Origin of the sequence: Mycobacterium sp. 852002-51613_SCH5001154 (assembly GCF_001667425.1) — a bacterium.
Classification (GTDB): Bacteria; Actinomycetota; Actinomycetes; order Mycobacteriales; family Mycobacteriaceae; genus Mycobacterium.
The window spans coordinates 1-54775 of record NZ_LZII01000037.1 but is presented as its reverse complement, the minus strand read 5'-3'; the positions used below and the strand labels follow the sequence as shown (position 1 = coordinate 54775).

Annotated in this window: 61 protein-coding genes and 1 pseudogene (1 of these 62 cut by a window edge); 37 read left to right on the top strand and 25 right to left on the bottom strand. The window is 68.4% G+C overall.

Features of this window, described 5'->3' with window-relative positions:
* The 7 genes in view from A5750_RS09305 to A5750_RS09275 are tightly spaced (at most 24 nt apart) and all read right to left on the bottom strand, a layout consistent with a single transcriptional unit that may run on beyond the window.
* A protein-coding gene (locus A5750_RS09305; protein ID WP_067262234.1) for a response regulator transcription factor crosses the window boundary here: on the bottom strand, positions 1-334 show its 5' portion. It extends 329 nt beyond the left edge of the window; only the first 334 of its 663 coding nucleotides appear in the window; it begins with the start codon at positions 332-334; its stop codon lies off the left edge, out of view.
* Positions 324-1484 carry a MacS family sensor histidine kinase gene (macS, locus tag A5750_RS09300; protein ID WP_067262233.1) on the bottom strand — a complete coding sequence of 387 codons (1161 nt, stop codon included), beginning with the start codon at positions 1482-1484 and terminating at the stop codon, positions 324-326. The genes A5750_RS09305 and macS overlap by 11 nt, the downstream gene beginning before the upstream one ends.
* 24 nt (positions 1485-1508) lie before the next feature.
* Complete coding sequence (locus tag A5750_RS09295; protein ID WP_067262231.1) at positions 1509-2237, bottom strand: class II aldolase/adducin family protein; 729 nt, start codon at positions 2235-2237, stop codon at positions 1509-1511.
* A complete protein-coding gene (gene hcaB, locus A5750_RS09290; protein WP_067262229.1) occupies positions 2234-3028 on the bottom strand; it encodes a 3-(cis-5,6-dihydroxycyclohexa-1,3-dien-1-yl)propanoate dehydrogenase in 795 nt (264 codons plus the stop codon). Before hcaB ends, A5750_RS09295 begins: the two co-directional genes overlap by 4 nt.
* Positions 3012-3290 (bottom strand): dihydrodiol dehydrogenase, encoded by a 279-nt coding sequence (locus tag A5750_RS09285; RefSeq protein WP_066950141.1) that lies wholly within the window; start codon positions 3288-3290, stop codon positions 3012-3014. Before A5750_RS09285 ends, hcaB begins: the two co-directional genes overlap by 17 nt.
* A complete protein-coding gene (locus A5750_RS09280; protein WP_067262225.1) occupies positions 3287-3814 on the bottom strand; it encodes a 3-phenylpropionate/cinnamic acid dioxygenase subunit beta in 528 nt (175 codons plus the stop codon). The genes A5750_RS09285 and A5750_RS09280 overlap by 4 nt, the downstream gene beginning before the upstream one ends.
* Positions 3811-5160, bottom strand: a complete 1350-nt coding sequence (locus A5750_RS09275) for a Rieske 2Fe-2S domain-containing protein (RefSeq protein ID WP_067262224.1) — start codon at positions 5158-5160, stop codon at positions 3811-3813. Before A5750_RS09275 ends, A5750_RS09280 begins: the two co-directional genes overlap by 4 nt.
* Before the next feature lie 299 nt (positions 5161-5459).
* Here A5750_RS09275 and A5750_RS09270 point away from each other — a divergent pair, with 299 nt between their 5' ends.
* Genes A5750_RS09270 through A5750_RS09250 form a run of 5 tightly spaced genes read left to right on the top strand, consistent with a single transcriptional unit; the run spans position 5460 to position 9508 of the window.
* Entirely contained in the window at positions 5460-6431 is a 972-nt protein-coding gene (locus tag A5750_RS09270; protein WP_067262439.1) for a Rieske 2Fe-2S domain-containing protein, read from the top strand.
* Positions 6428-6913 (top strand): hemerythrin domain-containing protein, encoded by a 486-nt coding sequence (locus A5750_RS09265; RefSeq protein WP_066950130.1) that lies wholly within the window; start codon positions 6428-6430, stop codon positions 6911-6913. Before A5750_RS09270 ends, A5750_RS09265 begins: the two co-directional genes overlap by 4 nt.
* Before the next feature lie 60 nt (positions 6914-6973).
* Positions 6974-7729 (top strand): protocatechuate 3,4-dioxygenase subunit beta, encoded by a 756-nt coding sequence (pcaH, locus tag A5750_RS09260; protein WP_067262223.1) that lies wholly within the window; start codon positions 6974-6976, stop codon positions 7727-7729.
* Entirely contained in the window at positions 7722-8285 is a 564-nt protein-coding gene (pcaG, locus tag A5750_RS09255; protein ID WP_067262435.1) for a protocatechuate 3,4-dioxygenase subunit alpha, read from the top strand. Before pcaH ends, pcaG begins: the two co-directional genes overlap by 8 nt.
* Positions 8282-9508: a lyase family protein gene (locus A5750_RS09250; protein ID WP_067262218.1), complete on the top strand. Its 1227-nt coding sequence runs from the start codon at positions 8282-8284 to the stop codon at positions 9506-9508. The genes pcaG and A5750_RS09250 overlap by 4 nt, the downstream gene beginning before the upstream one ends.
* Here A5750_RS09250 and A5750_RS09245 read toward each other — a convergent pair.
* Positions 9499-10146: a TetR/AcrR family transcriptional regulator gene (locus tag A5750_RS09245; RefSeq protein ID WP_066950108.1), complete on the bottom strand. Its 648-nt coding sequence runs from the start codon at positions 10144-10146 to the stop codon at positions 9499-9501. The two genes, A5750_RS09250 and A5750_RS09245, sit on opposite strands and share 10 nt — an antisense overlap.
* Positions 10147-10363: 217 nt before the next feature.
* Here A5750_RS09245 and A5750_RS09240 point away from each other — a divergent pair, with 217 nt between their 5' ends.
* Positions 10364-10645, top strand: a complete 282-nt coding sequence (locus A5750_RS09240) for a DUF1876 domain-containing protein (RefSeq protein ID WP_066950588.1) — start codon at positions 10364-10366, stop codon at positions 10643-10645.
* 29 nt (positions 10646-10674) lie between these two features.
* On the top strand, positions 10675-11481 hold the full coding sequence (locus tag A5750_RS09235; RefSeq protein ID WP_066950105.1) for an HPF/RaiA family ribosome-associated protein: 807 nt from the start codon (positions 10675-10677) through the stop codon (positions 11479-11481).
* 83 nt (positions 11482-11564) lie between these two features.
* Here the strand turns inward: A5750_RS09235 and A5750_RS09230 are convergent, their stop codons facing one another.
* The 3 genes from A5750_RS09230 to A5750_RS09220 all read right to left on the bottom strand — a co-directional run bounded on the left by A5750_RS09230 (position 11565) and on the right by A5750_RS09220 (position 15067).
* Positions 11565-12689 carry a Vms1/Ankzf1 family peptidyl-tRNA hydrolase gene (locus A5750_RS09230; RefSeq protein WP_067262212.1) on the bottom strand — a complete coding sequence of 375 codons (1125 nt, stop codon included), beginning with the start codon at positions 12687-12689 and terminating at the stop codon, positions 11565-11567.
* A gap of 121 nt (positions 12690-12810) precedes the next feature.
* Complete coding sequence (locus tag A5750_RS09225; protein ID WP_066950099.1) at positions 12811-14652, bottom strand: long-chain fatty acid--CoA ligase; 1842 nt, start codon at positions 14650-14652, stop codon at positions 12811-12813.
* 151 nt (positions 14653-14803) lie between these two features.
* The gene (locus A5750_RS09220; RefSeq protein ID WP_066950096.1) at positions 14804-15067 is read right to left on the bottom strand and encodes a hypothetical protein; all 264 of its coding nucleotides are present in this window, start codon (positions 15065-15067) and stop codon (positions 14804-14806) included.
* A gap of 328 nt (positions 15068-15395) precedes the next feature.
* Here A5750_RS09220 and A5750_RS09215 point away from each other — a divergent pair, with 328 nt between their 5' ends.
* Positions 15396-16379 carry a GNAT family N-acetyltransferase gene (locus A5750_RS09215; protein ID WP_066950093.1) on the top strand — a complete coding sequence of 328 codons (984 nt, stop codon included), beginning with the start codon at positions 15396-15398 and terminating at the stop codon, positions 16377-16379.
* A gap of 190 nt (positions 16380-16569) precedes the next feature.
* Here A5750_RS09215 and A5750_RS09210 read toward each other — a convergent pair whose 3' ends face one another.
* Entirely contained in the window at positions 16570-16842 is a 273-nt protein-coding gene (locus A5750_RS09210; RefSeq protein WP_067262207.1) for a hypothetical protein, read from the bottom strand.
* A gap of 219 nt (positions 16843-17061) precedes the next feature.
* On the opposite strand from A5750_RS09210, the gene A5750_RS09205 reads away from it, so the two are divergent.
* Positions 17062-18315, top strand: a complete 1254-nt coding sequence (locus tag A5750_RS09205; protein WP_067262205.1) for a S9 family peptidase — start codon at positions 17062-17064, stop codon at positions 18313-18315.
* A gap of 15 nt (positions 18316-18330) precedes the next feature.
* Positions 18331-19728, top strand: coding sequence for a wax ester/triacylglycerol synthase family O-acyltransferase (locus tag A5750_RS09200; RefSeq protein ID WP_067262202.1), 1398 nt, complete (start codon positions 18331-18333; stop codon positions 19726-19728).
* A 26-nt stretch (positions 19729-19754) separates the two neighbouring features.
* Here A5750_RS09200 and A5750_RS09195 read toward each other — a convergent pair whose 3' ends face one another.
* Positions 19755-19970 (bottom strand): hypothetical protein, encoded by a 216-nt coding sequence (locus tag A5750_RS09195; protein WP_197505398.1) that lies wholly within the window; start codon positions 19968-19970, stop codon positions 19755-19757.
* A 393-nt stretch (positions 19971-20363) separates the two neighbouring features.
* Here A5750_RS09195 and A5750_RS09190 point away from each other — a divergent pair, with 393 nt between their 5' ends.
* Genes A5750_RS09190 through A5750_RS09165 form a run of 6 tightly spaced genes read left to right on the top strand, consistent with a single transcriptional unit; the run spans position 20364 to position 24355 of the window.
* Positions 20364-21524, top strand: a complete 1161-nt coding sequence (locus A5750_RS09190) for a site-2 protease family protein (protein WP_067262200.1) — start codon at positions 20364-20366, stop codon at positions 21522-21524.
* A 42-nt stretch (positions 21525-21566) separates the two neighbouring features.
* Positions 21567-21923 (top strand): ferredoxin, encoded by a 357-nt coding sequence (gene fdxA / locus A5750_RS09185; protein ID WP_067262198.1) that lies wholly within the window; start codon positions 21567-21569, stop codon positions 21921-21923.
* 7 nt (positions 21924-21930) lie between these two features.
* Positions 21931-22611, top strand: a complete 681-nt coding sequence (locus A5750_RS09180) for a metalloregulator ArsR/SmtB family transcription factor (RefSeq protein ID WP_156664304.1) — start codon at positions 21931-21933, stop codon at positions 22609-22611.
* The gene (locus tag A5750_RS09175) at positions 22608-23033 is read left to right on the top strand and encodes a hypothetical protein (protein WP_066950585.1); all 426 of its coding nucleotides are present in this window, start codon (positions 22608-22610) and stop codon (positions 23031-23033) included. Before A5750_RS09180 ends, A5750_RS09175 begins: the two co-directional genes overlap by 4 nt.
* Before the next feature lie 31 nt (positions 23034-23064).
* Positions 23065-23409: a cupin domain-containing protein gene (locus A5750_RS09170; protein ID WP_067262185.1), complete on the top strand. Its 345-nt coding sequence runs from the start codon at positions 23065-23067 to the stop codon at positions 23407-23409.
* A gap of 4 nt (positions 23410-23413) precedes the next feature.
* Complete coding sequence (locus A5750_RS09165; RefSeq protein WP_067262182.1) at positions 23414-24355, top strand: nitronate monooxygenase family protein; 942 nt, start codon at positions 23414-23416, stop codon at positions 24353-24355.
* Here the strand turns inward: A5750_RS09165 and A5750_RS09160 are convergent.
* Positions 24352-25059, bottom strand: a complete 708-nt coding sequence (locus A5750_RS09160) for a metalloregulator ArsR/SmtB family transcription factor (RefSeq protein WP_156664303.1) — start codon at positions 25057-25059, stop codon at positions 24352-24354. The genes A5750_RS09165 and A5750_RS09160 overlap by 4 nt on opposite strands.
* A gap of 78 nt (positions 25060-25137) precedes the next feature.
* Between A5750_RS09160 and A5750_RS09155 the strand changes: the two genes are divergently transcribed.
* A complete protein-coding gene (locus A5750_RS09155) occupies positions 25138-25575 on the top strand; it encodes a DoxX family membrane protein (RefSeq protein ID WP_067262180.1) in 438 nt (145 codons plus the stop codon).
* 10 nt (positions 25576-25585) lie between these two features.
* Here A5750_RS09155 and A5750_RS09150 read toward each other — a convergent pair whose 3' ends face one another.
* Positions 25586-26086 carry a DUF1990 family protein gene (locus A5750_RS09150; protein WP_066950062.1) on the bottom strand — a complete coding sequence of 167 codons (501 nt, stop codon included), beginning with the start codon at positions 26084-26086 and terminating at the stop codon, positions 25586-25588.
* 57 nt (positions 26087-26143) lie between these two features.
* Between A5750_RS09150 and A5750_RS09145 the strand changes: the two genes are divergently transcribed.
* Together A5750_RS09145 and A5750_RS09140 are read left to right on the top strand one after the other, a co-directional pair.
* Positions 26144-27028: an aldo/keto reductase gene (locus A5750_RS09145; protein WP_066950059.1), complete on the top strand. Its 885-nt coding sequence runs from the start codon at positions 26144-26146 to the stop codon at positions 27026-27028.
* 31 nt (positions 27029-27059) lie between these two features.
* The gene (locus tag A5750_RS09140; RefSeq protein ID WP_066950057.1) at positions 27060-27686 is read left to right on the top strand and encodes a PaaI family thioesterase; all 627 of its coding nucleotides are present in this window, start codon (positions 27060-27062) and stop codon (positions 27684-27686) included.
* Here A5750_RS09140 and A5750_RS25785 read toward each other — a convergent pair.
* Complete coding sequence (locus A5750_RS25785) at positions 27667-27813, bottom strand: hypothetical protein (RefSeq protein WP_156659322.1); 147 nt, start codon at positions 27811-27813, stop codon at positions 27667-27669. The genes A5750_RS09140 and A5750_RS25785 overlap by 20 nt on opposite strands.
* A gap of 130 nt (positions 27814-27943) precedes the next feature.
* Here A5750_RS25785 and thrS point away from each other — a divergent pair, with 130 nt between their 5' ends.
* Genes thrS through A5750_RS09110 form a run of 6 tightly spaced genes read left to right on the top strand, consistent with a single transcriptional unit; the run spans position 27944 to position 34316 of the window.
* Positions 27944-30007 (top strand): threonine--tRNA ligase, encoded by a 2064-nt coding sequence (thrS, locus tag A5750_RS09135; protein WP_067262178.1) that lies wholly within the window; start codon positions 27944-27946, stop codon positions 30005-30007.
* 3 nt (positions 30008-30010) lie between these two features.
* Positions 30011-30583: an HIT domain-containing protein gene (locus A5750_RS09130; RefSeq protein WP_066950050.1), complete on the top strand. Its 573-nt coding sequence runs from the start codon at positions 30011-30013 to the stop codon at positions 30581-30583.
* A 13-nt stretch (positions 30584-30596) separates the two neighbouring features.
* Positions 30597-31229 (top strand): phosphatidylinositol phosphate synthase, encoded by a 633-nt coding sequence (pgsA, locus tag A5750_RS09125; RefSeq protein WP_066950047.1) that lies wholly within the window; start codon positions 30597-30599, stop codon positions 31227-31229.
* A gap of 8 nt (positions 31230-31237) precedes the next feature.
* The gene (locus A5750_RS09120; RefSeq protein ID WP_066950578.1) at positions 31238-32167 is read left to right on the top strand and encodes a phosphatidylinositol mannoside acyltransferase; all 930 of its coding nucleotides are present in this window, start codon (positions 31238-31240) and stop codon (positions 32165-32167) included.
* Positions 32167-33291, top strand: coding sequence for a glycosyltransferase family 4 protein (locus A5750_RS09115; RefSeq protein ID WP_066950045.1), 1125 nt, complete (start codon positions 32167-32169; stop codon positions 33289-33291). The genes A5750_RS09120 and A5750_RS09115 overlap by 1 nt, the downstream gene beginning before the upstream one ends.
* Positions 33291-34316, top strand: a complete 1026-nt coding sequence (locus A5750_RS09110; RefSeq protein WP_067262176.1) for an NUDIX hydrolase — start codon at positions 33291-33293, stop codon at positions 34314-34316. The genes A5750_RS09115 and A5750_RS09110 overlap by 1 nt, the downstream gene beginning before the upstream one ends.
* 5 nt (positions 34317-34321) lie before the next feature.
* On the opposite strand, the gene A5750_RS09105 is transcribed toward A5750_RS09110, so the two are convergent.
* Positions 34322-35521 carry a PE-PPE domain-containing protein gene (locus A5750_RS09105; protein ID WP_067262172.1) on the bottom strand — a complete coding sequence of 400 codons (1200 nt, stop codon included), beginning with the start codon at positions 35519-35521 and terminating at the stop codon, positions 34322-34324.
* Positions 35522-35533: 12 nt separating this feature from the next.
* Positions 35534-36610, bottom strand: coding sequence for a PPE family protein (locus tag A5750_RS09100; protein ID WP_082959075.1), 1077 nt, complete (start codon positions 36608-36610; stop codon positions 35534-35536).
* Positions 36611-36894: 284 nt separating this feature from the next.
* Between A5750_RS09100 and pdxS the strand changes: the two genes are divergently transcribed.
* From pdxS to A5750_RS09075, 4 genes are all read left to right on the top strand, one after another.
* The gene (gene pdxS, locus A5750_RS09090) at positions 36895-37743 is read left to right on the top strand and encodes a pyridoxal 5'-phosphate synthase lyase subunit PdxS (RefSeq protein ID WP_231989162.1); all 849 of its coding nucleotides are present in this window, start codon (positions 36895-36897) and stop codon (positions 37741-37743) included.
* Between the two features lie 9 nt (positions 37744-37752).
* The gene (gene tesB, locus A5750_RS09085) at positions 37753-38598 is read left to right on the top strand and encodes an acyl-CoA thioesterase II (protein WP_067262170.1); all 846 of its coding nucleotides are present in this window, start codon (positions 37753-37755) and stop codon (positions 38596-38598) included.
* On the top strand, positions 38595-39191 hold the full coding sequence (gene pdxT, locus A5750_RS09080) for a pyridoxal 5'-phosphate synthase glutaminase subunit PdxT (protein WP_067262169.1): 597 nt from the start codon (positions 38595-38597) through the stop codon (positions 39189-39191). The genes tesB and pdxT overlap by 4 nt, the downstream gene beginning before the upstream one ends.
* Before the next feature lie 214 nt (positions 39192-39405).
* Positions 39406-40161 carry a YebC/PmpR family DNA-binding transcriptional regulator gene (locus tag A5750_RS09075; RefSeq protein ID WP_067205682.1) on the top strand — a complete coding sequence of 252 codons (756 nt, stop codon included), beginning with the start codon at positions 39406-39408 and terminating at the stop codon, positions 40159-40161.
* Between the two features lie 6 nt (positions 40162-40167).
* On the opposite strand, the gene A5750_RS09070 is transcribed toward A5750_RS09075, so the two are convergent.
* Genes A5750_RS09070 through A5750_RS09050 form a run of 5 tightly spaced genes read right to left on the bottom strand, consistent with a single transcriptional unit; the run spans position 40168 to position 43795 of the window.
* Entirely contained in the window at positions 40168-41754 is a 1587-nt protein-coding gene (locus A5750_RS09070; RefSeq protein WP_067262168.1) for a polyamine aminopropyltransferase, read from the bottom strand.
* Complete coding sequence (locus A5750_RS09065; RefSeq protein WP_066950014.1) at positions 41751-42206, bottom strand: DUF350 domain-containing protein; 456 nt, start codon at positions 42204-42206, stop codon at positions 41751-41753. The genes A5750_RS09070 and A5750_RS09065 overlap by 4 nt, the downstream gene beginning before the upstream one ends.
* Before the next feature lie 27 nt (positions 42207-42233).
* Positions 42234-42665, bottom strand: coding sequence for a DUF4247 domain-containing protein (locus tag A5750_RS09060; RefSeq protein ID WP_066950575.1), 432 nt, complete (start codon positions 42663-42665; stop codon positions 42234-42236).
* The gene (locus A5750_RS09055; protein WP_066950010.1) at positions 42662-43174 is read right to left on the bottom strand and encodes a DUF2617 family protein; all 513 of its coding nucleotides are present in this window, start codon (positions 43172-43174) and stop codon (positions 42662-42664) included. Before A5750_RS09055 ends, A5750_RS09060 begins: the two co-directional genes overlap by 4 nt.
* A gap of 9 nt (positions 43175-43183) precedes the next feature.
* Complete coding sequence (locus tag A5750_RS09050; RefSeq protein WP_066950007.1) at positions 43184-43795, bottom strand: DUF4178 domain-containing protein; 612 nt, start codon at positions 43793-43795, stop codon at positions 43184-43186.
* A gap of 182 nt (positions 43796-43977) precedes the next feature.
* Between A5750_RS09050 and ruvC the strand changes: the two genes are divergently transcribed.
* From ruvC to A5750_RS09020, 6 genes are all read left to right on the top strand, one after another.
* On the top strand, positions 43978-44532 hold the full coding sequence (gene ruvC, locus A5750_RS09045) for a crossover junction endodeoxyribonuclease RuvC (protein ID WP_066950004.1): 555 nt from the start codon (positions 43978-43980) through the stop codon (positions 44530-44532).
* A complete protein-coding gene (gene ruvA / locus A5750_RS09040; RefSeq protein ID WP_067262167.1) occupies positions 44529-45128 on the top strand; it encodes a Holliday junction branch migration protein RuvA in 600 nt (199 codons plus the stop codon). Before ruvC ends, ruvA begins: the two co-directional genes overlap by 4 nt.
* A 73-nt stretch (positions 45129-45201) precedes the next feature.
* Complete coding sequence (gene ruvB, locus A5750_RS09035) at positions 45202-46248, top strand: Holliday junction branch migration DNA helicase RuvB (RefSeq protein ID WP_067262165.1); 1047 nt, start codon at positions 45202-45204, stop codon at positions 46246-46248.
* Between the two features lie 251 nt (positions 46249-46499).
* Complete coding sequence (locus tag A5750_RS09030) at positions 46500-47180, top strand: hypothetical protein (RefSeq protein WP_066949994.1); 681 nt, start codon at positions 46500-46502, stop codon at positions 47178-47180.
* 138 nt (positions 47181-47318) lie between these two features.
* Positions 47319-47705 (top strand): DUF1304 domain-containing protein, encoded by a 387-nt coding sequence (locus A5750_RS09025; protein WP_066949991.1) that lies wholly within the window; start codon positions 47319-47321, stop codon positions 47703-47705.
* A 128-nt stretch (positions 47706-47833) separates the two neighbouring features.
* Complete coding sequence (locus A5750_RS09020; protein ID WP_066949988.1) at positions 47834-48520, top strand: hypothetical protein; 687 nt, start codon at positions 47834-47836, stop codon at positions 48518-48520.
* Positions 48521-48583: 63 nt separating this feature from the next.
* On the opposite strand, the gene car is transcribed toward A5750_RS09020, so the two are convergent.
* Entirely contained in the window at positions 48584-52117 is a 3534-nt protein-coding gene (car, locus tag A5750_RS09015; protein ID WP_067262163.1) for a carboxylic acid reductase, read from the bottom strand.
* Between the two features lie 160 nt (positions 52118-52277).
* The gene (gene gabT, locus A5750_RS09010) at positions 52278-53618 is read right to left on the bottom strand and encodes a 4-aminobutyrate--2-oxoglutarate transaminase (protein ID WP_067262161.1); all 1341 of its coding nucleotides are present in this window, start codon (positions 53616-53618) and stop codon (positions 52278-52280) included.
* A gap of 205 nt (positions 53619-53823) precedes the next feature.
* Between gabT and yajC the strand changes: the two genes are divergently transcribed.
* Both yajC and A5750_RS09000 read left to right on the top strand, forming a co-directional pair.
* Complete coding sequence (gene yajC, locus A5750_RS09005) at positions 53824-54165, top strand: preprotein translocase subunit YajC (RefSeq protein ID WP_066949979.1); 342 nt, start codon at positions 53824-53826, stop codon at positions 54163-54165.
* A 115-nt stretch (positions 54166-54280) separates the two neighbouring features.
* A pseudogene (locus tag A5750_RS09000) lies at positions 54281-54775 on the top strand (protein translocase subunit SecD); the annotation flags it as partial.

The window sequence follows — 54775 nt, the reverse complement described above, 5'->3', positions numbered from 1 at the left end:
TGGATGCGCTCTTGACCAGATACCCGGTCGCGCCGGCCTTGACGGCTTCCAACACGTCGTCTCGCTCGTCCGACGCCGAGAGCACCAGCACCCGAGACGAGGGAGAGACCGCGAGCACTCCCGCGGTCGCTTGTGCGCCGTCGCCGTCGGGCAGCTGCATGTCCATCACCACGACGTCGGGCTTGACCACGGCCGCCCGCCGCCCCGCCGCGGCAACGCCATCGGCGGTGGCGACCACGGTGAACCCCTCGTCGGCCAGGTCGCGGGCGACCGCGTCACGCCAGATGGGATGGTCGTCGACGACCATCACCGTCGTGGGGGTCTCATCGGCCATGGGACGCCTTTCCGCGTGGCACGCACAACTCCCATTCGGCGCCTTCGCCCGGTTCGCTGCGCAGGTGGGCGCGGCCGCCCAGCGAAGTCAACCGACCGACGATCGATTGAGAGATGCCCAGGCGCCCCTGGCCGGCCGCTTCCTCGAGCCGGCCGGCGGCGATTCCCACCCCGTCGTCGCGGATGCTCACCATAACGGAATCGCCGAGATCTTCGACGAGCACGAACGCGTGCGCGCCGGGCCCGGCATGTGCTTCCACGTTGTCCAGAGCGTTGCCCACCGCCGCGTCGAGCTCGGTGCCCACCCGGCGACCCAAGGGCACCGGTGTCGCGGGCAGGCTCAGCGACACCCGGTCGGATTCCCGGCAGCGCAGCAGGGTGCGCAGATCGATGGTCGCGCCGTCGGTGTCGTGGTCGATGTCCCTGCTGGCCAGCCATCGTCGCAGCGCGCGTTCCTGCTCGCTGGCCAGGTCGGCGAGTTCTGCTGTGGCGCCGCCGATTTCGTGGCCTTTCTTGGCCACCAGCGCCAGTACCTGGATGGCCCCGTCATGGACTTGGCGGGACAAACGTTCCCGTTCTTGCACCGCGGCCGTTAGCCGGGCCGCCTGTTGGAGCTCATCGTGGGCGCGCCGCGCGGTTTGTGCGGCCATGCCGATCGCCATGCCGATCGCCAGCTCGATGATGACGGTGGCGTTATGCCCCAGGTTGAGGGCGAGATAGTTCTTGACCGCGAAATTGGTGGCCATCACCACCAGGCCCGCGAGCATGCCGCCGGCGGGGCCGAATTGGATAGCCGCCGAGATCGTGGGGTTGCTGGCCCACAGCGTTGTCGGCCAGGTCTGATTTTCGGCCGCCCAGTGTGGGGTGGTGACGATGGTGTTCGACCACATGAGCAGCACGACGATCACGACCTCGGCGAGCACCCACGCTGGTTTACGACCGAACCCGCGTAGGTAAGCCACCGCGCACGCCGCGCTCCAGCCGATCAGCACCGCGAACAGCACCCAGCCCAGCGCGGGCCGACGAAGATCCGGGTTGATGGCGATCTGGAACCCGGCGGCATAGATGCAGCTCAGCAGCCGGAACACCTGCGCCGCACGCCATAACGGCGTGGTGGGGTCAAGGCTGTTTTTCGCCATCGTCGTCAGCATAAGTGTGGGACGGCGCCAGGTCAGTCAACCTGCAACCGTGCCACCTCGTGCCACCTCGTGCCGCCAGGCGGCCTCGGCGGTGAACGCGGGCCCCAGGTCGGGCAGGTCGTCCCAGTCGGTGTCGTCGATCTCCCGCAGGGTCCCGCCGGCGCCTTGCACGCGCAACGACATTCGCGCCAACGCGTCGAGGCTGATGGCCTGCAGCACCGCCTCCGGCACGGTGGCGGCCGCGCTGGTGATCCCGTGTCCGCGGCAGATCACCACCGGCCGCCCACGCATGGCCGCCACCATCTCCTTGCCCAGCGCCGGGGTGCGGATCAGTACGGCGCGCTCGTAGACGGGCACGCCGCCGCGGGCGAGCCACGCGCCGGGAATGTCGTAGGCGCCGTAGATCGGCCGGATCACGATGCCCGCCAGGTCGGCGGCGACCACGGCGGGCGGGTGCAGATGCGCGACGGCCCGGTGCCGGGGATCGGCCAACATGGTCTCGACGTGGATGGGCAATTCGTTGGGCACGCGGTACCCGTCGAGTTCGCCGTCGGCGCCGGCGCCGCCGTCGAAGGCGACGAGCCGGATGTCGCTGGGCCGGGTGAAAGCCACCCCGGTGTCGGTGTCGCTGCGGCAGCGGACGAGCAGGCGTTCGTCGTCGACGCGCAGGCTGAGGTGGCCGAGGATGCCGTCGACGAGGCCGCGGGCCGCGGCCACCCGGCAGCCTTGCGCCACCAGCGCGCGTTGCTCGTCGAGGGGGGTCATCGCGGTGTGCCCAGCCCGAATCCCCCGTCGGGGCGGACGGTTTCGCCGGTGATCCCGCGGGCGCGGTCGGAGGCCAGGAACACGAAGCTCCACGCATGGTCTTCCCCGGACAGGGCGACGTTCAGCGGCGTGCGCGCGGCCAGCTCCTGTGCCCGGTCGGGGGTGTCGTCCAGGCGGACGCCCCCGAGCCCCAGGCTGGCAAGCCCGCGCAGGTCGGTGCCCAGCGTGCCGCCCGGAGCCACCCCGTTGACCCGGAGCTGCGGCGCCAGCTCGTGGGCCAGGGCGGCCACCAGGCCGCGGACGGCGAATTTCGACGACACGTACAGCGCGCCACCACGTCCGGGATAGAACGACGAGGCGGACTCGGTCAGGACGATCGAGGATCCCGTTCCGGCCCGCAGCCGGGGGAGCGCCGCCTTGACGGACTGCAGGTGGCTGAGCACGTTGGTGCGGAACATCTCGTCGAAAGCGCCGGGAAGGTCGTCGGCATCGATGTCGCCGATGCCTTGGTAGAAGTCGAAGACTCCGACGCAGTTGACCAGTGTGTCCAACCCGCCGTAGGCGTCCACCGCGGCGGCGACCGCTCGTTCGTTGGCTTCGCGGGTGGTCGCGTCGCCGGCGACGACCGGAACATCGGGCAACTCCCGGCACAAGGTCTCGCACTTTTGGTTATCGCGTTCCAGCGCAGCAACTTTCGCGCCCTCGACCCGAAACGCGTCCAGCACGGCCCGGCCGATCCCGGAACCGGCGCCGACGACCAGCGCGCGCTTGCCCTCAAGCCAGCCGGTCATCACCCTCCTCGGCTTCATCGGGCAGCAGCGGCGCGTGGGAATTGCCGACCATTGCCGCCAGGGTGCGACCGTTCTGCCATGTCAGGGCCTCGACCTCGAGCGCGTCCAAGGTGATCCACTGCCCGGATCGCGGTGCGCCGATCAGCAGCCTCGACCCGTTTCGGGTGTCGACCCGGCGCACGACCACCTCGGTGAACTCGTTTGCGACGACGAGGGGTTCGCCGACCGCGCCGTCCAGGAGCCGCTGCAGTTCGTCATTCACAGGAACACCGCCAGGTTTTGCATCCGTAGCACCGACTCGTCGGCGATGATATTGCGGCGGGCCAGCTTCCAACGATCATCGCACCAGCGCAACAGGTCCTCGCGCCCGCATGACAGCAAGGCGCTTTCGTTCACGTCGCCCCGGCTGCGGAACAGCAGTTCGGCCGAGTCCACCCACAGGTGCGCCGGGTCGTCGTGCTCGAACGCGCGTACGTTGGTGACGAAGTGGCGCAGCCGCGACGGCGGATCCTCGGCCCAGGCGTGTTCGGTGCCCATCCGCGCGACCCGCTGGCTCAGCGAATATTTGTCCTCGTCGAAGTGCGCCATCCCCGGGGAGGCGTCGAACCCGGCGCCGCGAGCGGTGGTGACCCGCACTGGCATCACGTAGCGGACATCGTCGGTCATCGTGTCCAGCCACGCCTCGTACTGCTGGGCATCCAGCAGATAGGCCTCGTCCACCAGGAACTGGTGCGCCTGCAGGTGCCGGACGTCATGAAACGGCAAGGACGGCAACGCCTTTCTCATGTGCCGACGCCCTGCAGGTAATCGGCCCACATGTTCAGCAGCGCGCGCTGGTTGTATTCGTTGTAGCCGACCTGCGCGCGGCCCGGCCCGTGGAACGCCTCGGCGCTCAGCGGCTCGACCACCGGGCTGCCGTCGGACAGCAGCCCCATCCGGCTGTTCAGCAGTAGCCGCCGGGCCATCGAACCGCCCGCGGTGGTGGTCAGCGACACCCAGTTCTCCACGTCGTCCTGCTCGAACATGCCGGTCGAACCGAAGCACATCAGATACGCCTTGTACGAGTCCTGTTTGTACTGCGGGGGAGCGGCGGAGTCCACCGCGAACCACGAGCACACCTCGGTCTCGTTCTCGCTGACGGGCTGCCACAGCCGAATCGAGATGAAGGGCAGCACTTGGTCTTCGCGGTCATGCACCTTCGGCCAGTTATGCACGAAGCTCAGATTCGGAAAGCAGGTGGCAGCCGAGATCATGAAACCGTCCTCGCCGACCATCCGCTGCTGCCGCGACGTCCACACGCCTTTGATCCGGCCGATCATCTCGTCGGGATAGCCGACGTAGCGCATCCGTTCGTCGAAGCCACCCGGCGGAAGTTTGTAGGTGGTGCCGCCGCCGCGGTGCGCCCAGTAGGTGGCGCCGTCCTTGCGTTTCTGCGCTTTCGGCTCGCGGAACAGGCCGATGTCCACGATCGACGCGTGCGTGTGCGGCGTGTGGTACATGTCGCCGGCGAAGTTCTCGGCGCCGATCTTCCAGTTGGCCTTGATGCGCCAGCGCTGCGGCCCCCGCACTTCGAGGCCGCCGGCACTCTGTTTGGTGTAGAAGTCCAGATAGAACTTGAAGTCGCCGAGGAAGTCCTCGAGCGGCTCGGCGTTCGGGTCCATGCTGATGAACAGCAGACCGTTGTAGCTCGCGAATTTCGGTGCGGGCAGCAGGGTTTGGGCATTCCTGGCGAACCCGTCCTCGCCGCCGTAGGCCTCCCGATGAAACGGCAGGCCGGTGAGCTGGCCGTCGTTGCGGTAGGTCCAGCCGTGGTAGGGGCAGCGGAAGTTGGAGGCGTTTCCCATCTCCGCGCGGCAGACCTGCATGCCCCGATGCAGGCACATATTGAACAAGGCGCGCACATCGCCCGTCGAGTCGCGAGTGATGATGAAGGAGTCGTCGAGCACCCGGCGCACCACGTAGTCGCCGTCCTGCGGGATCTCGGACTCGTGCGCCGCGAACATCCACGCCCGTCCGAACAGCCGTTCCTTCTCCAGTGCGAACAGTTCACTGTCGTTGTAGATGTAAGCGGGGATCATCCCGTCGCGGACGCTGGCGAACACGCCATCGCGGGCATCGCGATGGGCCGTCATGGTGACCCCCTCACACCCTAATTGTCTGCTGTGCAGAGAAGTATTCCGCTAAGTAGAATCCCGCATCTACCCGCCGCCGGTCAATCGCGACGCTTGCCGGGCCCGCTCCGCGGTCAGGGTTTTACAAGAATGCTTTCTGGTAACTCACAGGTTTCTGACAACTAAGCGGCCAGAAGCCCGGGCTACGGTGGTCACGTCAGCTCCGCTGCGCATGTGAGCGTGCGGTAATCAAGGGGTAAACGGTTCGATTTTGCGTGCGCGGCCGAATTATGGCGACGTATGTGAGGAAGGCGGGTGCAATGGCTGCTCGGTCACTGGATGGTCGATTGCAGAAACTCGGATCGCGAGTGGTGTCCGCCATCGGGCGTCAAGAGTGGCTGGATCGGCCGAGCTACCGGTTCGAACACGTGTTGAGCTTCGCCTTCAACGGCCTGGGCAGCGCCCGCAACACGGTGACCAACGCGCTGCATGGGGTCTGGCTCGGCCACCCGGTGCACCCGCCGCTGGCGTCGTTGACGAGCGGCGCGCTGGGAACCACCGTCGCGTTGGACGCCCTGAGCCTGCTGCCGGGCCAGCCCGCCACCGAAGTCCGCGACGCGTCGAAGTTCGCGTCGCGCGCCCTGGGGGTGGGCATTCTGGCCAGCATCGGGTCGGCCGTCACCGGCGTCACCGATTGGCAGCACACCCACGAATCCGATCGCCGGGTCGGTGCCGTGCACGGCCTGGTGAACCTGGTGGCCACCGGGCTGTACGCGCAGTCCTGGTGGGATCGGCGCCGAGGCCGGCACGGACGCGGCATCGCGCTCACCGCACTGGGTTACGGCATCACCGTCGCGGGCAGCTACCTCGGTGGGGCGCTGGTGTTCGAGTCCGGCATCGGAATCGACCAGTCGGGCGCGCGGCTGCGCACCGCGGAATGGACGCCAGTGCTGCCGGCGGCTTCGCTGAACGGAAAGCCGGTACGTGTCGAGGTCGACGGGGTGGGGCTGGTGGTGTGCCAGACCAGCCCCGGGGAGGTCGCGGCGTTCGGGGAGTTGTGTCCACACCTGGCCGCCCCGATGGCCGATGGCTGGATCGACCGTGGCCGGCTCGTATGCCCTTGGCACGGTTCGTGGTTCGCGGCCGAGACGGGTTACGTTCTGCGCGGCCCGGCGGCTGCCCCGCTGCCGTGTTACCAGGCGAGGTTGGTCAACGGAATGGTCGAAGTTCGGGGCGAACCCGAGCCCGGGCTCGGTGCAGCGGTGGGAATCGGAGAAGGGAAAGCGCAATGAACGCCTACGACGTGCTGAAGGAACACCACATAGTGATCAAGGGCCTCGGCCGCAAGGTCAGCGAGGCGCCGGTGAATAGCGAAGAGCGGCATGCCCTTTTCGACGACATGCTGATCGAGCTCGACATCCACTTCCGCATCGAGGACGACCTGTACTACCCGGCCCTCAAAGACGCCACCAAGCTGATCGCCGTCGCTCATGCCGAGCACCGCCAGGTGGTCGACCAACTCTCGGTGCTGCTCAGGACCCCGCAGAGCGCCCCGGGTTACGAGGACGAGTGGAACTCCTTCAAGACGGTGCTGGAGGCGCACGCCGACGAAGAGGAGCGCGACATGATCCCGGCTCCCCCCGAGGTCAAGATCACCGACGCGGAGCTCGAGGAACTGGGCAACAAGATGGCCGCGAAAATGGAGCAATACCGCGGGTCCGCCCTCTACAAGATGCGCACCAAGGGGAGGGCCGCGCTGGTGCGCTCGCTCTAAGTCCGGCCGCGTCGCCGATTTGCGCGGCGTGCGGGATCATCGAGAGTAGCGTCACGGCACATGAACCCCGAGTGTCTCGCGTCCCAGCGGGACATCACGGCCGAGATCGCCAGCATCGCAGCCGAATACCGGGGGAGCGAAGCGCAGCCCCGGCTCGACTACCCGCCCTACCGCAGCACCATCCTGCGCCACCCCAAACAACCCCTGGTGCCGGTCGATCCCGAGGAGGTCGAACGCTGGGCGCCGTGCTTCGGCCACCAGGACGTCGACCCGGTCGAGGCTGACCTGACAGCCGGCCACCCGGGCCAACCCCTCGGAGAACGCGTCGTCGTCGCCGGGCGGGTGCTCGACGGCTCGGGCAAACCGGTGGCGGGTCAGTTGATCGAGATCTGGCAGGCCAATGCCGGCGGCCGGTACCGCCACCAGCGTGACCAGCACCCGGCTCCGCTCGACCCGAACTTCACCGGCGCCGGCCGGTGTCTGACCGGGCCGGACGGGTCGTACCGCTTCCTGACCATCAAGCCCGGCCCGTATCCCTGGCGTAATCACCGCAACGCGTGGCGCCCGGCGCACATCCACTTCTCCCTCTTCGGCACCGCCTTCCCGCAGCGCCTGGTCACCCAGATGTACTTCCCCGGCGACCCGCTGTTCGACCTGGATCCGATCTTCCAGTCGGTCCTCGACCCCGCCGCGCGTCGACGGCTGATCGCCCGCTACGACCACGACCTCACCGAGCCGGAGTATGCGACCGGGTATCGGTGGGACATCGTGCTGTCCGGTGGCGCCCGAACGCCGGTCGAGGACGTCGATGGCTGAATTCGCTTGTACCCCAGGGCAAACGGTCGGGCCATTCCTGGACCTCGGGCTGCCGTATCCCGGGGACAGCGCCCTGGTCGACGATGGTCATCCGCACGCCGTCCGGCTACACGGCACGGTCTACGACGGCGCAGGCGACGGCGTCCCGGACGCCCTGGTCGAGCTGTGGCAACCCGATGGCACCGGACGAATCCCGCGGCAGGCCGGCTCGCTGCGCCGCAATGTCCCGACGTTCACGGGCTGGGGCCGGTCGGCGACCGACGCCGCCGGTCATTACGGCTTCACCACCGTAACGCCCGGTTCGGCGAGCGTCGGGCGGCCGCCGTTCTTCGCCCTGACAGTCTTCGCGCGGGGCCTGCTGGACCGGTTGTTCACCCGGGCCTACCTGCCCGGCGGCGACGTGAGCGCCGACCCGCTGCTGACGAGCCTCGATGCCGAGCGGCGCGCCAGCTTGCTCTGTGACGCCGAAAGCGGTTGCAGGCAATTCCGTTTCGACATCCACCTGCAGGGTCCGCGCGAGACCGTGTTCCTGACGTACCGGGACGGTGGGCGATGACCAACCTGCTGTGGCCCGGCGACCACCGGGCCCGAGACCACATGACGGATCGGGCCCTGCTGGAATCGATGGTCGCGGTGGAGGCCGCCTGGCTGGACGCCCTCGTCGCCGGAGGCCTGGCCCCGGCCGAGTGCGCCGGGATGGACCTGCCAATGCTGTTGACCTTCAACGATTGTGCATCCCTGGCAGCCGCCGCCGAGGACGGCGGCAACCCCGTCATCGGTCTCGTCGCCCTGCTGCGGCAGCGTGCGGCGCCGGCCGTCGCGCCGTGGATCCACCGGGGACTCACCAGCCAGGACGTCCTGGACACCGGCCTGATGCTCGGAGTGCGCGACGTGGTCGGCGAGCTGAAAGCGCAGCTCGCGGAGCAGATCTCGACGCTGACCGAGCTCGCCACCCGGCACCGGGCGACGCCCATGGTGGCCCGCACCCTGACCCAGCACGCGGCACCGACCACGTTCGGCGCGAAGGCGGCCGGCTGGCTGAACGGCGCCGTCGACGCCGTCGAGGGGCTGTCCGCGGTGGTCGCTCCGATCCAGATCGGCGGGGCCGCCGGGACACTGGCGGCCAGCACGGAGCTGGCAGCGCTGCTCACCGGCGCCGACGACCCCGCCGAGGTCTCGATCGGCCTGGTGCAAAGCGCGGCGACGGCTTTGGGTCTGACCGTCCGACCGCCCTGGCACACGACGCGAACGCCGGTCACCGCGGCCGCCGACGCGTTCGTCGGCTGCACCGACTCCTGGGGCCGCATCGCCTCGGACATCGTCACCCTGGCCCGCCCGGAGATCGGCGAACTGAGCGAGCCGGGCGGCGCGAACCGCGGCGGCTCGTCGTCGATGCCGCACAAACGAAACCCGGTGCTGTCCATCCTCATTCGCCGGGCCGCGCTTTCCGCGCCGCAGCTGGCGGCGACCCTGCACACCGCCGCGGCGCTGGCCAACGACGAACGGCCCGACGGCGCCTGGCACGCCGAGTGGGATGCACTGCGTACCTTGGCCCGGCGCACCGTGGTCGCCGGATCCCAATGCGCCGAGCTGCTGGCGGGGCTGGTGGTGCACGCCGATCGGATGTCCGAAAACCTGGCTGCGGCAGACGTTCTGGGGGAGCAGAAGGCGATCGCCGACTTGGCGGGGAGGCCGGCGTCGCCGAGCTACTTGGGAGCGGTGGACCGGCTGATCGACGAGAGCCTGGACCGAGCCCTCCGGGCGCTGGGTCAGCGCTGATAGATGCTGGCCAGCCAGATGTGCAGCAGCGTCTCGATCGCCCGGTCCTCGGGCATCGCCTCGTCCTCGGCGGTGAATGTCGCGGCCATCACCCGCTCGCTCAACATGTTGAGGGCCACCGACAGCTGCTCCGCCGGGACGGTGTCGGGGGCGGCGCCCCGGCCGCGCTCCGCCTTGATGGCCGCCGTGGTCAGCAAGATCCACCTCTGCATGAGCGTGGACCACAATTGGCGCACCTCGGGGTTGGTCGCCTTCGCCGAGGCGCCCGCCACCGCGACCGCCGGGTGAGCGCCCGACACCTCGAAGAACGCCTCGATGCGGGCCCGCCAGAGCTCCGCGGGGTCATCGGTCGATATGCCGCCGAGCGACATGAGGGCCGCATGCGCCTTGGCGTTCATCTGGTCGAGCAGCGACAGCAGCACCGCGTTCTTCGATGGGAAATAGAAGTAGAAGGTGGGACGCGAAATCCCGGCGCCTTTTGCTAGGTCGTCGACGGAAAAGTCCGCGAGCGGCCGTTCCTGCAGCAGGCGTTCGGCCGTGGCCAGTATCGCCTGTTCGCGGTCGTCGCCCGAGTGCGGAGCCGACCGGCGGCCCCGCGAGGCATGCAGGTACTTGGTCTGTGTCGGGAGGTCGGACACGCCCGTTACTGTTGGGCACGACGATATACGCGAACGAAACTGTCGATTAAGCCCAGCAATAATGTCGATTAAGTTCGACATTTTCTTCGTAAACGTCAACGTATTTGCTGGCCGTTTCAACCCACCGACCCGGCGTCGCGGCGGGTCGACGAACGACCTCACGATTCGGGACTTCCGCCCCTACTCGGGCCCTGGCTCGGAATGGTCGCATCTGGTGGTGACAAAGAACGACGACGGCACCAAGACATGCCGCATCGACGTGCTGGTCGAGGATCGCGACGAACGGACCCGGGCGAAGGCGCGGTTGTCCTGGGCGGGCAAGACCCTCGTCGGCGTCGGCCTGGCGCGACTCGACCCGGCAGATCAGCCCGTGGCCGCGATCGGCGACGAGCTCGCGATCGCCCGCGCGCTGTCCGATCTGGCGAATCAGCTGTTCGCTGCGACATCCGTCGACATCCAAACCAGTACCCACGAACCCGTCACGGGTCTGCATCACTGAGCGATCAGCGAAGAAGCAAGAAAGCCACCATGAGACACCGACCCGATTTACCGGGCGCCTTCGACGTCCAGATAACGACGCACGGTCAGCTGCCCGACGCCGAGGAATACGCGCGCACCAAGATCGGCGAGCTCGGCCACCTCGCCCACGAACCGGTGCTGCGCGCCCACGTCAGGTTGGCCGAGCACCGCGACCCCGCGGTGACCCGCCGGGTGATCGCGCAGGCAAGCCTGGACGTCAACGGCCGGCCGGTGCGCGCACAGGTCGAAGGCGTCACCGCGCGCGAAGCCATCGATCGACTCGAAGCGCGACTGCGTCGCCAACTCGAGCGTGCGGCCGAGCACTGGGAAGCCAAGCGAGGCGGCATGCCCCGGCCGCATGAATGGCGGCATGAAACCGAACACAACCACCGGCCCAAGTACTTCCCGCGACCGGAAAGCGAACGCCGGATCATGCGGCACAAGTCCTACAGCCTGCCCACCTGCACAGTCGAAGAGGCCGCGCTGGAGATGGAGCAGCTCGACTACGACTTCCACCTCTTCACCGAGGAGGGCACGCAGCAGGACAGCGTGCTATACCGCGAAGGTCCGACCGAATACCGCCTGGCACAGGTCAATCCGGGCTCTGCTGATCAGCTGGCGCCGTTCCAGTTGCCGCTGACCGTCAGTCCGCAGCCGGCACCGCGGCTGGACGTCCAGCAGGCCATCGAGCGGATCGGCTTGCTCGGCCTGCCGTTCCTGTTCTTCGTCGACACCGCGCGGGATCGCGGCAGCGTGTTGTATCACCGCTACGACGGCCACTACGGACTCATCACGCCGGCGAGCGAACACCAATAGACCAACCGAAGCCGCGGCGGTCCCGGCAATCCCCCCGTCCGGGACCGCCGCTCCAAACCTATTGCAGCGCGGGCGGTTCGCGCCTACGCGCCGCGACGACGAATCCGGTCGCCCGCGGCGTAGCGCAGCAGGGCGCCCACTCCTTCGGCGGGTGCCATCAACTGACCGGCCCGGACCAACGAGGCGCCCACCGCGATGGCGTTGAAAGGCAACGCCTCATCGGCCCGTGCCACCCGTGCCACGGGTTCGCCGAGTTCGGACAGCGCGTCGGCGTCGGCCGCGATGGTGGTCAGTGCCGTGCCGGTGACCACGGTGGCATCGCCGAGCTCGCCGACGATCAGCGTGTCGACGTTACCGTCGCGAAGGGCCCGGCAGACATCGGCAAGGCCTTCGGTCGCCCGCCCGGATCCGCGGCCGATCTCCGCTTCGAATCGTTGGGCCAGGGCGGACATCTCGATTCCACGACGCCGGGCGAACTCCTCGCCCTTCAGCTCGCTCATCTCTTCGTCGTCGCAATGGCTCTTGCGGGTTCCGGCATGCAACTCCGACACCCGTTCGCCGACCCGCTCGGGCAGTTCGGCAACCAGATCCGCGAGCGAACGCACTTCCCCGCACAAGAACACCACTTCGGGATCCGCGTCGTCCACCAGGCGCGTGAGTTCGTCGGCGACCGCACGGCAATTCATTCGAATGGCTTCCTCGGTCGTGTGCTGAAAATCGCCGTAGCCGTTCCAACCGGCAGTCGTCGGCTTGTGCACCGGATAGCCGCCGCCCTCAACGCTTTCGGAGCTGACGGCACCGCCTCGATACAGGCTGATGTCCGCCCCGGCACGGTCGATCGCGGCGAACACGTAGGTGGGGCGCCGAATTTCCGAATCGATCAACGGCACGAGGTAGGGATACTCCGACACCCGAATCACCGTGGCCGGCGGCGGATTGATCAGGTGCTCGTTGATCAGTACATGTTCGGCGGTCGCGATCACCGCGCGGCCGCGCCGTCCGACAGCCGGTCGATGATGCAGCACCGCATCCTCGAGCATGCCGACGATTGCCCCGTCGGCGCCCATCTCGTGCAAATGCTGACGGATGCCGTTCCATTTCGCTTCGAGCTGCTCGGCGGCGTCCAGGCTGTCGTGCGAGTCGTCGAAATATACCGAGGCGAATGGGCCTTTCACTTTTACCAGCCACCTGAGGCGATCTGATTGCATGCCATCCCTCTTCACTGTTGCCGTTGCCGATATCCGCCCACCGTATGGACGGTGGACGTGGCTCCACGAGAGTCGTTAGCCCCCAGCACCGGGTCTTAGGTCCCGGGCCAAGGCCCGGTTGTCAATGCTCGTAGAGGGCCTCGAGGCGGTCGGAGAATTTGTCGATGACCGCCTTCCGGCGCAGTTTCATGCTCGGCGTCAGATCGCCCGACTCAACGGTCAGTTCGCGGTCGGCGATCGTGAACTTCTTGATCTGTTCCCAGCGATTCAGTTCGGCGTTCAGGGCGTCGATGTATCCGGCGATCAGCTGCTGTGTCTTGTCGTCACGCGCTATCTCGGCGAAGGACTTGCCCGCCAGGCCATTCTTATTGGCCCAGTCGGAGATCGCCTCGCTGTCGAGGCTGACCAGGGCGACACAGTATGGCTTGCCCTCGCCGTAGACCAGCAGCTCGCTCACGTACGGGCATGTGCCTTTGAACCGGGCATCGATCGCCGACGGCGCCACGTACTTGCCCTGGGAGGTCTTGAACATGTCCTTCTTGCGGTCGGTGATCCGCAAAAATCCGTCGGGGTCGACCTCTCCGATGTCGCCGGTGTGGAACCACCCGTCCTCGTCCAGCGCCTCGGAGGTGGCGTCCGGCAGGTCGTGGTAGGCGGTCATCAGACCCGGCCCTTTGAGCAATACCTCGCCGTCGCCGGCGATCTTCACATCGGTGGCGGGGAATGGCCAGCCCACGGTCCCGAGCCGATAAGCGTTGGGGCGGTTGATGAATGATGCCGCCGCGGTCTCCGTCAGCCCGTAGCCCTCGAGCACGATGATGCCCACGGCGTCGAACCACTGGGCGACGTCGCGGTCCAGCGCGGCGGCGGCGGAGACGAAGAACCGCAGACGTCCGCCGAACCGCTCGCGGATGTTGGTGAACACCAGGCGGTCGGCCACCTTGTAGGCCAGCGATGTCGTAAGCGAGGGCTTTCTACCGGTCTGCCGGGCTTCCGACACCTTGATACCGACCTTGATCGCCCAGTCGAACATCATTTTCGTGAGGCCGCCCTGTTCGGCGACCATGTCCTGGACGCGGGCGTGCGCCTTTTCGAAGATGCGCGGTGCCGCGCCCATCAGGGTGGGCCGCAGGGCGGCCAGGTTGTCGACGATCCGCTCGACGCGGCCGTCGATGGCGGTGGCAAAGCCGATCTGCAGGGGCAGTGCCAGCATCACCTTGCCGAACGCGTGCGCCAGTGGCAGCCAAAGGAAATTCAGGTCGGTGGGGCCGAGGATGTCCAGCGAATCGATGGCCGCGGCGGTGTACGTCCACGCGCCGTGCGTCAGCCGCACGCCCTTGGGCCGCCCCGTGGTGCCGGAGGTGTAGATGAGGCTCGCCAGGTGATCGGGGCCGACGGCTGCGACCCGCTCGTTGACGGCCTCGGGTGAGTCCGCGAGCAGTTGCTTGCCCAACAGATCCAGGTCGGCGAGGGTGATCACCCAGTCGCCGTCGCCGTTGCCGTCGATGACGACGACCTTGCTGACGTCGGGCAGTTCGTCCCGGTGTTCGATCAGCTTGTCGAGCTGGGCCTGGTTTTCGGCGACCACCACCCGGCTCCCGGAATTGGCGACGATATACGCGACATCGGCGGCGTTCGTCGTCGGATACACGGTGGTGGTGGCGGCGCCCGCGCACATGATCGCGAAATCGACGAGCACCCACTCGTAGCGCGTCGCCGAGGCGAGCGCCACCCGGTCCTCATGCTCGATGCCCAGCGCGATCAGACCCGCGGCGAGATTGCTGACGCGTTCACCGACTTGCTGCCAGGTCACGCTCGCCCAGGTGTGGTCTTGCGGATAGCGGAAGGCCTCCGCGTGCGGGGTGGCGGCGACACGGTTGACGAACATCTGTGCCACCGAGGGCGCGCGGTTTTCTATCTTGTGGAAATCGGGCCTCTCCATTGAGGCCAGTGGTGCTTTCATAACGCGATCCATTGCTCCCGAAACGTTTACCGATGACATAGGCGAACCGGTATACCGTTCGATCCTGCGGAGCGCGGTGGCTACTCGGTAGTGACGAAAGTCATGTGGGGATCGGCAAACGTCCCCGGGACGCGGGCCCCCGTGCCGGCCGTCAGTCGGCCAGGGCAATCTCGATGGAGAGGCACTCGCCGAGGGCGTGCGCCGCGGACCAATCGCCGCCTTCGACCGCGCGTTCCAGGTCGTCGACCAAGGGGCTGTGGGCGCCGAGCTCCGCCAACCAAGCGGACACGGTCGCGGGTATCTGATGGGCGGGCACTCGGGCAACATGTCCCTCGTGGAGGCGATCGGTCAACTGATAGATCGTGGCTGTCGACCTGCGCTGCGACCAATGCGGCCGCCACTTCGCTGTATTCATGTTCCCTCCCCGCTAGCCCTAGCGATCCATCCGACCAGCCCTAAAGGTCCGGCCGTAGAGGCCAACAGCACGACTACCGAAAGGCTTTGGTCTTCCTTCCGGCCTGCCGAAGTCCCAGTCCGACAGGGTCTTTTGTCACTACCGTCACCTACTTACTTCTCCGGCGATGGCGGTGCAGGTCGCGTACCGTACATCGGGGAGGGTGCATCGCCACGTTACTCGTTTCGGGGGCACCGGATTACGAAATTGGCGAGATGACCGATTTAGCAATGGATTCGCAATCGGGGCGTGATTCGGGCCGCAGTCTCGGGCTGACGGGTGGGCCGGCGTGAGTGCTATCGGCGCCGAGGAGCTGGCGGCGCTTCCGGTGTTCGCCGACATTGCGGCGGAGGACCTTACGGCGCTGGCCGCCCTGCTCGAGCCCCTGCACGCCGCCGCCGGGGAAGTCCTGATGCGGCAGGGGGAACGAGCGGAGTCCTTCGCGATCATCGCGTCCGGTCGAGTCGTGGTGAGGCACGTCGGTCCGAAGGGCCGGGTCACGACCACCGAGCTGTCATCCGCAATGATCGTCGGCGAGATCGCGTTGCTGCGGCACGCGACCAGAACGGCGACGGTGACCGCGCGGGAGGATGTGCGCGGCTATACCGGATACAGCGCGGCCTTCGACTGCATGCTGGCCATGCCGGCGATCGCCGACCGGATGCTGCGCACCGCGCGGCAGCGGTTGGCCGCGTACATCGCCCCCATCCCGGTGTCGTGCAGGGACGGCGCCGCGCTCTTGCTGCGGCCCGTCCTGCCCGGCGATGCCGAGCGGTTCAAGAGCAGTGGTTCCTTCTCCAAGGAGACGCTGTACCGGCGGTACCAGGGTGGCACCCCAACCGATGCGCGACTGACGTACCTGTTCGAGGTCGACTATGTCGACCACTTCGTCTGGGTCGTAACTGACGGCCCGGCGGGGCCGGTCGTCGCCGACGCCCGCTTCGTCCGGGATCAAGACGACCCCGTCTCGGCAGAGGTTGCGTTGACCGTGGCGGACGGCTACCAGGGGCGCGGGATCGGTACGCTGCTGCTCGGCGCGCTGGCGGTCGCGGCGCGCGTCGACGGCATCAAACGCTTCCATGGCCGCGTGCTGTCGGAGAATCCGTCCGCGCGCGCGTTGGGCGAGAAGGTGAACGCGCGCTGGGAGCGCGAGGAACCGGGCGTGGTCACCGCGACGGGGGAGATACCGCGCTTTCGCGACCTGCCCCTCGATCGCGGTGTGTACGAGCAGATTCGGCAGGTGGCCCGCCAGGTGATCCAGGCATTCGACTAGCGGCCGAAAATGACAAACGCCCCGCCACCTGATGGCCTTGCGCCCTTGTCGGAAGGCCGGATTCGGCCGCGGGCGCCGACCATGACCTCGGGCGACAGCTGGGCCGCCGCGGTCGAATGCAGCGCGCCGTGCGGAACGCGGTCCTGGTGCTATCGGGAGAGTTGGACGTCGAATAGCCTGCGGCAGCGGTCTATTCGTCGTCGTGCTTGCCCACGGCCTGGCCGGCGCTGCGCACCACGTTGCGGAAGAATTCGATGCGGGCGGTGACCAGGTCGTCAGCCAGGTCCAGTGCGGCGTCGACGACGGTCTTGCGCCGCGACTGCTCGGGGAGGACCGGACTGATCTGGTCGACGAACTTGCGGACGGCCTCGATGGCGTGCTTGCGGCCGGATTCGACGGATTCCAGCACGTCGTCGGAGAGCTCGGCCCAACGTGGCTCGGTCTTGTGCGGTGCCTCGGTCATGGTCCCACTCCTAATCGACAAGGGGTTTTCGGAGATGCTTGTGACGGCTCCGAGGTTACGACTGGCCAGACCTCGGCGCGAGTGACAAAAGACCTTTCGCGCCGGTCATATGGCCCGGACCGGGCGGCTACGCTCGGCTTGCCGGCCAAGGACTTTCGCGGCCCCGACCGGGCCGTAAGTCCCTAACACGCAGATTTCGGCACCTGCTAATTTGCCACCATGGCGGTACCGACCAACAACGGCGCTTCCCGGCGTCCGGGCACTTTGCCGTTGACCCCGCCCGGGGGCGTCGGCCTAAGCAGTGCCGTCAAACCGTTCACGAGCACCGGTCGATATTTCGCCGAGTCTTGGCGCGAATATCTCGGCCAAGCCCCTGACGAGCTTCCGATCGCGCGACCCACCCTCGCGCTGGCGGCCCAGGCGTTCCGCGACGAAGTCGTCCTGATGGGCCTGAAGGCGCGGCGCCCGATCAGCCGCCCGGAGGATTTCGAGCGCATCACGAGCGAGGTGACCGCGGGGCTGAAGTTCTATGGCGACCGGGGATGGCTCACCCATCCAAGGCGATTTTTCGGTGCGCCGCCGCCACTTTCGGACGTCACGGTGCGGAAGGTCAAAGGAGGCAGGCGCTCCTTCCACCGCATCTTCTTCGACAGCGGATACCGGCCCCGGCCGGGTGAACCCGGCGCACAGCGGTGGATGGGCTACACCGCGAACGATCGCGAGTACGCCCTGTTGCTCCGCCATCCGCAACCACGCCCCTGGCTGGTGTGCATCCACGGAACCGAAATGGGTCGGGCCGCATTGGATCTCGCTTTGTTCCGCGCCTGGCGGTTACACGAAGACCTCGGGTTGAACGTCGTCATGCCGGTCCTCCCGATGCACGGTCCCCGCGCCCGGGGCCTGCCGAAGGGTGCGGTGTTTCCGGGCGAGGACATCCTCGACGACGTGCACGCGACTGCGCAGGCGGTGTGGGACATCCGCCGGTTGCTGTCCTGGATACGCCGAGAAGAGCCGGAATCGCAGATCGGGTTGAACGGTCTGTCGCTGGGCGGCTACATCACGGCGTTGGTCGCCAGCCTCGAAACCGGGCTCACCTGTGCGATTCTCGGCGTGCCGGTCGCGGACCTGGTCGGGCTGCTGAGTCGGCACTCCGGGCTTGGCCCCGACGATCCGCGCCGTCGGACGATCGAAGCCGCCGAGCCCATCGGACGGATGACGTCGCCGCTGTCGCTCGCCCCGCTCGTGCCTATGCCGGGCCGCTTCATCTACGCCGGCGTCGCCGATCAGGTGGTGCACCCACGCGAGCAGGTGGTCCGCCTCTGGGAACACTGGGGGAAACCGGAGATCGTCTGGTACCGCGGCGGTCATACCGGCTTCTTCCGGGCGCGGCCGGTACAGCGGTTCCTCGAGGCGGCGTTGCAGCAGTCGGGCCTTCTGGATGGGGCGGTGCCCCGGCGCGACCGCCCCGCCTAGTCGGGGAGGTGGAGAATGAACCCGCTGGATCCGCTGGACGCGGCGATGATGACCGCGGAGTGGGTGTCCAACCCGATGCACGTCGGTGCCGTGCTGATCCTGTCGCCGCCTGACGACGCCGGGCCCGGCTACGTCGACGAACTGCACCGGAAGACGCTGGGCGGGAATCATCCGATCGATCCGAGGCTCAGCAGGTATCCGCACCGCGGTGTGGAGACCGGTGGCATGTGGGTCTGGCGGCACATGGATTCCGTTGATGTGAGCCGACATTGCCAGCGCCGCACGGTGTCCGGGGATGGGTTCTGGCGGCTGATCGGGGAGCTGGACGCGATGCGGCTGGACTGGAGCCGGCCGATGTGGATGTCGTATCTGATCGACGGCCTCGACGGGGGCCGCTTCGCGTTCTACATCAAGGTGCATCACAGCGTGACCGACGGGGTGGCCGGTTTTCAGATGATCACCGATGCGCTCAGCAGTGATCCCGACCGCCGGTCGATGCCGCCGTTTTACGCCGACTGCCGGCCCGAGCCCTCGCCGCGGGCTTCGGCCGGGTTGGTGTCTCGTCTGGTCGCGCCGCTGCGGTCGCTGACCGATGCGGCGGCGTCGAGTGCGGGGCTGGTCGGGCGGGTGGCCACCGGCGAGGTTGCGACCGTGCTGGATGCCCTGATCGGGCACACCACGGCGCTGCCCCTGGGGGCGCCCTACATCCGGTTCAACGGCCGCGTGGGCCCCGAGCGCGCGGTCGCCGCGGGCAGCTGGGCGAAAGATCGCATCCAAGCCGTGCGGCAGGCGGCCGGCGTGACCGGCCCCGACGTGCTCACCGCGATGGCGGCCGGCGTGGTGCGGCGGTGGCTGAGTGATCGCGCGGAACTGCCCAACCGGTCACTGGTGGCCGCGTGCCCCATCACGGTGCGCGACCCCGAGCACGAGACGCCAAACGATCAGCACGGCAACAGGTTCGGACTGTGGATGTGTCCGCTGGGCACCAACCTGGATGACCCGCTGGCCCGGCTGGACGCGATCCACCGATCCATGTCCGAGGGCAAGCACTGGGTAGCCAAACGGGGAGCGGCGGCGTCACTGCTGACGAACGCCGGCAGCATCGCAGCGACGGCGATCGGCCCGCTGCTGCCGTTCACGCCGAAAATCCGGACCGGATACAATCTGCCGATTTCCCACGTTCGCGGCCCGGTAGCCGAAATGTATTGGAACGGCGCTCGAATCGAGGAGATGTATCCGGTGTCGACGGTCTACGACGGTCACGCGCTCAACATCACGACGTGCGCGTACGCCGACCGGATCGGGTTCGGCTATGCCGCGGGGCGCGACGTGGTGCCCGATATCGAGACGTTCATCCCGTCGACCGAGGAGTGCTTGGCCGAGCTCGAAGCGGCACTGGGCGTTGCCAACTGAGCGTCGGCTACTGGCCGCTGGCACAATCAGCCGCGCGCCCGCTGCGAGGAGCGGCCGACGTGGGCCATGATGCGTTCCAGGACGGTATGGGACAGGTCGCCGTCGTCGGCGACACGCGACAGGCCGCGGCGTCGTAGGAAGGTGTCGAGGCGTCGATCTGGGGACCAGTCGGCATAAATCGGGCCGAGATAATGCGATTGCAGGAATTCCGAAGCCAGGGCGTCCACGTCAGAGTCGGTCAACGACAACGTCGGGGTACCGCCCATAGCCGCCATGCTCCTTCGTTCAGCCGCAACCGCACCAGCCAAGTTACGTCAGACGTCGCCACTATTCCGTCACGCGCAGATTGCGGATAGGGTCCAAAGTCATCACCGGAGCCGGCGCCCGCAATAGCCGTGGTGGGCCCGGGGCGACGCCACCCGGGCCGGCAGCGACATGGTGCGGACGACCCGCCGACGCCACATTCAGCGGCGGCTGCCTCGGACGCCGGTGCGAATTCTGACCGTGTCCCCACGCAGGCCGATTGGCCGCCCGCGCGGGGTCCTAGTGCCCTAGCGGTGGCCGCGGCGGCGTCCTACTTTCGAGCCAGAGGCGGCAGTTGAACCGGCTCTCCTCAATGACTTTGGAGGTTTGACGTGCGCGACGCGATCCCGATAGGGCGGATCGCCGGATTTCCGGTGAACGTCCACTGGAGCGTGCTGGTCATCCTGTGGTTGTTCACCTGGAGCCTGGCAAGCACGCTGCCCGGAACCGTCAAAGGATATTCGCACGGCGCCTACTGGTTGGCCGGAGCGTGCGGCGCGCTGGTGCTGCTGGCCTCGCTAGTGGCACACGAGCTCGCGCATGCCGTCGTCGCCCGCCGCGCCGGGGTGTCCGTGGGGAGCGTGACGCTCTGGCTGTTCGGCGGCGTGACCACCCTCGGCGGCGAGGCCAAGACGCCCAAGGCGGCCTTCCGGATCGCGATCGCCGGGCCGGCCACCAGCCTGGCGTTGGCCGCCGCCTTCGGCGGGCTCGTTGCGGCGCTGCATACCGTGCGCGCCGCTCCCATCGTGATCGGGGTCGCTTCCTGGTTGGCCGTCATCAATCTGCTGCTGGGCCTGTTCAACCTGTTGCCCGGCGCGCCCCTGGACGGTGGCCGGGTGCTTCGGGCCATCCTGTGGCGCCGCCACGGGGACAGCGTGCGAGCGAGCATCGGCGCGGCGCACGCCGGACGGGTGGTCGCCTTCATCCTCATCGGGCTGGGGCTGGCCGAATTTCTATTCGGCGGTGTGGTCGGCGGTGTCTGGCTGGCGTTCATCGGCTGGTTCATCTTCGCCGCCAGTCGCGAGGAGGAGACCCGGCTATCGACCCAGCAGATGTTCTCCGGCGTCCGCGTCGCCGACGCGATGACCGCGGGGCCGCATACCGCGCCCGGTTGGATCACCGTCGACGATTTCGTCCAGCGCTATGTGCTTGGTGACCGGCATTCGGCGTACCCGGTCGTCGACCGGAGCGGGGCGATCACCGGTCTGATCACGTTGCGTCGGTTGCGTGAGGTCGCGCCAGGCCAGCGCGCCACCGTCACCGTGGGGGAGGTCGCGCAACCGCTGCAAGAGGTGCCGTCCGGTGCGCCGCAGGAGCCGCTGACCGCCCTGCTGGAGCGGATGGCACCGGCCGGTCCACGCAGCCGTGCCCTGGTGTTCGATGGCGCGCAGGTGGTCGGCATCGTTACGCCCACCGATGTGGCGCGCCTCATCGAGGTTTATCGGCTCGCCCACCCAGAAGACGCGAAACCGGCGTCGGCGCAAAGCATTTAGTCGCACTCGTTTTTACAAGCAATGTTGTGTAAACTCTAGCCCATGACGTACGTGATCGGGAAGCCATGCATCGACGTGATGGATCGCGCCTGTGTGGACGAGTGTCCCGTCGATTGCATCTACGAGGGTGGCCGCGCGCTGTACATACATCCCGATGAATGCGTGGACTGCGGCGCGTGCGAGCCGGTGTGTCCGGTCGACGCCATCTACTACGAAGACGACCTGCCCGAGGAGCTCAAGCCGTACCTGGCCGACAATGAGGCTTTCTTCACCGAAACGCTGCCGGGCCGCGACGCCCCCTTGGGATCCCCGGGTGGGGCGGCCAAGATGGGTCCGCTCGGTGTAGACACGCCTTTGGTGGCCGCTCAGCCGAGGGCTGACCAAGCGGAAGGAGCGTGAAGGTCCCGTGAAGTTGTCGCCGACGTCGATCGGGGAATCCGCCAGCCGCCGCCGCGCGGTCCTGCGGGTCCTGCGGGCGTCACCCGATCCCATGAGCATCGCCGCCATCGCCGACGTGCTGGGCGTGCACCCGAATACCGTCCGCTTCCACCTCGACAGCCTGGTCGGCGACGGGCAAGTGGAGCACGTCGAGCTGGATCGCAAGGGGCCGGGCCGCCCGCCGCTGATGTTCCGCGCGGTCCGGCAGATGGACCGCGGCGGTACGCGGCACTATCGCCTGCTCGCCGAGATCCTGGCCGTGGCGTTCGCCGGAGAGCGTGATGCCGGTGCCAAGGCGTTGGCCGCGGGCCGGGCCTGGGGGCAAAAACTGGAAGCCAGCCTGGAAGCGGTGCCTACGGAACCCGCCAGCGCCGACGACGCGATCGACCACTTGGTCAACATGCTCGACGAGCTCGGCTTCGCGCCCGAACGCCGGGCGACCGACGGGGAGCAACAGGTCGGCCTGCGGCACTGCCCATTCCTGGAGTTGGCCGAGAACCGGACCGCCGTCGTGTGCCCGGTGCACCTGGGCCTCATGCAGGGTGCCATGGAGGCCTGGGGGGCGCCGGTGTCGGTCGACCGGCTCGACGCGTTCGTCGAACCGGACCTGTGCGTGGCGCACCTGGCGCCGCGGACCGCGACCAAATGAGCACCGGCCCGGCGATCGCCGTTGCGGTCACCTTCGTGTGGCTCGGCATGGTGCTGGCGATCTCGTTCCTGGAAGCTCCGCTGAAATTTCGCGCGCCCAACGTGACGTTGCAGATCGGGCTCGGCATCGGGCGGCTGGTGTTCCGGGCCCTGAACACCGTCGAGGTCTGCTTCGCCCTGGTCCTCGTGGCGCTCGTGGTCGGGGGCCCGACGACGACGGGCGTCACCGTCGCGATTTTCGTCGCAGCCGGCGCGCTGGCCGTCCAGTTGATCGCGGTACGCCCCCGACTGGCCCGCCGCTCGGACCGGGTGCTCGCCGGGTCGGACGGTCCGCGCTCCCGAGCCCACTACGTCTACGTCGGCTTCGAGGTGGTCAAGGTAATCGCGTTGGTCGTGGCGGGGATACTGCTACTGACGGCCTGATCGTGTCCGTTCAACCGCAAAGGACTCTGCTATGGAATCGATCTCGTTGACCAACCTCGCGTCCGAAAAGCTGGCCGAGGCCAAAGAATCGCACAGCGGGCGGGCCGCCCACACCATCCACGGCGGCCACAGCCACGAACTTCGGCAGACCGTGCTGGCTTTGCTTGGCGGCCATGAGCTTTCCGAACACGACGGCCCCGCGGAGGCAACGCTGCAGGTGTTGCAGGGCCACGTGCGCCTGACCATCGGCGGTGACGCCTGGGAGGGCAAAACCGGCGACTACGTCGCGATCCCAACCGAACGGCACGCCCTGCAGGCGGTCGAGGATTCGGTGGTCATGCTGACCGTGCTGAAGACCATTCCGTCGGTTCAATAGCCGGATGCTTTCCACGCCCTGGTCAAGGGAGTTCGGGCTGCGGGTGCCGATCGTCAACGCACCCATGGGCGGCGTCGCCGGCGGTCGGCTGGCCGCGGCGGTGACCGCGGCCGGCGGCCTGGGCATGGTCGGCATGGGCAGCGTCGCCACCAGGGAACTGCTGCGAACCCAGCTGCAGCACGTGCGGGGATCGTTCGGCATCGGCCTGGTCGATTGGGTGATGCGCACCGAGGCGGGCCTGCTCGAGGATGCCCTGGCCGCGCGGCCGGCCCTGCTGTCGGTCAGTTTCGGGACCGACTGGTCCTGGGTCACCAAGGCGCATGACGCCGGGATCCCCACCGCCACACAGGTATACGACGGTGTGGGGGCGCGTCAGGCGGCCGATGCCGGCGTCGACATTCTGGTCGCCCGGGGGTCCGAGGGCGGCGGTCACGGTGAGACGAAGCTCGCGACGCTGCCGTTGCTCGACACCGTGCTCGACGCCGTCTCGGTGCCGGTCCTCGCGGGCGGCGGTGTCGCTTCGGCGCGCAGCCTGGCCGCCGTGCTGGCCGCCGGTGCGAGCGGGGCGTGGGTGGGCACCCGCCTGGCCGCGTGTCCGGAGGCGCTCTCCGGCGACGGCAGCCGCCGCGCGCTGATCGCGGCCCGGGCCACCGACACGGCGGTCACCCGGGCCTTCGACGTCGCCCAGGCCCGGCCGTGGCCCGCGCGATTCCCGTCCCGGGTGCTGACCAACGACTTCGTCGAGCGCTGGACGGGTAAAGAGGACACGCTCAACCCGCAGGCCTGCGACGACCTCGCGGCCTCCATCGCCGCCGACGACCGCCGGGTCGCGCCCGTGGACGCCGGTCAGGGCGTCGGGATGATCCGCGACGACGCGTCGGTCGCCGAGGTGATCGACGAAATGTGTTCGGGCGCACAGCGTTTGCTGAGTGCCTGGGGCTCCTAGCCTTCGCCGGGGGTGAGCACGACGCAACAGCGGTCGGGCCCGGGGCACAGCTGGGCGTCGGGCCCATGCGGCGCCAGGGCATCGGCGACACCGGTGATGAGCGCGTGGTTCATGTTGCAGGCCAGCTCGGTCTGCTCCCGCGCAAGCGCGTGGAACGGGCAGTTGGCGAGTTCGATCCTGCGGCCGACGGCGCGCGGTTCGTAGCCGTACCTGCTCAAGACCTTGATGGCAAGCCTCAGTCCCGCGGCCGGGCTGGTGGGCCGGCGCGGCGTGGCGGCGATGGTCTGCCCGTAGTCGTGCGCCACCCCGTTGAGGACCTCGACAACGGGCGCACCGGTGGAGGAGGACTCGGCGATGGCTTTTGCCATCAGGCGTCCCGCCAATTCGTACTCGCGCTGGGGGAGGCTGACCGCGATGTCGCGGCCCGCCCGGCGATACAGCTTGGACGTCCGCCCCGCGCCCGGCCCGGATCGGCCTGTCACGCGCGCGTAGTCGCTTTCCAGCAGGCCCTCGGCGGTCAACCGATCCAAGTGAAACTTGGCCTGGTGGTTCGCAATCCCGACCGCGTCGGCCGCCTGGTCGCGGCTCACGGGCGCCGATTGGGCGCACACGAACCGGTAGAGCTCGCGGCGCACGGGGTCGGCGAGCGCCCCGATGCCGGCGGCGTCGCGTTCCAGGGAGTCGTCGTCCACGTCAACGGCCATTTCTAACGGATAAAAGTCTTGACGCTACAGTCTACGGATTCTAACGTTCAGATTGTTATCTGTTAGAAGGAGGAATCCATGAGCACCACCAACGCCACCCCAGCGCTCACCGCCCAATTGAGGGACCCGGCGCTGTCGGCCTACTACGCGCTGCGCACCGTTTTCACCATCGCGCCCATAGTCTTCGGGCTGGACAAGTTCTTCAACGTGCTGACCCACCCGCAGCACTGGAGCATGTACCTGGCCGGCTGGATCAACGACCTGGTGCCCGGGACCGCCGACCAATGCATGTATCTGGTGGGCGTCATCGAGATCGTGGCCGGCGTGCTGGTCGCGGTCGTGCCGCGGTTCGGCGCATGGGTGGTTGCGGCGTGGCTGGCCGGGATCATCGTCGACCTGCTCACCGGGCCGGGTTTCTACGACGTGGCACTGCGCGACTTCGGTCTGCTGGTCGGCGCCATCGCGCTCGCCCGGCTGGCGCAGGGCGTGCACACCGGCAGCATCGGGCGCCGATAGCCTCCCTGGCTCAGACCCCGCGTAGATAGCGTTTGGCGATGACGCGCTGCGCCACCGACACCACCGGCCTCGCGGCTTTACTCCACCAGGTGGCGGGCCGCGAGAACGCCGTCACCTCCGCGAACACCGCGGACGTGACGGGGTCGCGCCGGACGACGAAGCGCTCCTCGCCGGACTCCGGATGTCCCGGCAACGTGCCGTAGGCGAATCCACGGATGTCGGGCTCGTCGACGACGTACACCACGCGGCATGGCGCGGGCAGAAAACCCATGCGCACCACCACAACTGTGCCGACCTCCGCAACGTCGGAGCTGGCCCGCACCCCCAGCCCGGCCCCGTGCTGCATACCCCAGCGCATGACGGCGTCGGCGGCCTGCTCGAAGCGCTGCTGACCCGTGCCGATCTGGGTCTCCGTGTGTAGGTGGTCGTATCCCGCGGGCAAGTTGCCGGATGCGGTCGCCCCCACTTCGGGATAGGTCAGCGGGAGTTCCTCGAGCGCTGCTAAGTCCACCCGCTCAGCTTGCCACGCCGAGATACGCGGCGACATTTCCGGCGTACGGTCGTAAAAGTGACCGCACAAAACTCGAAAACTGTTGCAGAAGCGTCCGGAACCTTCAGCCTCGGCGGCGACCTGACCATCAACCGGCTCGGGTTCGGCGCCATGCGCCTGACCGGCAAGGGTGTCTGGGGGCCGCCGGCCGATCGTGACGAGGCCGTCCGGGTGCTGCGCCGCGCGGTCGAGCTCGGCGTGAACTTCATCGACACCGCGGATTCCTACGGCCCCTACATCGCCGAGGACATCATTCGCGAGGCGCTGCACCCCTACGACGGGTTGGTCATCGCAACCAAGGCGGGGCTGCTGCGCACCGGACCGGACGTCTGGATCCCGCTGGGCAACCCGAGTTATCTGCGGCAGGAATGTGAGATGAGCCTGCGCCGCCTGGGCGTCGACACCATCGACCTGTTCCAGCTGCACCGCATCGACCGGGACTTCCCGCTGGCCGACCAGGTGGGCGAGCTGCTGACGCTGAAGAACGAGGGCAAGATCCGCCACATCGGCCTGTCCGAGATCACCGTCGACCAACTCACCGAGGCCCAGCGGACCACCGAGATCGTCTCGGTGCAGAACATGTACAACCTGTCCGCCCGGGGCGCCGAACCGCTGCTGGACGCCGCGACCCAGCAGGGCATCGGCTTCATCCCGTGGTTCCCGCTGGCCGCCGGGCCGCTGGCCGCCCCCGACGGCCCGCTGCAGCGCATCGCCGGCGAGCACCACGCGACTCCGTCGCAACTGGCGCTGGCCTGGTTGCTGAAACGGTCGCCGGTGATGCTGCCGATTCCGGGCACCTCGAAGGTGGCGCACCTGGAGGAAAACGTGGCCGCCGCCGAGATCACACTGACCGACGACGAGTTCGAAACCCTCTCAGCGGCCGGGGCTCAACAGACGGTCTGACCGCGCCGCCCCTTCTGCCGCGCAATACGGTGTGCTGGTGGCGGAACATCAGCAGCACCGCGGCGGCGGGTTCAACCCACCGGAGCCGACGACCAAGGGCGGGCCCGACTACGGCAGGTTCATCGATGCCGTGCGCACCCTGCAGGACCACGCCCGCGCCGTCGACGCGCCCGACGCGGTGATCACCGAGGCCGCCAACCTGCTGGACAAGGTGTCGGCGCTGCTGAGCCCGTTCGACGCCGACGAGTGGGAGTCCCCGTCGGGGCGCCGCATGGACCTGCCGATGCGCGGCAACATCCTGTCCGTGCCCATGAAGGCCCGCAAGACCGACGACGGCCGCATCCAGGGCTCGGCCCGGTTCGCCCGGTTTCACCTGGGCCGCAACGGTGCCGTGCACGGCGGCTGCCTGGGCATGCTGTTCGACAGCGTGCTCGGGTTGACGTCCTCGGTGCTCACCGGGGGGCCCTACCAGCGCACTGCCTACCTGAAGATCGACTACCGCCGCATCGTGCCGATCGAAAAGGAATTGCAGTTCGACGCCGGCATCGACCGGGTGGACGGGCGCAAGATCTTCGTGTCCGGCCGGTTGACCGACGGCGACACCCCGCTGACCGAGGCCGACGCCCTGTTCGTGCGGCTCAAGCCGGGTCAGCCCTGACGGCCCAGCCGGCTGCCGCGAACACGGATCGGCGTTGGGTACGGCACAGGTCGACCACCGCGTCGGGGACGTCGTCGAGACGCAGGTCAGCGGCCCACCCGGCCAACCGTTCGATGGTGGTAACCACGCTGGCACGGTAGGCGCACTCCGATCGAGGGGTCAATCAGTGGTGGCCCGGCGGTGTGGGGTGGTGGTCGGCCACACGGATAGCATGGTCGCGATCGTTCCGACATGTCCAAGCCTGGAGAATTGACCCGATGAGTGCCGCCGCGCAGCCCACCCCGCAGGCCGATGGAGCCCCGATCCGGGTTCCTGCCGGCACCACCGCGGCGGCCGCGGTGCGGGAGGCGGGGCTGCCGGGCCGGGGTTCCCCGGACGCGGTCGTGGTGGTGCGCGACGCCGGCGGCAGGTTGCGCGACCTGAGTTGGGTGCCCGAATCCGACGTCGAGGTCGCCCCGATCGCCGCCAACACCGACGAGGGCCGCAGCGTCATCCGGCATTCGGCCGCGCACGTGCTGGCCCAGGCCGTCCAGGGTCTGTTCCCGCACGCCAAGTTGGGCATCGGGCCGCCCATCACCGACGGCTTCTATTACGACTTCGATGTGGCGGAGCCGTTCACCCCCGAGGACCTGGCGGCGCTGGAAAAGCGGATGCGCCAGATCGTCAAAGAGGGACAGCTGTTCTCCCGGCGCGTCTATGAGTCCAAAGACGAGGCCCGCTCGGAGTTGGCCAACGAGCCGTACAAGCTCGAACTCGTCGACGACAAGTCCGGCGACCCCGACATCATGGAGGTCGGTGGCGACGAGCTCACCGCCTACGACAACCTCAATCCCCGCAGCCGGCAAAGGGTTTGGGGCGACCTGTGCCGCGGTCCGCACATCCCGACCACCAAGCACATCCCGGCGTTCAAGCTGACCCGAAGTTCCGCCGCCTACTGGCGGGGCGACCAGAAAAACGCCAGCCTGCAACGCATCTACGGCACTGCGTGGGAGTCCCAGGAGGCGCTGGATCGCCACCTCGAGCTGATTGAGGAAGCCCAGCGCCGCGACCACCGCAAGCTGGGCACCGAACTGGACCTGTTCAGCTTCCCCGACGAAATCGGTTCCGGGCTGGCGGTTTTCCACCCCAAGGGCGGCGTCGTGCGCAGGGAGCTGGAGGAGTACTCGCGGCGCAAGCACATCGAGGCCGGGTACGAGTTCGTCAACACTCCGCACATCACCAAGGCGCAGCTGTACGTCACGTCGGGTCACCTGGAGTGGTACGCCGACGGAATGTACCCGCCGATGCATCTCGACGCCGAGTTCAACGAGGACGGCACGGTGCGCAAGCCGGGCCAGGACTACTACCTCAAGCCGATGAACTGCCCGATGCACCACCTGATCTACCGGTCGCGCGGGCGGTCGTATCGCGAACTTCCGTTGCGGCTCTTCGAGTTCGGCAGCGTGTATCGCTACGAGAAATCCGGCGTGGTGCACGGCCTGACCCGGGTGCGCGGCATGACTCAGGACGACGCGCACATCTACTGCACGCGTGAGCAGATGCGCGACGAGCTGGCGTCGGTGCTGCACTTCGTGCTCGACCTGCTGGCCGACTACGGGCTCAACGACTTCTACCTCGAGCTGTCCACCAAGGACCCGGAGAAGTACTCCGGGTCTGACGAGATATGGGACGAGGCCACCGAGGTCCTGCGCGACGTCGGCTTGGCCTCCGGGCTGGAGCTGATCCCCGACCCCGGCGGCGCGGCGTTTTACGGCCCGAAGATCTCGGTGCAGGTCAAGGACGCGCTGGGCCGGAGCTGGCAGATGTCGACCATCCAGCTCGACTTCAACATGCCGGACCGCTTCGAGCTGGAATACACCGCCGCCGACGGTTCGCGTCAGCGTCCGGTGCTGATCCACCGCGCGCTGTTCGGGTCCATCGAGCGGTTCTTCGGCATCCTCACCGAGCACTACGCCGGCGCGTTCCCGGCGTGGCTGGCGCCCGTGCAGGTGGTCGGCATCCCCGTCGCCGACGAACACGTGCCCTACCTGGAAAGCATTGCCGCGCAGCTCAAATCGCACGGTGTGCGGGTGGAGGTGGATGCCAGTGACGACCGGATGGCCAAGAAGATCGTCCACCACACCAACCAGCGCGTCCCGTTCATGTTGCTGGCCGGTGACCGCGACGTCGAGGCCGGTGCCGTCAGCTTCCGCTTCGGTGACCGCACGCAGATCAACGGTGTGCCACGGGACAGCGCCGTCGACGCCATCGTGGCTTGGATCGCCGATCGCCAAAATGCTGCTCCCACAGCCGAACTCGTAAAGGTGACCGGCGGTGAGTAAACAGTGACCGAAGAGGAGCACGCCGACGACACCATCCTGGACACGGGCGTCGGCGAAAGTGACCACCTGCAACGTCTCTGGACGCCGTACCGGATGAACTATCTGGCCGAGGCGCCGATGAAGCGCGACCCCAACTCCGCGGGCAAGACCGAGCAGCCGTTCACCGACATCCCGCGACTGTCCGACGAGGAAGGCCTGGTGGTCGCCCGCGGCGAGCTCGTCTACGCCGTCCTCAACCTCTACCCGTACAACCCCGGGCACCTGATGGTGGTGCCGTACCGGCGAGTGTCCGAGCTCGAGGACCTCACCGAGGACGAGAGCGCGGAGTTGATGGCCTTCATACAGAAGGCAATTCGCGTCATCAAGAACGTTTCGCGGCCGCACGGCTTCAACGTCGGGCTGAACCTGGGGACCTCGGCGGGCGGTTCACTGGCCGAACACCTGCACGTGCACGTCGTGCCGCGCTGGGGCGGCGACGCGAACTTCATCACCATCATCGGCGGCTCGAAGGTGATCCCGCAGTTGCTGCGCGAAACCCGGCGGTTGCTGGCCACGGAGTGGACAAAGCAGCCATGAGGCTCGGGCGCACATGAGTAAGGTGCCGTTCCTGTCGCGGGCGGCGTTCGCGCGGCTCACCACTCCGACCGCCAGGGCGTGTCTGCGGCTGGGTTTGACCCCCGACGCGGTCACCATCTTGGGCACAGCCGGATCTGTGGCGGGTGCGCTCACGCTCTTCCCGATGGGCAAGCTGTTCGTCGGTGGCTGCGTGGTCTGGTTTTTCGTGCTGTTCGACATGCTCGATGGGGCGATGGCCCGGGAGCGCGGGGGCGGCACCCGCTTCGGCGCCGTGCTGGACGCCACGTGCGACCGGGTCAGCGACGGCGCGGTGTTCTGCGGACTGCTCTGGTGGATCGCCTTCGGCCTGCACGACAAGCTGCTGACGGTGGCGACGTTGATCTGCCTCGTCACGTCGCAGGTCATCTCTTACATCAAGGCGCGGGCCGAAGCCAGCGGACTGCGCGGCGACGGTGGCATCATCGAGCGGCCGGAAAGGTTGATCATCGTGCTGGTAGGTGCGGGCGTGTCCGACTTCCCCTTCGTCGCCTGGCCACCCGCCTTGGCGGTGGCGATGTGGCTGCTGGCGGCGGCCAGCGTGGTCACCTGCGTACAGCGGTTGCGCACCGTGTGGACCTCGCCGGGCGCGACGGAGCGTATGCCGTGATCCCGGGCATGGGTTTGATCGCCACCCCCCGCCGCCTGGCATCCGGCACCGCGAGCGACTGGGGGTACGCCGCCGGCTGGATGGCCGTGCGCGCGATGCCGGAATTCGCCGCGCGCACCGCTTTCGGGGCGGGCGCCCGCTATGCGGCCCGCGGCGGCGGCCCGGACCAACTGCGCAAGAACCTGGCCCGCGTCATCGGCGTGCCGCCCGCCGAGGTGCCCGACGCGCTGATGCGGGCCTCGCTGGCCTCCTACGCCCGCTACTGGCGTGAGGCGTTTCGCCTGCCGGGGATGGATCTTCGCGCGGTCGCCCGCCAACTCGACGAGACATTCAAGGGGGCAGACAACCTGGACGCGGCGCTGGCGAAGGGCCGCGGGGCGGTCTGCGCGTTGCCGCACAGCGGCAACTGGGACATGGCCGGGGTGTGGCTGGCGCAGACGCGCGGCACCTTCACTACCGTCGCCGAGCGGCTCAAACCCGAATCGCTGTATCGGCGTTTCATCGACTACCGGGAAAGCCTCGGCTTCGAGGTGCTGCCGCTGTCCGGCGGCGACCGGCCGCCCTTCGAGGTGCTGTGTGACCGGCTGCGCGACAACCGGGTGGTCTGCCTGATGGCCGAACGTGACCTCACCCGCTCCGGCGTCGAGGTCGAGTTCTTTGGTGAACCCACCCGGATGCCGGCCGGGCCGGCGAAGCTGGCGATCGAGACCGGGGCGGCGCTGCTGCCCTCGCATTGCTGGTTCGCCGACGACGGTTCGCGGGTCTGGATCCAGCCGCCGCTGGACTGCAGCAGCGGCGACGTGCAGGCCATCACCCAGGCGCTGGCCGACCGGTTCGCCGAGAACATCGCCGCCCACCCCGAGGACTGGCACATGCTGCAACCCCAGTGGCTGGCCGACCTGTCGGACGCCAAACGGGCGCGGCTCAGGGAGACCTGATGCGGATCGGGATGGTCTGCCCATACTCGTTCGACGTGCCGGGCGGGGTGCAGTCGCACGTCCTGCAGCTGGCCGAGGTGATGCGCAGGCGCGGCCACGACGTCAGCGTCCTCGCTCCGGCTTCGCCGCACGCGGCCCTGCCCGACTACGTCGTCTCCGCCGGCAAGGCCGTCCCCATTCCCTACAACGGCTCGGTGGCCCGGCTGCGGTTCGGCCCGGCGACGCACCGCAAGGTCAAGAAGTGGCTTGCCGAAGGCGATTTCGACGTCCTTCACCTGCACGAGCCGAACGCGCCGAGCTTGTCGATGCTGGCCCTCAACATCGCCGCGGGGCCGATCGTTGCGACGTTTCACACCTCAACCACCAAGTCGCTGACGCTGACGGTGTTTCAGGGCATCCTGCGCCCGATGCACGAGAAGATCGTCGGCCGGATCGCCGTATCCGACCTGGCCCGCCGCTGGCAGATGGAGGCGCTCGGCACCGACGCGGTCGAGATCCCCAACGGGGTAGACGTCGACTCGTTCGCCTCGGCGCCGCCGCTGGACGGCTACCCGCGGCCGGGCAAGACGGTACTGTTCCTGGGCCGCTACGACGAGCCGCGCAAGGGCATGTCGGTCCTGCTCGACGCCCTGCCCGGGGTGGTCCAGCGCTTGCCGGATGTGCAGCTGCTCATCGTCGGCCGCGGCGACGAGGACGAATTGCGCGGCCAGGCAGGCGAATTGGTGAAGCATATTCGCTTTCTGGGTCAGGTCGACGACGCCGGGAAGGCCTCGGCGATGCGCAGCGCCGACGTGTACTGCGCGCCGCACCTCGGCGGCGAGAGCTTCGGCATCGTCCTCGTCGAGGCGATGGCCGCCGGCACCGCGGTGGTCGCCAGCGACCTCGACGCCTTCCGGCGCGTGTTGTGTGACGGCGAAGTCGGGTGCCTGGTGCCAGTCGGCGACGGCGTAGCGCTCGCGGATGCCCTTGTCTCGGTGCTAGAAAACGATGTGCTGCGCGAACGCTACGTGGCGGCCGGTTCGGCCGCGGTCCAGCGCTACGACTGGTCGGTGGTGGCCAGCCAGATCACACGCGTATACGAGACGGTCGCCGCGGCCGGCGCCAAGGTCAAGGTGGCGAGCTGATGACGTGGCTGATCGTTCCCATCGCGATACTGGTGGGGCTCCTGGCGATATTGGGTGCCTGGGCGTATCAGACGGCCAACCGGCTGGACCGGCTGCACGTCCGCTACGACCTGTCGTGGCAGGCGCTCGACGGTGCGCTGGCGCGGCGCGCGGTCGTCGCGCGTGCGGTCGCCATCGACGCCTACGGCGGTGCCTCCGAGGGCAGGCGGCTGGCCGCGCTGGCCGACGCCGCCGAGGCCGCGCCGCGGCAGGCGCGTGAGTCGTGCGAGAACGAGCTTTCGGCCGCGCTGGCGATCGTCGATCCGGCGTCGCTGCCGGCCGGGCTGATCGCCGAGCTGGCCGACGCGGCGGCCAGGGTGGTGCTGGCCCGCCGCTTCCACAACGACGCCGTGCGGGACACCTTGGCACTGCGCGAACGATTCCTGGTGCGGACGCTCCGTCTCGGCGGAACCGCCGCGCTGCCCAGCTATTTCGAGATCGTCGAGCGGCCGCACGCGCTGGCCCACGGAGACCACGGGGTGCTCAGCCACCGCACGTCCGCGCGCGTGGTGCTGCTCGACGAGACCGGCGCGGTGCTGCTGCTGCGCGGTTCGGATCCGGCGATCGCCCGCGATCACGCGCCGAGGTGGTGGATCACCGTGGGCGGCGAGGTGCGCAAGGGGGAGCGGCTGGCCGAGGCGGCCGCCCGGGAGTTGGCCGAAGAGACCGGGTTACGAGTGGCGCCGGCGGAGATGATCGGCCCCGTGTGGCGGCGTGACGAGGTGTTCGAGTTCAACGGCGCCTTGATCGACAGCGAAGAGTTCTACTTCGTACACCGCACCCACCGCTTCGAGCCGTCCGCTGCGGACCGAACGGACTTGGAACGCAGCTACATCCACGGCCACCGCTGGTGTGATTCCGCTGAGATCGCCCGACTGGGCGCGGCCGGTGAGACGGTGTACCCGATGCAGCTGTCCGAACTGCTCACCGACGCGGCCGCGCTGGCCGGCGGCCGCGCGCCGGGCCCGCTGCAATCGATCCGCTGACGCGGTCAGAACCCGCTCGGTAGACCGTTGGAGACCAACGGCGGCAATCCCGCAAACAGCGGGTTCCCAATTCCGGACGCGACGCCTGGGCCGAGATACCCCGCAATGCTCACCGGACCCGGGAAGAGCCCGGGCGCATAGCCCAGGTCGACGATCGGCTTGAGGAACGGTTGCAGCAAGTCTGCCAACGGATTTCCGATGATGGGCAGGAACATGCGCAGCGGATCGAGCAGCGGCAATTGTGTGGTGGGCATGAAATAGAAGGTCAGGTTGCCGATCTGCTCGTGCAGGGCGCTGGCGACTTGTGCCGCGGAGAGGAAGGGGACCGTGTGGTGCAGATCCAGGAACCCGAAAAGGGCGTTGAGGTCCGACGGGAGCCACAAGGGATGCAGCGGGAAGTCGGCAATCGCGTCGTATTGCAGCGTGAAAATGGAGGTCGCGTAGGACGTCGTCAGCGGGGTGGCGAAGTGAAACGCACCGAAGCCCGGAATGAAGTGCGTCAAGATGCCGCCCATCGGATTGTTCGGGTCGGCGAGCAATACGAAGTTCAGCAGGTCCTGACTCGGCCGTAGGGCGGCCGGCAGAGCCTGAAGGTAGCGCATTTCCATGCTGGCAATGGTCGCGCTCTGCGAATAACCGACGACGACAACGTGATTGCCGGCGGCGGTCTGAGTCAGGATTGCACTGTTCAGCGTTGCCACACCCTGGTAGACCGACTTGCCGAAGGTTTCGCTGCCGAGCCCGGTGATCGGCCAAAACTGTTCAGGCGTACGCAAACTCACCAGGGTGTACCCGGAGTAATTCTGGGCGAGATACGCCTGTTCGATGGACGTCATGTACCTGAGGTCCGGCGACGGGTTGCCGGTGCCGCCCATGATCAGCGCGATCTTGTCCGACCCCGTCGACGACTGCATGGCGGCCGCGTTCGTGGCCTCTGTTTCGGCGTACGCGGTCTTTGCCGTGATCAGGGTCTCCACGAACTGGTTGTGAAACAGTTCCGCCTGCGCGCTGAGCGCCTGGTACTGCTGGGCATGCGTGTCCAGCATCGCCGCCACGCGCACCGACACCGAATCCGTAGCCGGCGGTAGCACTCCCGTCGTGGGGGCGGCCACGGCCGCGTTCGTCGCCTCCATGGACGAGCCGATCGCTTGCAGCTCGTCGGCGGCCGCCGCCATGGCGTCGGGGTCGGTGATCACGAACGACATCGCCGCTCCTGACTAACTCGGCACCGCGCGCGGTGTCAGGCCTTCGCGCGTTCCGGCGATCGAATGTGTGGCCGTGGCCGTCCCCCGCCCGGGGATGCCCGTGGAGGGCAGGTGCGGCGTGGTGGGCAGGCTCGCCGAAATGGGGCTGACCGGGGCACTGGGTGCCACCGTGGCCGCGGGAGTCGGGGCCGCCGCCGGCGCCGCGCCGGCCCAGCTCGCCGGGACGGACAGCGCCCCAATCGAACCGGCCCGGCCCGTACTGGCCGAGACCACGCGCCCGGCGAGCTGCGCGGTCATGGGGCCGCCGGTGCCGGGGCTGACCGTCGACGCCACGACCGGATCCATCGCGGGGACGCTGCCCGCGCCGCTCAGCAACGGATTGGTGCCGGACATCAGCTGGCCCACCATCATGTTCATGGGCTGCATCGCGAACTGGGCGGGCGTCGAGAGCATCTGCAGCTGCGACATCGGGTTCATCAGCTGCTGGGTCAGCGTCTGGGTCAGGGCCTGAAAAAGCTGCTCCCCGAACGAGGTGAAGGTCGGGGTGGGCAGGCTCGTCAGGGTGAGGGGTGGGTTGCTGAACGGGGTCCACGTCGCCTCGGCCGCCCGGGTACTGGCGTCGTAGGCGGTCATCGCCGTCACGTCCTGGGCCCACATCTCGGCGTACTGGGCTTCGGTCGCCGCGATAGCCGCGGTGTTCTGGCCCAGGAGGTTGGTCGCGATGAGCGATGCCAGCAGCGCCCGGTTGGCCGCAACCACCTCCGGGGGCACCGTCGCGGTGAACGCCGCCTCGAACGCGGCTGCCGACAACCGGGTTTGGTTGGCCACCGACTCTGCCTGCGCCGACGTCGCGGTCATCCACTGCACGTACGGTGCGGCGGCCGTCGCCATCGTCATCGACGCGGGACCCTGCCATGCCCCACCCGTCAGGGTCGACACCGTCGACTGGAAGGAACTTGCCGCGGAGCCCAACTGGGCGGCCAACGCGTCCCACGCCGCCGCCGCTGCCCACATCGAACCCGAGCGCGGTCCCGCATACATCCGCGCGGAGTTGATCTCCGGCGGCAAGAGCACGAAATCCGGCAACATCCTGACCCCTCCTCAGCCAGGTCGGCGGCCGCCATCCCCGGTGCGAGGCGGCCCGCTATTCGTCGTGTTCGAATCCGCGATGTGAGCAAACTAACCATGAAGTGTGTAGCAAGGGGTCGATTTACGGGCCTAGGGCCAATCGGCCCCTTTTGTGGGTCCACAGTGGGAAAACTCGTCTCCCGCCCCCACTAGACTGGGGTGACAACGGTTGAAGGAGATCAGCAGTGGATACCGCCGCGTCACCCAACGGCAGCGGAACCGGCACCGCGCGCGTCAAGCGCGGCATGGCCGAGATGCTCAAGGGCGGCGTCATCATGGACGTCGTCACCCCGGAGCAGGCCCGCATCGCGGAGGGCGCCGGCGCCGTCGCGGTGATGGCGCTGGAGCGGGTGCCCGCCGACATCCGCGCCCAGGGCGGCGTGTCGCGGATGAGCGACCCCGACATGATCGAGGGCATCATCGCTGCGGTGACGATCCCGGTGATGGCCAAGGCGCGCATCGGGCACTTCGTCGAGGCCCAGATCCTGCAGAGCCTCGGCGTCGACTACGTCGACGAGTCCGAGGTGCTGACCCCCGCGGACTACACCCACCACATCGACAAGTGGAAGTTCACCGTGCCGTTCGTGTGCGGGGCCACCAATCTGGGCGAGGCCCTGCGCCGCATCAGCGAGGGCGCGGCGATGATCCGGTCCAAGGGCGAGGCCGGTACCGGCGACGTCTCCAACGCGACCACGCACATGCGGGCGATCGGTGGCGAGATCAGGCGGCTGATGTCGATGTCGGACGACGAATTGTTCGTCGCCGCAAAGGAATTGCGGGCGCCCTACGACCTGGTCGTCGAGGTGGCCCGGGCCGGCAAGCTGCCGGTCACCCTGTTCACCGCGGGCGGCATCGCCACGCCGGCCGACGCGGCGATGATGATGCAGCTCGGAGCCGAGGGCGTGTTCGTCGGCTCGGGGATCTTCAAGTCGGGGGATCCCGCGCAGCGCGCCGCCGCCATCGTCAAGGCCACCACGTTCTACGACGACCCGGACGTGTTGGCCAAGGTGTCGCGCGGGCTGGGCGAGGCCATGGTGGGGATCAACGTCGAGCAGATCGCGCAGCCCCACCGGCTTGCCGAACGCGGCTGGTAAAAACAGTCCGTGGCGATCGAAGAGATCCTTGATCTCGAGCAACTCGAGGTCAACATCTACCGCGGTCGGGTGTTCAGCCCGGAGTCGGGATATTTCCAGCGCACGTTCGGTGGCCACGTGGCCGGGCAGTCACTGGTGTCGGCGGTGCGCACGGTCGACCCGCGCTACCAGGTGCACTCGCTGCACGGTTACTTCCTGCGACCCGGGGACGCCAACGAGCCCACGGTCTTCATCGTCGAGCGCACCCGCGACGGCGGCTCGTTTGCCACCCGGCGCGTCAATGCCATTCAGCACGGCGAAATCATCTTCAGCATGGGGGCGTCCTTCCAGACCGACCAGGAGGGCATCCACCACCAGGACGTCATGCCGGCGGCGCCGCCGCCAGACGGGCTGCCCGGTCTGGACTCGATCAAGGTGTTCGACGACGCCGGCTTCAAGCAGTTCGAGGAGTGGGACGTCTGCATCGTGCCGCGCGAGCGCTTGCAGCTGTCGCCCGGCAAGGCATCCCAGCAGCAGGTGTGGTTCCGCCACCGTGACCCGCTGCCGGACGATCCGGTGCTGCACATCTGCGCGCTGGCCTACATGAGCGACCTGACGCTGCTGGGGTCGGCCCAGGTCACCCACCTCGACGTGCGCGAGCACCTGCAGGTGGCCTCGCTGGATCACGCGATGTGGTTCATGCGGCCGTTCCGGGCGGACGAATGGCTGCTGTATGACCAGAGTTCGCCGTCGGCCAGCGGCGGCCGCTCGCTGTGCCAGGGCAAGATCTTCACGCAGTCCGGCGAGATGGTGGCAGCGGTCATGCAGGAGGGGCTGACCCGCTTCAAACGCGGATACCAGCCGACCAACCAGTGAGCGCCCCGCGGATCGGGGTCCTGGCGCTGCAGGGTGACACCCGCGAGCACCTGGCGGCCCTGCGCGAGGCGGGCGCCGAGTCGATGCCGGTGCGCCGGCGCAGCGAACTCGAGTCGGTGGACGGGCTGGTCATTCCCGGTGGGGAGTCGACCACGATGAGCCACCTGCTGCTCGACCTCGGCCTGCTCGAGCCGTTGCGGGGCCTGCTGGCCGACGGGCTGCCCGCCTATGGCGCGTGCGCCGGGATGATCCTGCTGGCCAGCGAAATCCTCGACGCCGGCGCGGGCGGCCGGGAGGCGCTGCCGCTGCGTGCGATCGATATGACCGTGCGACGCAACGCCTTTGGGCGGCAGGTCGACTCGTTCGAGGGCGACATACCGTTCGCCGGTTTGGACGGTCCGGTGCGCGCGGTGTTCATCCGCGCCCCCTGGGTGGAGCGCGCCGGCGCCGACGTGCAGGCGCTGGCCGAAGCGTCCGGGCACACGGTCGCGGTGCGGCAAGGCGCGAAGCTGGCGACGGCGTTTCACCCCGAGATGACCGGCGACCGGCGCGTCCACCAGCTCTTCGTGGACATTGTCAACGGCAACGCCTGACGCACCGGTCACATCCGCACCAGTTTTCGGGTGGTGCTGCGATCCCGGAAATTGATAGCGCGCGCGATATCAATTTCGGGAAGGCGCATATCCCTGGGTCCTTGTGACTGCTGAGGCGGCTGGGCCGCTAGGGGAGCGGCCGGGCGATCGCCGCCACCCGCCCACGTAGACTCGTCTGGCGAAACTTCGAAGACAGAAGAGGTAAGAGACACCAATGAGCGGCCATTCCAAGTGGGCCACCACCAAGCATCAGAAGGCCGTCAAAGACGCGCGCCGCGGCAAGGAGTTCGCCCGGCTCATCAAGAACATCGAGGTCGCCGCGCGGACCGGCGGTGGGGACCCGGCGGGCAATCCGACGCTGTACGACGCCATCCAGAAGGCGAAGAAGACCTCGGTGCCCAACGACAACATCGAGCGTGCCCGCAAGCGCGGCGCCGGCGAGGAAGCCGGCGGCGCCGACTACCAGACGATCATGTACGAGGGCTACGGGCCCAACGGCGTGGCGGTGCTGATCGAATGCCTGACCGACAACCGCAACCGCGCCGCCGGCGAGGTCCGGGTGGCGGTGACCCGCAACGGCGGCACCATGGCCGATCCGGGCTCGGTCTCGTATCTGTTCACCCGCAAGGGGGTCGTCACGCTGGAGAAGAACGGGCTCACTGAAGACGACGTGCTGACGGCGGTTCTCGACGCCGGCGCCGAGGACGTCAACGACCTCGGTGAGAGCTTCGAGATCATCTCGGAGCCAACCGATCTGGTCGCGGTGCGCACCGCGTTGCAGGACGCCGGTATCGACTACGAGTCCGCCGAGGCCAGCTTCCAGCCTTCGGTCAGCGTGCCGGTGGACGTCGACGGCGCCCGGAAGGTGTTCAAGCTCGTCGACGCCCTCGAGGACAGCGACGATGTGCAGAACGTCTGGACCAACGTCGATCTGTCGGACGAGGTGCTGGCCGCTCTCGACGAGGAGTAACCGCCTCTAGTCGTAGCCGTGCCGCATGTCCTCGACGATGCGTGGATTGTCCAGCGTCGAGGGCTCGAGCGGGCGGGGGCGGGTGTCGTCGGGGAACACCGTGGCGGCGTCCAGGACGTGCTGGTTCAGGAAACGCAGCGGGGGTGCGTTGGGCGGCACGGTGGGCGTGGGCGCGCCGCCCCCACGGCGGGCCAGCGCGAAACCCCAGTCACCGAACGTCGGCACATAGACGTGGTAGGGCGTCACCGCGTAGCCGGCCGCGCGGATGGACGAGGCGGTGCGCCAGAATGCGGTCTGCGTCGAGAACGGGCTGCCCGCCTGCACGACCATCAGGCCATCTTCGGCGAGCGCGTGCCCGACGAGTCCGTAGAACTCGGTCGAATACAGCCGCCCCAGGACCGGGGTGTCGGGGTCGGGCAGGTCGACGATGACCGCGTCGAAGCCCCCGGGCGGGACGACGTCCGGGTGCGGCGAGCGCAACCAGCGCATCGCGTCGTCGATCACCACCTTGACCCGCGGGCTGTCCAGCGAGCCGCCGTTGGCCCTGCGCATCGTGGTGCGCGCCAACTGAATCACCGCGGCGTCGAGCTCCACCTGCACGATCCTCGTGATGCCCGGCTGACGCAGTAACTCGCGGGCCACCAGCCCGTCGCCGCCCCCGAGGACGAGGACCGATCGCGCACTCGCCCCGAGCGCGGGATAGACCAGGCTTTCGGTGTAGCGGTACTCGTCCCGGGTGGAGAATTGCAGGCCCCCGTCGAGGTAAAGGCGCATGTCGTTACCGCGCTGGGTGACCACGATCTCCTGGTAGGCCGAGTGTTGATAGGCGATGATCGGGTCGGCGTAGAGGCGCTGCCTGCTCGTGGTTTCGATGTCGGCCGACCGCGCCAGCAGTGTGACCAGGAGGGCGAGCGCTGCGGCGAGCGCGCACAGCGCCGTCGCCAGTTGGCGGGCCGAAACCGCCCGGCGCAGCACGAAGATCGCCACGACGGCCGCCGCCAGGAGATTGACGATGCCGGTGGCCGCCGCGCCGCGGATCATGCCCAGGTGGGGCAAGAGCAGGAACGGCCACACCAGCCCGCCCAGCAGCGCGCCGAGGTAGTCGGCGGCGTTGAGGTTGGCCAGCGTCCGGCCGGTGTCGGGCGCCTCGCCACTGCGACCGCGCTGCAGCATCGTCATCAGCAGCGGCACCTCGGCGCCGACCAGCCCACCGATCAGGGCGGTGCCCACCGCCAGCATCCACATCGATTCGTCGTCGATGAAGGCGAACACCGTGTACAGGGCCGCCGCGGACAACCCGCCGACGATGCTCAGCAGCACCTCCACCGCGATGAACGCGATCGCCGCGTGCGCCAGCAGCGGCTTGACCACCAGGGCCCCCACCCCGAGCGCGGCGATGTAGCCCGCGACGATCAGTGACGTGGCGACGATGCCGCCGCCGTTGAGGCTCGCCGCCAGGGTGAGCAGCGCGAGTTCGTAGACGATGCCGGACGCCGCACATGCCGCAACGGCGGCCAGCAGCACGGCGCGCCAGCGCACCGAGGGCTCCGCGGGCCGGCTCACCTCTGGCACCGGCAGATCAACGGAGGTCATGACACCGCAGCGGCCGTGACCCCTCCCACGGCGAGCAATATCAGCGCCACCGCGAACGATCCCGGATGCAGCTCCGGCTCGTCGATGTGCTCGTGGAAACTTCCCGGTATCAGCAGGTGCATCGTGAGCAGCGCTATGCCCAGCAGGATCACGCCCATCAGCCCGTACACCGCCACACCGACGAGCCCCTGACCCAGCTGGCTATAGCTGTTCGCGATGGCGGTGATGATGACCACGGTCAGGGCGATGTACATCGCGCCCGCGACCATGACGGCGTTGGGGCGGCGGTCGATGAACACCAGCCGGCGCAGATTGCCCGGGGTCAACACGTCGACCGCGTAGAACCCGATAAGCAGCACTGCCATGCCGACCAGGAAGTACAGGATGGTTGCGACTGCGCCCTTCAGGACGGGATTGAGATCGACGGTGCCGATCTCGACGGCGAGGTACATGGTTTTCTCCTTTGTGGTGGTGAGCCGTCACTTGGTTCCGCCGGGGCCGCCGGGCGTACCCCCGGCGCCGCCCGAGGGTGAGCCGGGGCTGAATCCGGGGCCCAGGAAGATGAAAGCGCCGTGGCTGTATCCGGCGTTCAGGCCTTCCAGGCGGATGCTGCACGGGCGATTGCCGTCGGGGCCGACGATCACGATGTTGCTGCTGTAGCGCAGGTACTCGCTGTCGCCGTTGGCGGCCCGCGCCTCGGGGGCCTGATACTCGGCGAGCGCGTCGGCCACGTCGTCGGGAGGCCCGCTGCATTCGTAGCGCTTCCCGTTCGCGTCGTGGGAGTACTCGTGATAGTGGCTCGCGATGTAGGAAGCAATGTTCTTCTGCGACAGAATGATTCCGGGCACCAGGCAGGCGACGGCCGCGACGGCCAGCGCACCGGCGATCACGAACAAGCGATTGCGGCTCACGGGTGCCACCGGCTCACCGTGTGCACCACGTCGCCGCCCGAGCCAAAAGGGCTGCGCGGGTAGAGGTGCCAGGTCTGCCAATACCAGCCGGCGCCGTCGGGTTCGGCGGCCAGTGCGGTCAGCGCGGCGTCGTCGCCGGGGAAAGTGCCACCGAGCCAGCCCTTTTCCCGCGCGCACCGGTCACGAAGGTCGCGCGCCATCCGGCGGAAGGCCGCCTCGTCGTAGGAGTCGGTGCGGGATTGCAGGGAGTAGCCGGGCGCGGCCGTGTGCTCCGGCAGGTCGACGCCGAGGCCGCGTGCCGTGCAGGAGACCTCCTCGGAGAACCGGCCCGCGCCGTGCTCGACGGTGACGACGTGCGATGCGCCCAGGACCCCCAGCCGCAGGGCGCCGCCGCCGGGGTGGTGCAGAAGGCAGGTCGCCAGCGGCGGCGGTGCGGGCGCGTTGAGCGCGAGGCCGAGCTTTTGGCCGGAGACGTCCGAAGGGGCCACGACGAGTTGATGAAGGGGCACCGACGCGCCCTAGGGGGAGGAGGGCGGGGGTGCCGGATACACGGTCAGCTCGCCCGTGAGCACGGGCTTGCCGGTCGAAACCTCCCACGGCATGCCCGGCGCCCAGCGCTCGAACGAGAGCAGCGCGGACTCGTCGGAGTTGGCGCAGTCGACGAACTCCATCTCGCCGCCCGCCGGCAGGCCCGTGGTGCCCTCGGTCGTGAACGAGGCGCGACCGCGTTCGGACTCGTGAAACGTCACCCCGTCGACGACGTAAGAGTCACCCGGCTGCAGTTGGATGTCCTTGCGGCTGACCCACATCGCCAGCTCGAGGCGCCCGTCGTCCTCTTCGACGCTGAACCAGATCGGCTGGTCGCCGCCCTCCAGCAGATGCTCCCACCACACGAACGGGCCCTCGCGATACGTCACCGATCCGCGGACCACGTAGTCGACGCCGCCGTAGCTGACGATCGCGCCGGGGCCGAGTTGGCGGGGGCCGAATTCCGGCATCGCGTTGAACGAGAGGGGATCCTGGCGTCCGCGCGGCGGGGCCGGTTGCTTGGGGCGCCGCAAAGCGATGACCAACACCACGATTGACGCGATGAACAGCACGATCGCGATAATGACCAGCAGTGATCCCACGCAAACCCTTCCGTTGCCACATTGCTTGAGCGAACGTGGGGTAAAAGCTAACAGCTTTTGCGTGGGTTCGGCGCTGTAACGTCCCGAGCCGGGAATCGGCGGCGCCGCCGCGTGTCGTCCGCGGAGCCGTCGCCCCCGGCCGCTAGGGTATCGAACAGCTGTTCTACAGGTGGGAGCGGGCAATGCGCGTGATGGGCGTCGACCCCGGACTGACCCGATGCGGACTTTCGGTGGTGGAAAGTGGGAGCGGGCGTAGCGTGGTCGCGCTCGACGTCGACGTGGTTCGGACCCCGTCTGATGCGCCGCTGGCCCACAGGCTGCTGGCCATCAGCGATGCCGTCGAGCACTGGCTGGCCACCCATCAGCCGGATGTGGTGGCCATCGAGCGGGTGTTCTCCCAGCTGAACGTCTCGACGGTGATGGGCACCGCGCAGGCCGGCGGGGTCGTCGCGCTGGCGGCCGCCAAGCGCGGCATCGACGTGCACTTTCACACCCCGAGCGAGGTGAAGGCCGCGGTGACGGGCAACGGCGCCGCCGACAAGGCTCAGGTCACCGCGATGGTCACCAAAATCCTTGCGCTGCAAGCCAAACCGACCCCGGCCGACGCCGCCGACGCGCTGGCGCTGGCGATCTGTCACTGCTGGCGGGCGCCGATGATGGCCCGGATGGCCGCGGCCGAGGCGCTGGCCGAGCAGCAGCGGCACAAGTATCTGGCCAAGCTCAAGGCCGCGCGATGATCGCGTCGGTGCGCGGCGAGGTGCTCGAGGTGGCGCTCGACCATGCGGTGATCGAGGCCGCCGGCGTCGGCTACCGGGTGAACGCGACACCGTCGACGTTGGCGACCCTGCGCACCGGGACCGAGGCCCGGCTGATCACCGCGATGGTGGTCCGCGAGGACTCGATGACGCTGTACGGGTTTCCAGACTCCGACACCCGCGACCTCTTCCTCACGCTGCTGACTGTGTCGGGCGTGGGGCCACGGTTGGCCATGGCGACGCTGGCGGTTCACGACGCCGCGGCGCTGCGGCAGGTACTGCACGACAGCGACGTCACCGCGCTGACCCGGGTGCCTGGGATCGGCAAACGCGGCGCCGAGCGGATGGTGCTCGAGCTGCGGGACAAGGTCGGCGCCGTCACCGCGGGCGCACCGGGCGGTGCATTCGTGGTGAACGGGCACGCGGTCCGGGGCCCGGTGGTGGAGGCCCTGGTCGGTCTGGGCTTCGCCGTCAAGCAGGCCGAGGAGGCCACCGACAAGGTGCTGGCCACCGAGCAGGACGTGACGACGTCCGGCGCCCTGCGGGCCGCCCTGTCGCTGCTGGGTAAGTCGCGATGACCCGCGCCGGCGGCGATGCAGAGCGAAGCGATGAGGTGGGGGCACCACCCGCTTGCGGGGGAGAGCGGCGCAAATGACCGACGACTACGCCGACCGCGAGCTCTCGCCGGCGCTGTCCGTCGGGGAGGGTGACATCGACGTCAGCCTGCGGCCGCGTTCGCTGCAAGAGTTCATCGGCCAGCCGCGGGTGCGCGAACAGCTCCAACTGGTGATCGAGGGAGCCAAGAACCGCGGCGGCACGCCTGATCACATCCTGCTGTCGGGTCCGCCCGGGCTCGGCAAGACGTCCCTGGCCATGATCATCGCGGCCGAACTCGGGACGTCGTTGCGGGTGACGTCGGGCCCCGCGCTGGAACGCGCCGGCGACCTCGCCGCCATGCTGTCCAACCTGGTCGAGCACGACGTGCTGTTCATCGACGAGATCCACCGCATCGCCCGGCCCGCGGAGGAAATGTTGTACCTGGCCATGGAGGACTTCCGGGTCGACGTGGTGGTGGGTAAGGGTCCCGGGGCGACGTCGATCCCCCTGGACGTGGCGCCCTTCACCCTGGTCGGCGCGACCACTCGCTCCGGCGCGCTGACCGGACCGCTGCGCGACCGGTTCGGTTTCACCGCGCACATGGACTTTTACGAACCCGCCGAGCTGGAGCGGGTGCTGGCCCGCTCCGCCGGCATTCTGGGCATCGAGCTGGGCGCCGAGGCGGCCGAGGAGATCGCCCGGCGCTCGCGCGGCACGCCGCGCATCGCCAACCGGCTGCTGCGCCGGGTCCGGGACTTCGCCGAGGTCCGCGCCGACGGGGTGATCACCCGTGACGTGGCCAAGTCCGCGCTGGCGGTCTACGACGTCGACGAACTCGGCCTGGACCGGTTGGACCGGGCGGTGCTCTCGGCGCTGACCCGCAGTTTCGGCGGCGGTCCGGTCGGGGTTTCGACGCTGGCGGTGGCCGTCGGCGAGGAGGCGACCACCGTCGAGGAGGTGTGCGAGCCGTTCCTGGTTCGCGCCGGAATGGTGGCCCGCACCCCCCGGGGCCGGGTGGCCACCGCTCAGGCGTGGACTCACCTGGGCATGAGCCCACCGGCGGGCGCGGCCGGTTTGGGCCAACCCGGTCTGTTCGACTAGCGGCATAGGCGGGCGAAGCGGGCCGCCACCGTCGGCGGCCCGGCCGATTGCGGCCAAATCGTGACCTTTCGGCCGGACGGTGCGCGCACGCGCGCCGGCGGGATCCAGCCTGCTCAGAGGGCCGCCACCGGCGCCGCGGGCATCTGGGTGAAGGTTCGCAGCAAACCACATGCGCGGCCCGCAGCAGGTTATACGTGGGCGCCGTCGGGTAACCAAGCTCACAACAGCAATACCTGTTGAAGGAGATTCTGATGAGGACCACGCGCTACGACTATGAACGCCCTCGCGCGCTGTACATGCCGCGCACCCGCGGCGCGCTGACCGGCCTGCTCCTGATTCTGTTGGGCGCCTGGGGCGCATTGGTGCCGTTCTTCGGGCCCAACATCGATTGGGCGTACATGTCCGACCCGGCCTGGACGTGGACGACGACCAAGGGCTGGCTCGAGGTGCTTCCCGGGGCCGCTACGGCACTGGGCGGCCTGCTCGTGCTGTTGTCCGGTAACCGGGCCAGCGCCGTGTTCGGCGGCTGGCTGGCGGTCGCCGGCGGTGCGTGGTTCGTGGTGGGCCGCGCGTTCGCGTCGACGCTGGGCATCGGGGGCCTCGGTCAACCGGTGGCGTCCACGGACCTGAAGCGAGCCCTGCTCGAGATCACCTACTTCACCGGTCTGGGCGCCTTGATCGTGTTCCTGGGCGGGGCGGCCGTCGCGCGCCTGGCCGTTCGGCACGCACGCGATGTCGTGGTGCGGGAACCGGCGCCGGTGGCGGGCGACGCCGTACCGGCGGGTGAGCCCGGCATGTACGACGAGACTCGCGGCGTGACGGCGGCTCGGGCGGACGCAACGGCAGCCGAGCCGGAGCCGCGCGGGCGTGGCCTGTTCGGCCGGCGCGCGGGCGGCGGCCTGTTCCACCGCCACCACCACGCCGGCGTGTAGGCGGTAACCGCCAACTCGGGAGGCGCCGGTAGCCGATTGGCTACCGGCGCCCTTTCGCGTCACGGCACTCCGCCACCCGCAGGTCGGTAGAGTCACCGGCGCCGGGGACATGCGGGCCTCGACGAGCGAGGAGGAGCGATGATCGCCGCCGGGTTGGTATTCGCCGCATTGGCGGCGTTATTGCACGTGTACATCTTCGTGATGGAATCGTTGACCTGGACCTCGCCGCGCACCCGTGCCACGTTCAGCACCACGGCCGAGGAAGCCGAGACCACCAAGCTGCTGGCCTTCAACCAGGGCTTCTACAACTTGTTCCTGGCGGTGGTCAGCGGCCTGGGCATTGCCGCGATCATGTTGCGGCACAACGCAGTTGGCGCGGCGCTGATTTTCGCCGGCGTCGGTTCGATGGCGGCGGCCGCCGTGGTGCTGCTCTTGTCCGCGCCGGAGAAGGCGCGCGCCGCGGTGACGCAGGGTGCCTTCCCGGTGATCGCGATCGTGCTGCTGCTGCTCGGACTTCAGCAGTAACAGCAGCCTCACCAGCCCCAATCGTCACCGGGAGCGGTGGTGTTCACGTGCCCGATGGGTTACGACTGGAAACCGCCGGGTACCCATCTCCGGCCGGAAATAGGCCCGGTATTCAACGAGGGGAAATCATGAAATACGCAGAAGACGGCCAAACCCGCGGGCTGAGCATGCCGCGTTCGCGTGGCGCGGTCAGCGGATTGCTCCTGGTCATCTTGGGAGCTTGGGGGGCGTTAATACCGTTTGTCGGACCGCGCTTCAATTTCGCCTACTCACCCGACCGGGAGTGGGCGTGGAGTTCGGCTCGTGGGTGGCTCGAGGTCCTGCCGGGAGCCGCGACCGTGCTGGGCGGTCTGTTGTTGATCATCGCCGGAAATCGGGTGGCGGCCATGCTGGGCGGATGGCTGGCGGTGCTGTCCGGCGCCTGGTTCATCGTCGGTGGTCAGCTCGCGCCGCTGCTGGGAATCGGCTCCGCCGGTGACCCCGTCGCCGCCACCGAGCGCAAGCGTGCGGTGCTCGAAGTCAGCTATTTCTCCGGACTGGGTGCGCTGATCGTCTTCGTCGGCGGTGTGGTGCTCGCCCGCACGGCCGTGCGGCTGGCGCGGGACGTCCAGCCCGTAGCGCCGGCGACAGCCGTGTCGGCGCCGGGCGTCGAGCCTTACCGCGACTCGGCGTACGAGCCCGCCGAGGTGTCCTCGGGCGCGTTGACCAAGCCGCGTACGGCTGCCGACCCGGAGCCGAAGCGGGGGTGGCGTCGCCATCGTCCGGCGTCGGGCGCCAACGCCGCGTACCTGCGCTGGCCACACCCACAGCAGTAACCGGTTCAGCTAGAAACAGCGATCGCCCAGTCCGTCACGGACTGGGCGATCGCTGTCTTGTGCTTACAGCAGTCCGAGCAGCTGCAGGTCCGTGATGTACTTGACGATGATCGGCGCCGAGACATGTGGAATGTCTTTGTCGGGGCCGATTTTCGCCTCCTGCACCGCGGCGCGGAAGCGGTCGGTCGGGGCCATCGATCCGTTGATCGGCTGCTCGGGCCGCTGGTAGTTGTGCAGCAGTGGTAGCAGCGAATACTGGCGTTGCCGCTCGGGCAGGCCCCGCATCGTCTGATCGAACCGCCGCAGCCATTCGCCGTAGTCGGCGATCCGCTGGATCCCATAGCCGGCGTCGATCAGCCAGTCGACGTACTCGTCGAGGCCGATGCCGTCGTCGTACGGGTTCATCACGTGGTACGTCTGGAAGCCGTCCCCGGTGTCCAGCACCTGCGTCCCCAGCGTCGAGATCGCCGCGGCGATGAACTCGACCGGCAGGCCGTCGTAGTGCGAACGCTGACGGTTGCCCTCGGCGTCCAGCTCGTAGAACGAACCGGGTGCGACACCGGTGGCGACCAGGCTCAGCATCAGCCGGGTGAACATGTCCGGCAGGTTGAGCTGGCCGGCGTAGGTGGTGTCGGCCAGGATCATGTCGCACCGGAAGACCGCGACGGGCAGGCCACACAGGTCGTGTGCCTCGCGCAGCAGCACCTCGCCGGCCCACTTGCTGTTGCCGTAGCCGTTGGCGTAGTTGTCGTTGATCGCGCGGGTCGCGCTGATCTGCCGGACGTCGGCATCCTCGACGAACTCGCCCGGCTTGATCTGGTCACCGACGCCGATCGTCGACACGTAGGTGTACGGCTTCAGCTTGGTGGTGAGCGCGATCCGGATCAGTTCGGCGGTGCCGAGCGCGTTGGGGCCGAACAGCTCGCTGTAGGGCAGGACGTGGTTGACCAGAGCGGCCGGGTCGACGATCAGGTCGACGGTGTCGGCCAGCCGCTGCCAGGTCTGCTGCTCCAGACCGAGGTTGGCCTCGCCCTTGTCACCGGCGATCACTTCGAGGTGGTCGGCGGCCAGCTCCTGATAGTGCGCCACCAACGCTGGGTCGCTGTGCGCGGAGCCCACGCCGAAGGTCTTGTTCAGCCGGGCGCGCGCCTCGTCGTCGGATTTGGCGCGCACCAAGGCGATGACCTTGCCGTCGACCATGTCCATCCGCTCGAGCCACTCCAGGGCCAGGTAGCGGCCCAGGAAGCCGGTCGCGCCGGTCAGCAACACCGTCCGCACCTCGGTGGTGGGCTTGGGCAGGCTGGGCGCGGCGGCCAGCGTCTCGGCCTCGAGGAACTTGTCCAGGGTGAGGTCGCCGGCGTGCACCGTGGTCGCTTGATCTTTGGGGCGACCGTGCACCGCGGCGAAGGTGGGCCGCTTGGTGCCCTGGCGCTCGCCCTCGATGTAGTTGGCGATGGCCTGCAGGTCGCTGGCCGGGCTGACGATGACGCCCACCGGGACGTCGATGTCGAAGATCTCGCGCAGCAGGTTGCCGAACGTCAACGCCGACAACGAGTCTCCGCCCAGATCGGTGAAGTGCGCGTCGGGGGTCAGCTCGATGCTCGCCGTGCCCAGCATCGCGGCCGCTGCCCGGCTCACCGTCTGCAGCACCGGCGCGCTCGCGCCGTTGCGGCGCAATTCGGCGAGCTCGTTGGCCTGCCCCTCGGCGAGCTCGGCGTAGAGCTGCTCGAGCCGCTCGCCGTAGTGCTGCTTCAGCTTCGGCCACGCCAGCTTGCGGATCCCGGTCAGCAGACCGTTCTCCAGGCTGAACGGTGTGGTCTCGATGATGAAGTCGCGGGGCACCTCGTAGGACTGCAGGCCCACCTGACGGGCGACGTTCTGGAGCGAGTCGGCGATCTTCGGCTTGAGCGTCTCGAGGTCGCCCGAGGCCAGCGCCTCCTCGGTGGGCACCACGACGGCCAGCAGGTAGGGCTGGGCGCTGTTGCCGTAGACGTAGATCTGGCGCACCAGCGGGCTGTTGCCGAACTCGGCCTCCAGCTTGGCCAGGGTGACGAACTCGCCCTGCGCCAGCTTGAGCACGTTGTTGCGGCGGTCGACGTACACCAGCTTGTCGGGCGCGATCTCGGCGAACACGTCGCCGGTCCGGTAGTAGCCGTCCTCGTCGAACACGTTGGCGGTGGTCTCGGCCCGCTTGTAGTAGCCCGGGAACATGTTCTCGGTGCGCAGCAACAGCTCACCACGCGGGTGCGGCCGGTCGGTGCTGAAGTAGCCCAGGTCCGGCACGTCGACGAGCTTGTAGTCGATCACCGGCGGCCGCTGGATCTCGCCGTCGAACAGCACCATCCCGGCCTCGGTCGAGCCGTAGCCGTCCATCAGGTGCATCTCGAGCAGGGACTCGACCCAGGCGCGCAGCTCCGGCGAGGTCGGGGCCGAGCCCGTCATCGCGAAGATGAACCGCCCGCCCAGCAGATACTGGCGCTGCTCGGCCAGCACCTGAGCCGCCACAGCCTCGCGGTCGCCGCCCTCGGACAGCCGCCGCTCCACCTGGCGCTGGAATTCGCCGAACAGGGTCTCCCAGATGCGCGGCACGAAGTTCAGCTCGGTCGGCCGCACCAGCTCGAGGTCCTCCAGCAGCGTGGAGAGGTCGCTCTTGGCGGCGAAGTAGGCGGTGCCGCCGTTGCCCAGCGTGCCGTACAGGATGCCGCGGCCCATGACGTGGCTCATCGGCATGAAGTTGAGGGTGATCGACGCGGCGCTTTCGCCGAACCAGTTCCTGCTGCCCCGGCGCCAGATCTTGGCGACGTTGCTCTGTGGGTACATCGCGCCCTTGGGTGCGCCGGTGCTGCCGGAGGTGTAGATCAGCAGGGCCAGCGGGTCGGATTCCTCGCTGGCGGGGATGACCGTTTCCGGCAGCGCCTTGCCGCGCTCGAGCGCCTCGGCCAGGGTCTCCACCAGCACGTCGGCCTCTGCCAGCCGCGTGCGCGCGGTTTCCACGGCCTCGCGCTCGTCGTCGACCTCGGGGTGGTAGTCGAACGCCACCAGCTTGGCGGGCCGGTGGCCGCTCAGGATCAACTCCACGGCCTCGGGCAGCTGATTCACGCTCGCCGCTATCACGGTGGGCTCGGTCTCGGTCACGATCGGCTGCAGCGACGTAAGCGACGCGCTGGTCTGCAGCGGCACCGACACCGCGCTGATCACGGCGAGCGCCATGTCGATGGTGGCGTAGTCGACGCTGTTGAAGCCCAACACACAGACCCGGTCACCGACGTGTACCTCGTCGTTGGCCCAGGCGCGGCCGAGCGCTTCGACGCGGTCGGCCAGCTGGCCGTACGTGATGGTTTCGTAGCGGGGGATCAGCTCCAGCCTGGTGCGTCCGGTCGCCGCGTCCTCGACATACTCCACCGCGCGGTGCGCGAGGGCCGGCCGGTCCGCATACCCCTTGAGCACGGTGCGGATGACCTGCGGGAGTGGCATCCCGGGCTTCTCGACGGCGGCCTCGACGGCCGGGTCGGGACGCGCGGCGGCGAACTGCGGGTCGTTGGCGGTCAGGTCCTCGATGCGGCGCTCGAGCCGCTCGTCGCGATTGATGGTCGACATAAACAAATTCCCTTGCAATGAAAGATAGTGAGTCGTTTTCGCGCCGATGCGCTGACGTTTAGAACGTTAGCTAAAGTAACGGTATTCCACCATGGGCGCGCCGCCGCGGTCGTTGTGAGATTGCCCACGCGAGCCGATGAGTCCCCGGGTCTTACCGGTCTTACAGGTCGCCCAGGAGCCGGCCGAGGATGTCGAGCCCCTCGTTGAGCAGCTCGTCGCTGATCGGCAGCGGCGGCAGCAGCCGGATGATGTTGCCGAACATGCCGCAGGTCAACACGACGACCCCGGCGGCGTGGGCCGCGGTGGACAATTTCTGAGTCAGCTCCGCGTCGGGTTCCGAGGTCCCTGACTTCACCAACTCGATGGCGATCATGGCGCCGCGGCCACGCACATCGCCGATCCGGTCATCGCCGGCCTGCAGACGCAACAACGGTTCGGTGATCAGCCGTTCCAATTGCTGAGCGCGCTCGATCAACCCGTCACTTTCGATCGTGGTGATGGTGGCCAGTGCTGCCGCGCAAGCGATCGGGTTACCGCCGAAGGTGCCGCCCAAACCGCCGACGTGCGATGCGTCCATGATCGGCGCGCGGCCGGTGACCGCCGACAGCGGCAGCCCGTCGGCAATGCCCTTGGCGGTGCAGATCAGGTCGGGTTCTATGCCCTCGTGCTCGCAGGCGAACATCGTGCCGGTGCGCGCGAAGCCGGTCTGCACCTCGTCGGCGATGAACACCACGTCGTTGCTGCGGCACCAGTCGAGCAGGGCGGGCAGGAATCCCTCGGCGGGCACGATGAATCCGCCCTCGCCCGCGATCGGTTCGATGATCACGGCGGCGAGGCTGTCGGCACCGACCTGACTCTCGATCACGTCGATCGCCCGCGCGGCGGCCTTCTCCCCGTCGGTGGCCAGCTCCTTATCGGTCAGGCCGTCCCGGTAGGGGTAGGACATCGGGGCGCGGTAGACCTCCGGCGCGAACGGGCCGAAGCCGCTCTTGTAGGGCTTGGACTTGGCGGTCAGCGCCATCGCCAGGTTGGTGCGGCCGTGATAGGCGTGGTTGAACGCCACGACAGCGGGCTTGCGCGTGTAGGTGCGTGCGACCTTGACAGCGTTCTCGACCGCCTCGGCGCCGGAGTTGAACAACACCGAACGCTTCTCGCCGGAGCCCGGCGTGATCCGGTTGAGCTCCTCGGCGACGGCGATGTACTGCTCGTACGGCGCGACCATGAAACAGGTGTGAGTGAACTCCGCGACCTGCGCGCGCACGGCCTCCACCACCCGGGGTGCGGAATTGCCGATGGTGGTCACCGCGATGCCCGACGCCAGGTCGATGAGCCGGTTGCCGTCGACGTCCTCGATGATGCCGCCGGAGGCGCGCGCGACGAACACCGGCAGCGAGACGTTGACCCCATGGGACACCGCCGCGGCGCGCCGTTTGGTCAGTTCCAGCGAAGCGGGACCGGGGATTTCGGTGACCAGCTGGCGAGTCTGCTCGAGGCCGGCCACGATCTTCTCCTCACCGCGGCGCGCCTGTCACGTCGCCACTAAAGCCTATCCGGCGCGGCGGCGTCGGGCCTCCCGCGCACCGCGGCGGTCGGGAGCGACCTGCGGCAATGGCACACTGGCCGGTACGAGGTGCGCGGCCCGCGGGTCGTTCCGGCACCCGGCGACAAGAAGTGCCTTAAATGCCACTACGAAAGACAGGCCCGTCATGGAGAGTTTGATCCTGTTCCTGCCCTTCCTGCTCATCATGGGTGGGTTCATGTACTTCGCGTCGCGCCGCCAGAAGCGCGCGATGCAGGCCACCATCGACCTGCACGAGTCACTGCAGCCGGGGGACCGCGTGCACACGACGTCCGGTCTGCAGGCGACGGTCGTCGCGTTCACGGAGGACACCGTGGATCTGGAGATCGCCCCCGGCGTGGTGACCACGTGGATGAAGCTGGCCATCCGCGACCGGATCCTGCCCGACGACGATGAAGACCTGGCCGACGGTGACGACGCCGACGACTTGGCAGAATCCGACGAGGGCCGGGTTATCAAGGATTCCTGACGGAAGGTCGGTCCGCCGCGGCGGACCGCTTGCGCAACGGGCGCGTGCGCGGCACTAGGCTCTGTTGCGGGCTCTGTCCGGGGTAAGAACCGCTACTCGAGGAGATAGAAGGAACGTGGCATCGTCTTCGGCGCCGGTGCACCCTGCCCGCTACCTGTCGGTTTTCTTGTTGCTGCTCGTCGGCGTCTACCTGTTGGTCTTCCTGACCGGGGACAAGCGCGCCGCCCCCAAGCTCGGCATCGACCTGCAGGGCGGTACCCGCGTCACGTTGACCGCGCGCACCCCGGACGGGTCGCGCCCGAGCCGCGATGCGCTGGCACAGGCGCAGCAGATCATCAGTGCGCGCGTCAACGGGCTTGGCGTGTCCGGTTCCGAAGTGGTTGTCGACGGCGACAACCTGGTCATCACCGTGCCCGGCAATGACGGCAACGAGGCCCGCAACCTGGGCCAGACAGCCCGCCTCTACATCCGCCCGGTGCTGAACTCGATGCCCGCGCAGGCCGTCCAGCCCAAGCCCGCCCCGAAGGCACCGCCCCCGGGCCAGGCGCCGCCCCCGGGCCAGGCGCCGCCGCCGGGCCAGGCGCCAGCGTCGGGCCAGGTGCCTGTCTCT

What these genes read in the sequence shown, in the direction of transcription:
- macS (WP_067262233.1), bottom strand. Translation starts at nt 1,484, where the DNA reads ATGCTGACGACGATGGCGAAAAACAGCCTTGACCCCACCACGCCGTTA.
- A5750_RS09295 (WP_067262231.1), bottom strand. Translation starts at nt 2,237, where the DNA reads ATGACCCCCCTCGACGAGCAACGCGCGCTGGTGGCGCAAGGCTGCCGG.
- hcaB (WP_067262229.1), bottom strand. Translation starts at nt 3,028, where the DNA reads ATGACCGGCTGGCTTGAGGGCAAGCGCGCGCTGGTCGTCGGCGCCGGT.
- A5750_RS09280 (WP_067262225.1), bottom strand. Translation starts at nt 3,814, where the DNA reads ATGAGAAAGGCGTTGCCGTCCTTGCCGTTTCATGACGTCCGGCACCTG.
- A5750_RS09275 (WP_067262224.1), bottom strand. Translation starts at nt 5,160, where the DNA reads ATGACGGCCCATCGCGATGCCCGCGATGGCGTGTTCGCCAGCGTCCGC.
- A5750_RS09270 (WP_067262439.1), top strand. Translation starts at nt 5,460, where the DNA reads ATGGCTGCTCGGTCACTGGATGGTCGATTGCAGAAACTCGGATCGCGA.
- A5750_RS09265 (WP_066950130.1), top strand. Translation starts at nt 6,428, where the DNA reads ATGAACGCCTACGACGTGCTGAAGGAACACCACATAGTGATCAAGGGC.
- pcaH (WP_067262223.1), top strand. Translation starts at nt 6,974, where the DNA reads ATGAACCCCGAGTGTCTCGCGTCCCAGCGGGACATCACGGCCGAGATC.
- pcaG (WP_067262435.1), top strand. Translation starts at nt 7,722, where the DNA reads ATGGCTGAATTCGCTTGTACCCCAGGGCAAACGGTCGGGCCATTCCTG.
- A5750_RS09250 (WP_067262218.1), top strand. Translation starts at nt 8,282, where the DNA reads ATGACCAACCTGCTGTGGCCCGGCGACCACCGGGCCCGAGACCACATG.
- A5750_RS09235 (WP_066950105.1), top strand. Translation starts at nt 10,675, where the DNA reads ATGAGACACCGACCCGATTTACCGGGCGCCTTCGACGTCCAGATAACG.
- A5750_RS09230 (WP_067262212.1), bottom strand. Translation starts at nt 12,689, where the DNA reads ATGCAATCAGATCGCCTCAGGTGGCTGGTAAAAGTGAAAGGCCCATTC.
- A5750_RS09225 (WP_066950099.1), bottom strand. Translation starts at nt 14,652, where the DNA reads ATGAAAGCACCACTGGCCTCAATGGAGAGGCCCGATTTCCACAAGATA.
- A5750_RS09220 (WP_066950096.1), bottom strand. Translation starts at nt 15,067, where the DNA reads ATGAATACAGCGAAGTGGCGGCCGCATTGGTCGCAGCGCAGGTCGACA.
- A5750_RS09210 (WP_067262207.1), bottom strand. Translation starts at nt 16,842, where the DNA reads ATGACCGAGGCACCGCACAAGACCGAGCCACGTTGGGCCGAGCTCTCC.
- A5750_RS09205 (WP_067262205.1), top strand. Translation starts at nt 17,062, where the DNA reads ATGGCGGTACCGACCAACAACGGCGCTTCCCGGCGTCCGGGCACTTTG.
- A5750_RS09200 (WP_067262202.1), top strand. Translation starts at nt 18,331, where the DNA reads ATGAACCCGCTGGATCCGCTGGACGCGGCGATGATGACCGCGGAGTGG.
- fdxA (WP_067262198.1), top strand. Translation starts at nt 21,567, where the DNA reads ATGACGTACGTGATCGGGAAGCCATGCATCGACGTGATGGATCGCGCC.
- A5750_RS09175 (WP_066950585.1), top strand. Translation starts at nt 22,608, where the DNA reads ATGAGCACCGGCCCGGCGATCGCCGTTGCGGTCACCTTCGTGTGGCTC.
- A5750_RS09170 (WP_067262185.1), top strand. Translation starts at nt 23,065, where the DNA reads ATGGAATCGATCTCGTTGACCAACCTCGCGTCCGAAAAGCTGGCCGAG.
- A5750_RS09165 (WP_067262182.1), top strand. Translation starts at nt 23,414, where the DNA reads ATGCTTTCCACGCCCTGGTCAAGGGAGTTCGGGCTGCGGGTGCCGATC.
- A5750_RS09160 (WP_156664303.1), bottom strand. Translation starts at nt 25,059, where the DNA reads ATGGCCGTTGACGTGGACGACGACTCCCTGGAACGCGACGCCGCCGGC.
- A5750_RS09155 (WP_067262180.1), top strand. Translation starts at nt 25,138, where the DNA reads ATGAGCACCACCAACGCCACCCCAGCGCTCACCGCCCAATTGAGGGAC.
- thrS (WP_067262178.1), top strand. Translation starts at nt 27,944, where the DNA reads ATGAGTGCCGCCGCGCAGCCCACCCCGCAGGCCGATGGAGCCCCGATC.
- pgsA (WP_066950047.1), top strand. Translation starts at nt 30,597, where the DNA reads ATGAGTAAGGTGCCGTTCCTGTCGCGGGCGGCGTTCGCGCGGCTCACC.
- A5750_RS09120 (WP_066950578.1), top strand. Translation starts at nt 31,238, where the DNA reads ATGGGTTTGATCGCCACCCCCCGCCGCCTGGCATCCGGCACCGCGAGC.
- A5750_RS09115 (WP_066950045.1), top strand. Translation starts at nt 32,167, where the DNA reads ATGCGGATCGGGATGGTCTGCCCATACTCGTTCGACGTGCCGGGCGGG.
- A5750_RS09110 (WP_067262176.1), top strand. Translation starts at nt 33,291, where the DNA reads ATGACGTGGCTGATCGTTCCCATCGCGATACTGGTGGGGCTCCTGGCG.
- A5750_RS09105 (WP_067262172.1), bottom strand. Translation starts at nt 35,521, where the DNA reads ATGTCGTTCGTGATCACCGACCCCGACGCCATGGCGGCGGCCGCCGAC.
- A5750_RS09100 (WP_082959075.1), bottom strand. Translation starts at nt 36,610, where the DNA reads ATGTTGCCGGATTTCGTGCTCTTGCCGCCGGAGATCAACTCCGCGCGG.
- pdxS (WP_231989162.1), top strand. Translation starts at nt 36,895, where the DNA reads ATGGCCGAGATGCTCAAGGGCGGCGTCATCATGGACGTCGTCACCCCG.
- A5750_RS09075 (WP_067205682.1), top strand. Translation starts at nt 39,406, where the DNA reads ATGAGCGGCCATTCCAAGTGGGCCACCACCAAGCATCAGAAGGCCGTC.
- A5750_RS09070 (WP_067262168.1), bottom strand. Translation starts at nt 41,754, where the DNA reads ATGACCTCCGTTGATCTGCCGGTGCCAGAGGTGAGCCGGCCCGCGGAG.
- A5750_RS09065 (WP_066950014.1), bottom strand. Translation starts at nt 42,206, where the DNA reads ATGTACCTCGCCGTCGAGATCGGCACCGTCGATCTCAATCCCGTCCTG.
- ruvC (WP_066950004.1), top strand. Translation starts at nt 43,978, where the DNA reads ATGCGCGTGATGGGCGTCGACCCCGGACTGACCCGATGCGGACTTTCG.
- ruvA (WP_067262167.1), top strand. Translation starts at nt 44,529, where the DNA reads ATGATCGCGTCGGTGCGCGGCGAGGTGCTCGAGGTGGCGCTCGACCAT.
- ruvB (WP_067262165.1), top strand. Translation starts at nt 45,202, where the DNA reads ATGACCGACGACTACGCCGACCGCGAGCTCTCGCCGGCGCTGTCCGTC.
- A5750_RS09030 (WP_066949994.1), top strand. Translation starts at nt 46,500, where the DNA reads ATGAGGACCACGCGCTACGACTATGAACGCCCTCGCGCGCTGTACATG.
- A5750_RS09025 (WP_066949991.1), top strand. Translation starts at nt 47,319, where the DNA reads ATGATCGCCGCCGGGTTGGTATTCGCCGCATTGGCGGCGTTATTGCAC.
- A5750_RS09020 (WP_066949988.1), top strand. Translation starts at nt 47,834, where the DNA reads ATGAAATACGCAGAAGACGGCCAAACCCGCGGGCTGAGCATGCCGCGT.
- car (WP_067262163.1), bottom strand. Translation starts at nt 52,117, where the DNA reads ATGTCGACCATCAATCGCGACGAGCGGCTCGAGCGCCGCATCGAGGAC.
- yajC (WP_066949979.1), top strand. Translation starts at nt 53,824, where the DNA reads ATGGAGAGTTTGATCCTGTTCCTGCCCTTCCTGCTCATCATGGGTGGG.